This is a genomic window from Streptomyces sp. NPDC046197 (genome assembly GCF_040646295.1).
Taxonomy (GTDB): domain Bacteria; phylum Actinomycetota; class Actinomycetes; order Streptomycetales; family Streptomycetaceae; genus Streptomyces.
Genome location: NZ_JBEYZY010000031.1, coordinates 1 through 57,183, shown reverse-complemented (window position 1 = coordinate 57,183; position 57,183 = coordinate 1). Strand labels below are relative to the sequence as shown.

Below are 57,183 nucleotides of genomic sequence, written 5' to 3'. Positions count from 1 at the left end.
CTGGGCGTTCAAGTTTGTACCGCTTTTTGGTCGGATCTGCGCCGACCTGGCTGTGGAGGAAGCTACCAGATACGACATCTCACGGCTCGCCCTGCAATCGGCTATCTGAGCCAGTCCGCAGAATGACCGTTCTTGGCAGCAGGATCGCCGAATAGGGCACATCTCTGCGCAGGGTGAACGTGACACCAGCAATCATCTTCGGCGCTCCTTGGCGTTCCTACGCTCAGTGGTCGCGAGAAAGGCATGTGCAGTGACGGTCCTGGAAGAACTGACGTCGATCCTCATCAGTCTTGGCGTGGAACCGGAGGCCCAGGCAGGTGACGGGGCGTGAATTCATTCCGCCCCGAGGATCTCGATCTTCCGCGAATCCCGCCGAGTCGCGCGCGGGAGTATCGCCACCGTCGGTGGTGGCTTCCTGAGCGGGTTGACCGCCTGGTGCTGCGACATGCGGGCGACCACCCTGAAAAAGAGGCCGTCTCCGGCCCCAGCGGCCGTCTGACCAGGCGCGAGCTGGCGCACGCGGTCGCCGGCGCCGCCGCCAAGCTGTCCGCCCTCGGGATCTCGCGGGGGGATCGCGTGCTGGTCCAACTCCCAAACGACCTGGAGTTGGTGGTACTGCCGCTGGCATTGATGAGGTTGGGTGCGCACCCGGTCATGGCGGTGCCCTCGTTGCGTCGCCGCGAGCTGCTGTCAGTAGTAGCGGCCACCCGGCCTACGGCCGTGGCCGTACCGCGCCGCTGGCAGCGTTTCGATCATGCCGCACTGGCGAGGGAACTACAGCAGAACTGTCCGAGCATCCGGCACATCCTGGTCGCTGATCGCACGCCAGACGCCGGTCTCGCAGGCACTGGTACCGCAGACCTGGTCGAGATGTGCCGTCCGGATCCCGAAGCCAGGCCCATGCCCGATCTGGGACCGCCGCTGGACGATGAGCCTGCCGTCTTCCTTTTGTCCAGCGGGACCACCGGTCCTCCGAAGGCAATCGCGCGCGCCCACGAAGGCTACGGCTACATGATTCGGATGGCCGCGCAGTGGGCCGCACTGTCGCCGGACACGGTATACCTCGCTGTCATGTCGGGGGCTCACGGATTCGTCCTGAACTGCCCTGGGATATTTGGCGCCCTGGCCTTCGGCGGCCGGGTCGTTCTGGGCTCGCCGGGAGATCCCGCAGCGACACTCGATCTCATTGACCACGAGAGGGTGACGCATACCACGTTGGTGCCTGCACTGGTCACCCAGTGGCTGAATGAGGTCCGTCAAAGGGGCCACCGGCCGGGGTCGCTGCGCGTGATGCAGGTCGGTGGCGCCCGTTTGGAGCCTGCCCCTGCGACCGAGGCCCAGATGCTGCTCGGCTGCACGGTGCAGCAGTGCTACGGCATGAGCGAAGGTCTGCTGAACTACACCGCTCTTGATGATTCCGGTGACGTCATTGCACACACTCAGGGGCGGCCAGCCTCACCTGGCGACGAGATCCGCATTGTGGATGAGGACGGCAAAGAGGTGGCTCAAGGTGAGGTGGGAGAACTGCTGACCAGGGGCCCGTACACGGTTGCCGGATATTACGCGGCACCGGAGGCTAATGCGCGCGCCTTCACTGACAACGGTTTTTACCGTACCGGCGACTTGGTGCGGATTCACCCGTCAGGTGGCCTGGTAGTAGAAGGTCGGATCGGTGATGTCATCAACCGCGGAGGAGAGAAAATATCAGCCGGTGAAATCGAATCATTGCTCAGCGAGCATCCATTGTTGCAAGCAGTCGCAGCGGTCGCGATGCCGCACGCAGTTTGGGGGCAGACAGTTTGCGTTTTTGCCGTCCCTTTCGACCCCGAGACACAGCCGACACTGCTTGAACTCCGCCGTTTCCTCACCGAACGCGGACTTGCCACGTTCAAACTGCCCGAGGAACTGAGGATCGTTGGCGCCCTCCCGATGGTCGGTGTCGGCAAGATCAACCGGGTCGCCCTTCGTGCGGCGGCAGCGGAACGGCAGGCCCAACCGTGACGGGCGCCGCAGGTGCGAGCTGATCGTGGAGTGAGAGAAACAGGTAAGCGGCGATCTCGCGGTTGGTCGCGCTGCGCGCGACCACTGGAGAAGGCCGAAATGGTGCCGACCGATTTCAACGCTGGGGAGCGGGTCCAATGACCGAGATGCTCGAACACGAAGTTCCGTCGTTCCCGATGGCCCGCGAGTGCCCCATGCACCCGCCGGCCGAGTACCGGGAGATCCGCAAGCAGGAGCCGGTCAGCCGGGTCCGCATGCCCGACGGCCAGTTGGCCTGGCTGGTCACCAAGCACGAGCTGGCCCGTAAGCTGCTCGCCGACCCGCGGGTCAGCTCCGACCGCCGGCACCCGGCGTTCCCGGGGAAGCTGACCACCGAGCAGCGCACGGCGTTCGAGCGCATCCGCCGGCTCAGCACCCGCCGGTCCATGATCCTCCTGGACGGGCCCGAGCACGGGGCCCACCGCAAGATTCTGACCAGCGAGTTCTCCCTGCGTCGGATCGCCGCGCTGCGCCCGCGCATCCAGGAGATCGTCGACCAGAGCGTCGACGACCTGCTGGCCGCGCCGCAGCCGGCCGACCTGGTCGAGCACGTGTCGCAGGCGGTGCCGTCGCTGGTGATCTGCGAGCTGTTGGGCGTGTCCTACGAGCAGCGGCACGACTTCCACGAGTGGGCGCGCAAGCTGATCAGCCGGACCATCTCGCCGGAGGAGCGCACCGCGGCCTCCGACGCGCTCAACGACTGCCTGGAGGCCCTGGTCACCGAGAAGGAGCAGGGCGAGCCCACCGACGACGTGATCGGCCGGCTCATCGCGCGCAACCGGGAGACCCCGGTGATGACGCACGAAGAGATCGTCGGCACCGCCATCATGCTGCTGATCGCCGGGCACCAGACCACCGCGAACATGATCTCGCTGGGCACGGTGGCGCTGCTGGAGAACCCGGAGCACAAGGCGCAGGTCACGGCCGACTCGTCGTTGCTGCCCTCGGCGATCGAGGAGATGCTGCGCTACTTCAGCATCGTGGAGAACGCGCCCGCTCGGGTGGCGACCGAGGACATCGAGCTCGGCGGTGTGACCATCCGCAAGGACGAGGGCGTCATTGTGTCCGGCCTGGCCGCCGACTGGGACGACGAGGTCTTCGAGAACCCGGACCAGTTGGACTTCCACCGCGGCGCGCGGCACCACGTCGCCTTCGGCTACGGCGTGCACCAGTGCCTCGGCCAGAATCTGGCCCGGGCGGAGCTCGAGATCGTCTTCGAGACGTTGTTCCGGCGGGTGCCAAGCCTGTCGCTGGCCGTGCCGGCCGACGACCTGCCGTACAAGAACGACGCCGGGATCTACGGTATCTACCAGGTGCCGGTGAATTTCTGAGGGAAGAGGCACACCCATGCACATCACCGCGGACAGAGACCGGTGCGTCGGCGCCGGCCAGTGCGTGCTGGCCGCGCCCGCCGTCTTCGACCAGGACGACGACGGACTGGTCGCGCCGCTGACGGTGGATCCGGCCGAGGGGGACCAGCCGACCGTCCGGCAGGCGGTCAACCTGTGCCCCTCATTGGCCATCTGGATCGACAAGGAGTGACCGTCTCCGTCGGCCAGCCGGGCTGAATCCAAAGCCGGTGACTTAGGGCTTTCTGCGGGTGTAGGCGGTCTTCGCGGGCTCGACCATGTTGACGATCGGAGCGTCGGGTCGCGGCGGGGTGCGGTGCTCGGCGCGCTTCAGCGCCCCGTTGGACAGCTTGCGTTTGATCACGCGGGGGTTGGCACGCAACCGCCGGGGCTCCAGGAGACGTTCGCCGATCTCGCGCGGAGTCTGGGTGAGTGCCTGGGTGAGCCGGGAGAGGGGAAAGCTCCGCCTGGTCGGTGACCTGGCGGCGGGCGACGGCGCAGGGTGCGGGTGCAATCGAAGCGGCCCGGATCGCGATCGGACCGCCGGGCGGCCTGGCGCATCAGGTCCCGGATCGCGTGGTGCACCAGGAAGAACGCGTAGATCTCTTGTTCGACGCCGTCCGGGTGCTGGGAGCGCACGACCAGACCGGGGCCGCCCTGGTGGGTTTTGACCTCGTCCAGGACGGTCTCAGTGCGCCACCCGCGAAGCGCCTCAAGCCGGTTCATCGCCGTCCGAGGCGGCGATAATCCAGGTGGAGGCCCTGCTGCGGTTGGCCACGCTGATCGGTCGGCGGCGGCGGATGCGGCAGGGGTGGGGAGCGGCGTCCGACCCCGACGTCCAGACCCCTGACCGCACTATGGGCGACGCTGCCCGCCGCGCGCCGGGAGCTGACGGTGCGTCTGCTGGCGGCCCGGGCGGCGCGCGGCAACGCGCAGGCCGCCAGGAGGGCGGGACAGGTGAACGCGAAGCTGCTGCCGCCGTGGGGCCGGTCGCAGGACAAGATCCGCTCCAGTCATCTGGACCGGGCGGCCGTGGTTTACGTCCGTCAGTCCACCCGCCGGCAGGTGGTTGAGCACACCGAGTCCACGCGGATGCCGTACCGGCTGGTCGAGCGGGCCGTCGCGCTGGGCTGGGCCCGTTCGAGGGTGGAGGTGATCGAAGACGACCTGGGCTGCTCGGCGGCGGTCGCCGAGTCCCGGACGGGGTTCGCCAGGCTGGTGACCGAAGTGACCATGGGCAGGGTCGGGCCGGCTGGTGGTGGGGGTGGAGATGTCCCGGCTGGCGCGGACCGGCCGGGACTGGCACCAGCTGATCGAGTTGTGCTCTCTGTCCGGGGCGTTGCTGGGCGACCTCGACGGCGTCTACGACCCCTCGTACTACAACGACCGGCTGCTGGGGCTCAAGGGCACGATGTCGGAGGCCTGATGATGAAGGACGGCATGGGTGAGCTGTCGAGGATCGGCGCACTCACGCGGTCTCCGCTGCATCTCGCCCCGCTCGCCCAGTCCCTTCGGGCGGCCGGGCGGGCCGACGAAGTCTACGTGGTGGAGCGTCGCCTTCCACCGGCCCGGCACCTCGTCGGTCCGCCGCTCCCAGACGACATTGCCTTCCCACCAGTGTGCGGCCGGAGTTCGCCGTCTACGCGAAGAAGGACATGGAGACCCACTGCCGCACCAGGCCTCGCCCCTCGCTGATCGGTGCCATTTGGTGCCAGGACGAGGTCGATGCCGAATAGAGCCAGGCGGTGCCCCCGACCGGTGACATCGTCGAGGCGGGGCCGGCCGACTTGTCCGGACCGGACCAGAACTCGCATTCTCCGCCGCCGTCGCTCGGCCAGTTCTCATTGACGTGAAGTGATATGTGCAGCTTCTTGTGAAGCTTGCCGGTGCTGAGATCCTCGAAGTCACCGTCGTAGTGGCGATAAATCTCGCACCTGCGATGAAGCCCGGTGGTGTCCACCCCGGTCTCGCGTCGAATCCAGCCGGTGAACCCGTCGGACAGCAGATCGGTAACCAGTTCGCGCCAAGGCGGCGCCAGTGCGTCCAGATCGGGTGTGAGCCCGCTCTTGTTGTCGGCCAACGGCAGGACGGACGAGCGGTAGCGACGCCGGACGTCGCCAGTCGACGTGTCTATTCGCTTGAACAGGTCCGGATCCGGTGCGGTGGCGTTGAGGTCGGCCAGGCTGCGCGCAGAGAGAAGACCGGCCCCGCGGAAATGCCGGAAAGGGTGATCGCAGGTCTCGAGCCGGGTGTCCAGGTTGATCAAGAGTCACACCTTTCAGCGGGTCCGTTCGTCGGCTTGTGCACCGGTTCGGATATCGGGGCTGCCCTGCCAGTGTCGTCGTCGCGCTTGCCGTGTGATGGCGCACCGGTTTGCGAAGACCTTGCTGCTCCGCGGCAGTGGCGGCAAGTTACCGATAGTGGCCAGGCAGCGGATCGACAAGGCGTCGGCAGGGGACCGCGTACAGGCTATGGACAGATCGATTCCTGGCCGCCGACCGGCCGTCCTGAGAATCCCGGATCAACCCCAAGGAGACACCGTGGTGTTGACGCTCGACTCAGCTCTGGAGGAACGCACTCGGCCGTTCCAGCTCTTCCGCGGCCGTGACCTGCTCGGTGCCGATCAACTCGAGCAGTTGCTCTCCACCATGCCGACCGCCGACATCGCGAAGATCGCGATCGAAGACCCGCGACACGAAAAGCAGTATCGAATGAACCTCGTGGATCTCGTCGTCCTCGAAAAGGACGCCCCCGTGTTCCCGCGCCTGTCGGCCATCTGGCGCGACCTCGTGGAAGACCTGCGCGGCGCGGAATTCACGACCTGGCTCGAAGAGGCGACCGGGATCAAGCTGGCCGGCCTGCAGCGCAGCATCGGCCTCTACACCCACCGCAACGGCGACTACCTGTCGGTGCACAAGGACAAGCCGACCAAAGCGATCACCGTGATCCTCTACTTGAACCGCGACTGGCCGGTCGAGGCCGGCGGGCAGTTCCAGATCTTCGAATCTCCTCGCTCGGGCCCGGCGGAGGAGATCAACCCTGTCGGCGGCCAACTGCTCGCCTTCCCTCCCACCGACAAGTCCTGGCACGCGGTCTCGAGGATCGAGCACCCAGACGGGACCGAGCGGATCACGGTCCAGATCGAGTACTGGCTGACCACCGAGCTCGCCGGCTCCACATACCGGCCGCAGAACTGACTGTCCGGCGCCCGGCACCCGCGGTGCTGGAACCGAAAGGACCACACATGGCAAAGATCTTGGACGAGCCCGGGAAGATCCTCGTGATCTGGCCACCGCAGGTGCTCAGCTACTTCAACGCGGGACACCACCTCGCGCTGTACCAGGTCGCCGGTCACCTGCGCGCCATCTATCCCAGCGCGCAGGTGACCACGATCGACGCCAGTGTCGAGCGCCTGACGTGGAAGGACCTCGGCAACAAGCTCTTCCAGGAGCGGTACGACGCGATCGCCGTGATGAACGAGTTCGACGGCATCGACGGGTTCCGACGGTTCGTCACCTACGCCAAGGCGTTGAACCCGAACACCTCGATCGTCACGTTCGGCAGGCTGTCCGGGGTCAACCCCCGCTACTTCGAGCGCTTTGACATCGAAGCGATCGTGGAGAACGGTGACTTCGAGGCCGGCGTCGGCGCCGCGATGGAGACCTTCTGCGACCGTGCGACCGAAGCCGCGGGGGTGCACCTGCGTCGCGACGGCTCCTGGGTCGCTCCGACTCGCCGTGGTGACTTGCTCCCGGCGGAAGATTGGTACCTGCCCACGCCCGACGAGATTCCTCACGCACTCTACGACGCTCTCTACTTCGACGACGCCAACAAGTTCTGTGGCATCCCGCGCCGTCGCGAACTGGTCGTGCCCGCGGCTCGCGGGTGCCCGATCGGCTGCTCCTACTGCGAGGTGCCGCTCATCTTCACAAAGAAGGAACGGCGGCTCACGGTCGAGCGGACGATCCAGTACATCGAAGAGTCGTTCGATGCGGCACCGTTCGAGTACGTGGCGTTCTACGCGCCGACGTTCACTTTGGACAAGAAGTGGATGGAGGAGCTCTGCCAGGAGCTGATCGGCCGCGGGTCCCCGTACCCGTGGAAGTGCGCGACGACGATCCACCACCTCAGCGAAGGTATGATCCGAACAATGGGTGCGGCTGGCTGCATCCGGATCAGCGTCGGGCTGGAGACGCTCGACCCGGAGGAAAGCACGTCGCTGCCCCGGGCGAAGCAGAAGTCCACAATGGACCTCGACCGGCTTTCGGCCTGGTGCACGGAGTCGGGCATCGAGCTGAACTGCTTCGTCATCGTCGGGTTGCCCGGCACCACGATCGAGGGTGTCGAGCGGACCATTGAAGCCGTCCAGGAACGCGGCGGCCGCGCCCGGCCGACCGTATACGCCCCCTGGGAAGACGCCCGCCCGGACCTCCTCGACCACGAGATGGCCGCGTTCAACCGCCAGCTGTTCGTGCCAGGCACCCACACGCTGACCGACGACGAGCTGGCCCGCGGTTACGACATCATCTTCGGCAGCCAGCGGGATGTCACGCAGGTGTTCGAGAACATCCCCGCCCGCACCGCCGGCCCGGCCCTGCGTCCGGCATGACCGACGAGACGCTCGTGACGGCGCAGGAGCGGGCAAGTTCCCCTTTCCAGCGGGAAAGCACCGGTCAGTTCCGCAACCGGCGCATCCGGGTCCCCAACGAAATCAACCTCAAGAGCTGCGGGCTGCTCGACAGTCGGGCCGCGGCGGTGCACCGGGCCACGCTGGCGATGTTCGACTCGAACGACGTGCTGACCTACCCCATCCTGCAACCGGTCTACAGCACGCTGGCCGACCGGTTCGGTGTGGACGTCGATTCCCTCGTCCTCACCGCGGGCAGCGATCCCGGGTTGAACCTGCTGACCCGGGCGTTCCCGGGGGTGTCGCGGATCGTTCTCCACCAGCCGAACTTCGACGGCTGGGCGAAGTTCGCGGCGATCTCGGGTTGTGTCCTCGACTCCGTCGCCCCGGACCCCGAGACCGGGCTGTTCAACCTCCGTGACCTCGCACGGCGGCTGTACGGAGGAGCGCCGGCGTTCGTCGTCGTCACCACACCGCACAGCTTCACCGGGCAGGTACACGGCGCGGAGGAGCTGGCCGAGTTGGCCGCCGCCGTGGCGGAGCACGGCAGTCTCCTGATCGTGGACACCGCCTACTTGGCGTTCACCGAAGGCGGCGAAGAGCTAGTGCGCGAGCTCGCCGGTCTGCGCCACGTCGTCCGCGTCAACACGTTCTCCAAGTGCTACGGGCTGTCAGGCGCCCGAATTGCGGTGACGATCGCGCACCCGGCGATCGCCCGCCACCTGTTCGACCTTGATCCGGAAGGCTCGGTTTCCACCCTCGCGCTCGCGCTGCTGCAGCGTTCGCTGCGGGAACAGGCCGTCTTCACCAGGATCTGGGCCGACGTGCGACAGCTGCGGGAGCGTTTCGCGACCGAGGTCGAGCGCGCGGTGCCCGGCTGGCACGCCCGGCCGAGCGGCGGAAACTTCGTGACCTGGGACGTCCCCGACCGGACGGTCGCTGTGGCCGCGAGCCGGTACCTCCTGGACCAGGGCATCGTCGTGCGGGACCTGTCCGGCGCGCCGGGGCTCCCCGCTGCGGTCCGCATCGCGGTCGCGAACCAGCCCGTCGTCCGTCGCGTTGTCGCCGCTCTGGGCGGCTGGTACCGCGGAGAGGTGGCATGAGCACCCGGAAGATCACGATCCCGGGCCTGCCCAACGTGCGCGACCTGGGAGGGCTGCGCGGTGCTGGCAGGGGGTACCTCCGGCGGGGCATCCTCGTCCGAGGGCCGGCGCCGTCACCGGAGACGGCGCCGGCCCTCGGCAACCTGGGCATCCGCACCGTCATCGATCTGCGATTGGACGACGAACGCAGGCTGTACCAGGGGCCTGAGTGCACCGGTGCGACCGTGCTGCCCCGTCCCGTGGCCGGCGACATGAGCCGGATCCGGGGTAATCTGCGGCCGCTGCCCAGCGACTACCTCGCGAATTACCGCGGCATGCTGGCCAGAGCGGCGCCGGTCGCGGCGGAGATCGTGGGCCTGCTCGCCGACGAGGCGAAGGTTCCCCTCTACATCTGCTGCGCGATGGGCAAGGACCGGACCGGTGTCGTCAGCGCCCTGGTCCTGCGGGCGCTGGGAGTGCGCACGGCAGACGTCGCCCGGGACTACGCCCTGACCGCCCGCGCCTACCGCGCATTGCGGAGTGGTGATCCCCGCCCCAACTGGACCCGCACGGACACACTCGCGCAGCTGCGGCTGCGGACCTCCACGCCGGAGGCGACGATGCGGGCCCTGATTGCCGGAATCGAAGCCGATCACGGCAGCGTCGCCCGGTTGCTCATACTCCACGGCCTCCAGGAGGAGACCCGGCTGCGCACTATCGCCAGCGCGTTCACCCACCCCGTTCACCTGTGAGGAAAAAGAAGTGTCCCTCGTCGACATCGAGACCATCAGCCGGGCCGAGCTCGAGCAGGATCCGTTCGGCCACGCCGTGATCCCTCGCTCGTTCGTCACGGACGACATTGCCGAGAACCTGCGCAGCGAATTCAGCGATGTCGGCTTCGAGCAGTCGGAGCGCACGGAAGAGACCCGGTCCGACAAGCAGTACCGGATGTTCAACCGCAGCCTCGTCACTGCCGGTGTGGTCGACAAGGACCAAGTGCGCGCGCTCCCCGCGAGCTGGCAGCTGCTCGTCGAGGACGTCGTTTCGAAGCCCTACCGCGAGGCGGTGTCCGCCCTCACCGACGTGTACTTGGACCAGTGCCTGGTTGAGGCTCGCATGACCCGCTATGCCCGTGGTTGCTGGATCGAGCCGCACACCGACCGCCCGGACAAGGCGGTGACACACCTCTTCTACTTCAACGACGGCTGGAATGCGGACTGGAGCGGCGCTCTCCACTTGCTCCGCAGTGCCGACATGAACGACTGCGCGAAGCGGGTGCTGCCGACCACCGGAACGTCCGTCGTGCTCGTCCGTTCGGACCGATCTTGGCACGGCGTCCCGCCGGTCGCCGAGACCTGTCCCGTGGACCGGCTGGCATTGCTCGTCCATTTCGTCCGCCCGTGACCCGGCGGATCCGAACCCGTGACGGGACGACTTCGGTGAGATGAAGACCGTGGCAGAAGGCCAACGCGGCGCGGTAGTCGTGACGGGCGCTTCGTCCGGCTTCGGCCGACAGGTGGCGCGAGTCTTGGCCGAGCGGGGGTTCACGGTGATCGCGCTCGTCCGCCGCGGGGCACAGCCGGCCGGACTCGCGAGGAACACACCGGGTCGAGCAAGGGCAAGGGCACGGGCACGTCGTCACCATCGGGTCGATCGCCGCCGCGTACCCGTTTCCCGGCTCGACAGTCCACCGCCCGACGAGGACCTTCGCGCATCGGCTGAGCCTCGGCTTGACCTCCGATCTCGAGGGGACTGGTGTCCGGGTCACCTGCATCGCACGGGGCCCGCCCGGGGCCGGGTTCTCCCACGTGCGGTTCGACGGTGCTGCCGACCGTCTCCACGACGGGTCGAAGCACTCGCCGCCGAAGCGGTCGCCCGATGCCTGCCCCTGCCACCCCGCCTGAACGATGACCTCGGCACCCTCTCCTACCGACGAAAGAAGCGTTCGATCGTGATCGTGTGCGGACTCCATCTCACTCATGACGGCGCCATCGCCTTGGCGGACGACGGCCGCCTCGTGTTCAGCGTCGAGATGAGAAGCTGGCCAACACCCCCCGCTACAGCGCGATCCCGGACCTGCGCGTGGTGACCTCGGTGCTGGCGGACTTCGGTTTCCGGACCGAAGACGTCGACGAGCGGGTGGTCGACGGCGGCGAAGGCGCTGTCCCCGGCACCGTCGGGACCCGCGACCGCGAGGTGGCGTCGGACGTGGTCGTCGGCCCGTACTGCGAGTCGGGCCCGCTTTTCGACCTGCTCCTTCCGGTGGTGGACGACGTCTGCACCCTCGATGGTGAACAGCGGCGGTACACCAGCTACTCGCATGCGGCCGGGCACGTGCTGTCCGCCTACTGCACCAGCCCGTTCGCGCAACGCCGCGAACCGGCGTTCGTCCTCGTCCGGGACAGCGACATGTTCCCGCAGCTGTACTGGGTGGACCCGGGCTACGGGGTCGACAACGGCGGGCACCTGTTCCGGCTCATTGGCCACACCTACGACACGGCCGCGCACCATTTCGGGCCCTTCCGACCGGAACTGCGGCCCGACCACGTCGACGACCTTTCCGTGGCCGGGAAACTGATGGCGTACTTCGCGCTCGGCAAGGTCCGCGAGTCGATCGTGACGCTGCTGTCCGAGGTGTTCGACGACGAGCCCGACGGCGAGTCGGAGCGCGCCCTGCGGTTGCGCCACTCGGTCGGCGGGTTCGGCAGCCCGGCCGAGCCGTCGATGCCTGTCCTGCACCGTTTCTTCGACGCCGCCCGCACCCGGCTGTCCGGCTCCGGCCACTCCGACCAGGACGTGCTCGCCCCGATTCACCAGTTCATCGAAGACCTTCTCGTCGAGTGGCTGACTCTGCGCATCGCCGCGTGGAAGGACTCCGGGAGGTTCAACCTCTGCTTCGCCGGCGGCTGTGCCCTGAACACCAAGTGGAACAGCGCTCTTGGCGAGTCGCCGATGGTCGACCGGATGTGGCTACCGCCGTTCCCCAACGACTCCGGCTCGGCGATCGGCGCCGCGGCGCTGGGGATGATCCGCCACTCCTGCATCGAGGCGATCGAGTGGAACGTGCGAAGCGGCCCGAAACTGCTGCCTACCACCGAGGTGCCAGAGGGCTGGACCTCGGCACCGTGCACGACGGCGGAACTGGCCCGGGTCCTGCACGAGACCGGCGAACCGGTCGTCGTGCTCAACGGCCGGGCAGAGCTGGGGCCCTGCGCCCTGGGCGGGCGCAGCGTTCTCGCCGCGGCGACCTCACCGCGGATCAAGGACCGGCTGAACGACCTCAAGCACCGTGAGCACTTCCGGCCGGTCGCACCGATCTGCCTCGTCAACGAGGCCCCGGCGATCTTCGACCCCCGCACGCCGGACCCGCACATCCTGTTCGACCACTCGGTGCGCCAGGACTGGCTCCGGCGGATCCCCGCCGTCGTCCACCTCGACGGGACGGCACGGCTGCAGACCCTTTCGGTCGACGACGAGGTGCTGGCGGAGATTCATACCGCCTGCCACCACGTCAGCGGCATACCGGTGCTGTGCAACACCTGCGCGAACCTCGACGGCAGCGTCTTCTTCCCCGACGCCACCTCCGCCACGGCCTGGGGCGGGGTCGACCGGATCTGGAGCGAAGGCAAGCTGTACCAGTGCGCCGGTACCGAATCGGAGGCGCCGTGATCAGCAGGGTGCGCCGGGGACGTGAAACGCCCGGAAAACGCACCTACCTGATGGCAATGACCATCGACTGCGTGGGCAACGGCCTGTGGACGCCCGTCGCGCTGATCTTCTTCACCCAGGGGCAGCACCTTTCCCTGGCAGACGTCGGTGTCGCACTGACGATCGGCGGGCTCCTCGGCCTCCTGGCGGGACCGGTGAACGGCCTGCTGGTGGACCGGTGGGGTCCGGCGAACGCGGCCGCCCTGAGCTACGCCGTGCGCACCGCGGTCTTCGCGCTGTTCCCCTTCGTCTCCGCCACGTGGGAGGTCGGCGCGCTCGCCTTCGTCGCGGCGGCCGCGGACCGGCTGTTCTGGACGGCCAGTACACCGCTTCTGGCCCGGTTGGTTCCGGACGACGCGCTCATCGGTGTGCTGAGCACGTCGAGCGTGCTGAAGGTCATCGGGTGGGCGGTCGGCGGCACGATCGGCGCGACCGCCGGCGGGCTGCTGATCGGCAGCACCACGGGCCTGCACCTGGTCGCCTACTTCAACGGCCTGACCTACGTGGCGGCCATGGTCCTGGTGCTCACGGTGCGCTGGCGCGTCCGGGCCTCCCACGAAGCCCAGTCCTCGGCTGACAGGCGAGCATGGCGGTGGCGCGACCTTCGTGACGACCCCGGCTTCCTGGGGTTGTGCCTGCTGACGCTCGCGCTTGCGTTCATCTCCGACTGCCTGACGGCGATGCTCCCGGTGGTCGCCATCGTGGTGCTGAGGCAGCCGTCGTGGGTGCCGGGGGTGGTGATCGCCGTTACCTGCGTGTCGATGGCCGTGGCTCGGCGGCCCGCGGTCGCCTACGCGCGGCGCATCTCCGCCCCGCGGGCACTGCGCCTGGCGACCGGCCTTTTCGGACTGTCGGTCCTCGTCATGGCGGCGACCGGCTGGGCGGGGCCGGCCACGACCGTGGTTGTGCTCTGCGCGGCGCTGGTCGGCACGCTCGGCGATGCGTTGTTCGCCCCGGTCGTCACCACGATGGCGAACGCCGCCGCCCCGGTCGGTCTGGAAGGTCGCTACAGCGCGACTTTCCAGACGTCCTGGGGAATCGCGGGCGCAGCCGCTCCCGCGGCCGGGACGGCATTGCTGGCACAGGGGAACAGCGTCCTGTGGCTCGGCCTGGCTGTTGTCTGCGCGGTGACGATTCCGGCGGTCGGGTTCCTCACGCGGCCGACCCGACGGGTGGCGGCGCCCGAGCCGGCGCCGATGCAGCGGATCGTCGTCGGCGGAATTTCCGGCGCGGGCAAGACAACTTTGGCCGCGGCCCTCGCAGGGGTGCTGGGCATCCGCCACATCGAAATGGACGCGCTCTACCACGGGCCCGGATGGACCCGCCGCGCGGAGTTCGAGAGCGACGTGGAGCGCGTCACGCGGACGCCGTCGTGGATCTGCGACGCCCAGTACCACTGGGTGATCGGTGACTTGCTCGGCGATCGCGCCGACACGTTCGTCTGGCTCGACCTGCCCCGCCGAACAGTCATGAGCCGCGTGCTGCGGCGCTCGGTGGTACGGGCCGCCACCGGCCGGCAGCTGTGGCACGGCAACCGGGAAACCTGGCGGTCGATGCTGCGCAACCCGCGCCACCCGCTGCGCTGGGCCTGGTCCCAGCACGCCACCCGGCGGGCCGAGACGGCTGCTTTTCTCGATCTGCACCCCGACCTCACTGTCGTTCACCTGACCAGCGCGAGGGAAGCGCGGCAGTGGCTGCGCTCGATTCCGGCCACGGCCTGCCCGCGCCGGACCACCTCGGCCAGGCCCCACCAGACCGCTTCGCCCAACCTCTCACCACTCAGCGCAGGAGGTACCACCATGCAGGAACGTCAACGAGAACCCGCTTCCCCAGGCGAGCCGCTGCTCGAGATCCACGGCGGGAACCGGATCTCCGGGTCCGTCCGAACCTCCGGGTTCAAGCACTCCCTGGTCACGACCGCGGCCGCCGCGGCCACCGCGAGCGCGCCGGTGCGCATCAGGAACTGCCCGGACATCGTCGAAACCACTGTGCTGGGCGAGCTCTTCCGCGCCACGGGCGCAAACGCGCACTACGACGGGCCGGCCGAGACGTTCACCCTCGACGCGTCCACTTGGGACGGTGCAGAGCTGCCGGCCGATCTCGTCAGCCGGATTCACGGCTCGCTCTACCTGCTCCCCGCCCTCATCTCCCGCAACGGCGTGGCTCGGCTGCCCGCGAGCGGCGGCTGCCCGATCGGCGAAGGACCCCGCGGCCGGCCCGTCAAGCACGTTCTGGACGTGATGGAGCGGTTCGGAGCCACCACCCGGCTCACCGCGGACGGTTCCGTGGAGCTCACCGCGGAGCGGTTCACGCCGTGCACCATCGACATGCTCGACTACACGCGCAACAAAGCGCTCATGAGCGGGCCGTGCTACGGCGGCGCGGTCAAGACCGCACTGCTGATGGGCGCGGTCACGCACGGGACGACCACGCTGCACCACCCGTACCTCAAGCCCGACGTGACCGATCTGGTCACCGTGCTCCGCGACCTCGGCGCCGACATCGAGATCGCCGGGCCTGAAACGTGGGTGATCCACGGCCGCGGCCCGGAGGCGCTCAACCGTCCCGTCGACCGCACGCTGATCCCCGACTTGATCGAGGTGGTCACCTGGATCTGCGCCGGCGTCGTGCTGGCGGACGAGCCGCTGCGGATCACCGGCCCGGGTATCGACCGCGCGGTCCGCGCGCTCGCGCCCGAGTTCGACCTGCTGGACCGCATGGGAGTCCGCGTCGACGTCGACACCGACGAGGTGACCGTGCACCCGTTGACGAAGCCGTTGCGGCCCGTGGAGTTCACCGCCGCGTCGCGGGGCGTGTTCAGCGACAGCCAGCCCTTCTTGGCCCTGCTGGCGGCGTACGCCGAAGGCCCCACCTACATCACGGAAGGCGTCTGGGAGCACCGTTTCGGCTTCGTCCCGGAACTGGCGGCACTCGGCATGCAGACGACGGTCGACGACACGATCCTGCGCGTCGACGGCCCTTGCCCGCCGCACCGGCCCGGCAACGACCTCTACGCCACCGACCTACGGGCCGCCGCGGTCCTGCTTCTCGCCGCTCTCGCGGTACCGGGCCGGACCTCGCTGCGCAACCACCACCACCTCGCCCGCGGCTACCGCGACCTCGTCGCGGACCTGGTGAACCTGGGCGCCGACATCCGGCACACGACCGCACCCGACGTCCTTCCGACGCTCCCGGCGGGTGCCGACCGGTCCTGACCCCTCAGCCGTCCGAACGCACACCGTTCAGGAGTCCATCATGAGTCGCAACATCAACGAAGCCCTGCTGGACGTGCTCACCACCATCGACCGGGACGGATCGGCCGTGCCCTCTCGCGGCGGGGAACAGAAGGAGATCCTGGGGGCGCTCGTCACCATCGACCGTCCGAGCGAGCGCGTCCTGACCGTCCCGCAGCGCAACAACAACGTGTTCGCCCAGATCGCGGAGACGCTCTGGGTCCTGGCCGGCCGGAACGACCTTGAGTTCCTCGGCCGGTACCTGCCGAGGGCCGCCGACTTCTCCGACGACGGGTCGACGTGGCGCGCCGCGTACGGTCCGCGGCTGCGCGCCTGGGGCCTGCAGCGAGTCGATCAGCTCGCCGCGATCCGGGCCCGCCTGTCCGAAGATCCGTTGACCAAGCGGGCCGTCGCCACGATCTTCGACCCGGCGGCCGACCATGTCGACTCGCTCGATGTGCCGTGCAACAACTGGCTGCACTTCCTTCAGAGAGACGGCGAACTGCACCTCAGCGTGGCGGTCCGCGCCAACGACGCGATCTGGGGCTTCTCGGGCATCAACGTCTTCGAATGGAGCGTGCTCCATGAGATCATGGCCCGCACCTTCGGCTGGACGGTGGGACGAATGTCCTGGTACGTGGGCACCCTGCACGTGTACGAGCGCCACTACGCCACCGCGCAGAAGCTCGTTCGACACCACGGCATGCACAGCATGTACGAGTACGGCATTTCCCCGCTGCCCATCGAGTGCGGTTTGGACACCCTCGACGCCGTACTCGACGCCGTGCTCGAAGTGGAAACCGCGGCCCGCAGCGGTGCGACCGTCCACGCCCGGCGCCTCGCCGACCTGATCACCGACCCCTTCTTCAACGCGGCCGCCACCATGCTTCGCGCGTACCACGCATTCAAGGACCCGGAAAGTCCCGATGAGGCCCTGCGCATCGCGGCCGAGCTACCACCCTCCGACCTTCGGCTCGCGGCCCTCGAATACCTCGGCAGGCGGGCGAAGACCCGCAACCTTCCTCTCCTGCCAGCCGAGCGGGAGTATCTCGAGTACTACTGGTCGCTGTCCGACCGGCTGGCGACCACAGCTGCTTGACCGGCTGCCGTATCCCCAGCACCCGCGTTACGCCTGCGACTCCGAGGGCGGGGCAAGGCCACTCGGATCTTCCCCCGAGTGGTGGACTCCTCCTTCCCGGCCCCGGTGGGGGCCGGGAAGGAGGAGTCACTTATGGTCATGAAGGTGTATTCGCCCGAGTTCAAGGTCGACGCTGTGGCCTCGCACCACTCGGACCCGGACCTACGAACGCTTCGCCCACCAGGTCCACGAGGTCAACATGCCAGGCGTCCACGCACTCATGGAACCGTGGGTTCTGGCGCCGCTGCCAGGCACCGGAACCAGAATCACCTGGACACTCGCCGCCGACGCCGGCCCCCTCTTCCACCTGCTTCTCCGGGCGAGCCGACGCCACATCGACCGGCTGTTCCATGACGCGACCCACCACCTCGAAAACCTGTGCCGTGCAGATATCGGTGAAGCCCACTGAGAAGAGCCTCATCACCGAACCTCCACGGCCCGCCGCGTGACCGGGTCCGCAGCCGCCCCAAGGGGGGCGGCCTTCGCCGTGCCCGCCGCTGGGACCGAGAGCGGCTACAGGCCGGAGGCCGGGTCGTCCGTGACCACGGTCCGCAGCGGGCGGTGGCCCTCTCGTCGAGCCGGGCGAGTTCGCGTTCGTAGTCGACGGTGATGGAGCCGTAATAGTTCACGGCCGAGCTGCGGGCCGGGGAGATGTGCGCCAGGACCTCGGCGTCGCCTCGCGGCCGGCCTCGCGCAGCTGATCGACGGCCAGACCCATGTACTCCGTGTGCCAGCAGATGACCGCATTCGTCACGACGGTCAGGCACCACGCCTGCTCGTTCTGCTGCTCGGGCTGACGCCGGGTGATCTTGCCCTCGCGGGCGTAGTGGAGCTGGCGGCGCGCAGCAAGTGGATGGACTCGCCCTTGGAGGCCGCGCGGACAGGCGATGTGGTGGTACCCGGCAGCAAGACAGGCACAGGTCCTGGCGATCGTGGAGTTGCGACGCTCTGTGATCAACGGGGAGACCTGTGCCTGTACTGCCATCGTGGCTGACCGAACCACTCTGGAGCCAGTCAGTTCGCCGCCTTGCTGCCCGAGCGGCCGGAGTACCACCCGGACCGTCCGCCGGGCTGCCACCGCCCACGCATCAGTGATCGGATCGTCTTCGACAAGCTGCTGCAGCTCCTGCGCTTCGGCTGCGCCTACCAGGCGATCGCCGACACGACCTGCTCGGCCACCACGATCCGCAACCGGCGCGACGAGTGGACCGCCCTCGGCTTCTTCGCCCGGCTCAAACAGATCGCGCTGGAGTCCTACGACCGGATCGTCGGCCTCGTCCTCGACCAGATCGCCGTCGACGGCTCCATCACCAAAGCCCCCGGCGGCGGCGAGGCCGCCGGGCGCTCCCCGGTCGACCGCGGCAAGCAGGGCCTGAAACGCTCCGACATGACGGACGGATACGGCATTCCGCTGGGTCGTGTCCTGGCCGGCGCCAACCGCCACGACTCCTCATTTTCTCACTGGGCTCCGTTCGACTTCACCACGGCCAGCAGCGCGTAGGCGTCGCGGACGGTGGGATGCCCTTCACCGAGGTGCGCGGCGGCTTCCCGTATCACCTGCTCGGCGTGCGCCACCCCGCCGGGCTGGTCGAAGCCGAGCATGGCGTGCGAGACCCGCAGTCGTAGCGTCAGCGGGTGAGCCGCACCGAGGCGGGCACGCGCCTCCTCCAGGAAGACTCCGCGTAGTGCGTCGCTATGCGGTGTTCCTGCTGTGTTCCAAAGGACAGTTGCCGTTCCGGCTGGTTGTGTTCATGGACTGGGCATGCCGAGCAGGCCTGTTGCGCTATGCCGGTCCTGCCTACCAGTTCCGCCATCGCGAGCTTCAGCGCTGGCTGACCACCTGCCCTGGTCCGGCGGCTGGACGGCGAAGCATCACCACCCCAAGGGCAGCGCCTCAAGCGCAGCCCCCCACAACGACTGCCTCGGCGGCGCCGTGAAGCCGAAGGGGCTCCTCCTGCTTCGGATTGTAGCGAGGAGGGCAGTTGGCTCTCTGTCCTAGTACTCCAGTCTGGTTTCGGGATCTTGCGCAGGTCGGGCGCTGGGAACGGGTACGGCCACCGCGTGATCATCGGGGGTTGTGTGGACTCCTGAAGATCGTGCGGTGGCCGCAGGCCATAGCGTAGACCCTGCTCGCTGGCGGGCGATGTTCGACCAGGTCATGGCCCGGATCGCGGGCAAGTTCGGGCGAGTTGAGCCCCGGGCCGCGGCCCGCGCTTACCTGCTCGGGCTGTTGTCGGGCGTCGAACGGAAGAACCGTTGGCAGCTGGCCGAGCAGGCGGGCCTTGCGCGGTCCGGGCCGATGCAGCGCCTGCTGCGCTACGCCCGTTGGGACGCCGACGCGGTCCGCGACGACCTGCGTGCCTACGCCGCCGAACGCCTCGGCACCGATGGAAGCGTTCTCGTTGTCGACGAGACCGGGTTCCTGAAGAAGGGCCGGTCCTCGGCCGGCGTGCGGGCCTGCTCCTTGTTCTCGGCGTTGTAGATGTCCTGGATGGCGCGCTTGGCCGCGGGCTGGGCCGACTTTGGCAGGGAATCGAGAACATTTGCGGTTTTGTGAACCCAGCACCCTTGTTCGCGAGTGTCGGAGAACACCTCGGCCAGGGCCTTCCAGAAGCCGAGCGCGCCGTCCCCGACGGCCAGCACCGGGGCGCGCATCCCCCGGCGGGCACAGTCGCGTAGCAGGCCCGCCCACGCCTCCGTCGACTCGCGATATCCGTCGGCCAGCGCGATCAGCTCCTTGGTGCCATCCGCCCGCACGCCCATCACCACCAGTACGGCAGCCTTGACCCCCTCCAGGCGTATGCGCAGGTGAATGCCGTCGGCCCACACGTACACGTAATCCGTGGCCGACAGATCGCGGTCCATGAAGGCAGCGTGGTCGGCCTGCCATTGGGCCGTCAGCCGCGTGACCGTGGCCTGCGACAGCCCGGCCGAATTGCCGAGGAACTGCTCCAGCGCGGGCACGAAGTCCCCAGACGACAACCCATGCAGGTAGAGCAGCGGCAACACCTCGCTGATCTTCGGGGCTTTCCGGGCCCAAGGCGGCAGGATCGCCGAGGAGAACCGCCTGCGTTCGCCTGTATCGAGGTCGGTACGCTTGTCGTTCACCCGCGGGGCCTTCACCTCCACGGTCCCGGCCGCGGTGGTGACCTTCCTCGGCTGGTGATAGCCGTTGCGCACTACCAGCCGTCGCCCGTTCTCGTCCCGCTGGTCGGCCAACTCGGCGATGTATGCATTGACCTCGGCTTCCAGCGCGGCGGCCAGCATCCTGCGGGCGCCCTCCCGGACGATCTCGTCCAGCAGCGACGACCCATCTCGCGTGGCGCCATCTTCATTGACTGCGGTGAGCATGAAGGTGCCTTCCCGACCGACGCCGCGAACGTCGGTCTTGCTCGGTGACCTATCGATCAATCGCCCGGGAAGGTACGTCCTCCCGTGGCCGATCCACAGGATCTGAGCGTTGCTCGCTGCCTTTCAGTCACCTCAAACGTGGTGCAGCGTGCCGCAGTTGTCGTGTAAGCCCTGCGAAGCCACCTGTTTCTTCCTTGCAGGACTCGCTGGAGCGGTCGCAAAAAGAGGCTCAGAAGTCGAAGCCAAGCAGTCCGCGGTTGATGGCTATCAGTTTCCTGTCGATATCAGGATCGCGGGCAGCTGCTAATTCGGCTTCTTTGAGTCGTTCTTTGACGAAGGTGATCTGAACGTCGAGAGGCTCAGCCTGCGTGGCAGGGACCGGCTTCGTGCCGTCGATGTAGTGCGCCCAGACTTGCGGGGTCATGATGAGATCGCTTCCCAGCGGGGACAGCCCAATCCACCAGTCGCCGCGGTCGTTTGTGATGTGGATCTCGCAGCTGTGGCCTCGGAAGCGAATAACGGCCCCGCCTGGACTCCGTTGATCCTCATACAGGGCGTACCCTTCACGGCGCAGAAACTCGGCGAGTTCGTCAAGCCATGGCTCGTCCATCGCGCTCAGCCACCTCCAGGAATGAACATGTCTCCTGCATCGTTGAGCACGTATCACTGATCGCGTAGATACTGGATCTCCCAACTATACGCCGATCGTGGACGCAGGCGCTCAAGCGGGGTGGCCAGTCTGAAGCTGTGTCCTCTGCGTATCCGGCGGTCGAGGAAATTCTTGTTGGTCAGCCGTTCCTCAGCTTCTGTGAACTTCATGCGGTACGGAAGAGGGATTTCGAAGTACTGGTCTCCGTACTTCTGGGTCACGTCCGAGTAGTCCGGATAGTGGCCGATCACCCGCTGCGCCAGCAGTTCGAGGGCGTGATCTGGCGGTTCAAGACCGGCGGGCAGTGGCGCGAGACGCCGCAGGAGTTCGAACAACTGCCCACCACCCGGCGCGAGGCCGTCGACGCGGCCGCTACTTGACCGGGCACCTCGACCAACTCCGTTACGACACCGCGCTCAACAACGGGTGGCCGATCGCCACCGGCGCGGTCGAGGGCGCCTGCCGCCATCTGATCGCCGACCGCCTCGACATCACCGGCGCCCGCTGGGGCCTACCCGGAGCCGAATCCGTCCTGCGACTACGTGCCGTCGTCGCCAACGGCGACCTCGAACCCTACTGGCGCTTCCACATCCGCAAGGAGCACGCGCGCATCTACCCCGACTCCGACCCGCAGCAGTTCGCCCTCACTGCCTGATCAACGTCGTCCCTCGAAACGAACTGCACCCTTCTCCGATCGGCAGGGACGGCTCGATGAACTCCCATTCCCCGTCAGTGAGTTGCACTCGCGTCACGCAAGAAGATCTACCGGTTCAGGCCCCGCCGCGAGGGCGATTTCCGTAGATTGATCACGGCTCAATATGCGCCTTCAGATCAGCCGAGACCACGATGGGCGGCCCACAACGCCCCGGCACGGCTGGCGGCGTCGGAGACCAGGGCCGCCAGTTCGGGTTTATCGGGGACGGGGAACGAGACGTATGCGCCCCGACCACCACCGATTGGTCTGCCATAGGCCTTCACGGCGAGGTGACCGTCCGGGAGGAGCCGGACGTTGAGTGTGGTCAGCGTGAATGCTTCACCGCGTCGAGTGTCCGTCCGGCGGAGCGCCTGCGGGATCGCGACATTGATCGCCAGAGCACTTACTTCCAGATCGCTGCTCATGGACGGATGATCTCACGCGAGTCGCCGCAGGCGGCCGCCACCGGCTTATGCAGCAGGCAGTTTGATCACGACTCGATAGGCGCCCCAGCCGCCTAGCTCAACGCCCAGCTGACCCGCACCGGCTGCGGGGAGGAAGAGGTCATACGGGCCGACGCACCGCGGACGTGGAACCCTGGCCGTTGACAACCCAGGGGTCGGGGCACGAGAGCCAGCCTCGGTATAACCGCACTCGCCGCAGGCCGCAGCCTCGCCCAGCCCAGCGTACGCCGATCAAAGCAGCGTTCCTGCAGGCTTCGGCTTGTGCCCGATCAAGTCCTATCGATACGGCTACGTCGGGCTGCCCCTGTTGCGGCTGCCACAGGTTCACCCGCGCGCCGACACGCTTCCGGCGGTACCACCGGAAGTCCGCAACCACCAGTGTGGGACGGGGGCGGGAGGACGACGTACGCTGCCACTGCACGGCTCATGGGGACCCGGCGTCGGTCGGTGATCGAGCGTATCGGAGGCGATTGTCCTGCTCACGTTGGATCTGCACCCGATCTTCCGCAACAACCGCGACATCGACGTCGCGCTGCGCCAGACCCTGTTCAAGGCCGCCGCCACTGGGGTCGACGTCGTGCAGATCATCCCAGGCAAGGGGACGGGCCAGCTGAAGAAACGGGTGCTGGCCCTGCTGGCACAGAAGCACATCAAGAAGCTCTACGCCCGCGTGGAGACCGACGCGACCAACGCCGGCCGGGTCCTGGTCCACCTTCGATGACTCCGTCGGCCGACGCGACGGGCACCATGCGTCGGTGGAACCTGCACCTACCGAGCCCTTCGGCCTGCATGAATGCCAGCCTACAGTAGTTGGGGTTGTCCACCCCGGGAAATGCGACGCCTGCACGGCACCGTCCGCCGCCTCGGCACCGACCCGATGCGCACGGCAGCAGCCCCCGGCCGGCGCCCGCAGCCTGGCCCGTGGCCGCTCTCTCCAGGCCAACGACGACCGTGCTCCAGCAGGCACCCGCTGGTCACTGGTGTGTGTGATAGTGCCCAGGATGGGGCCCGATGCAATGCGGCACGCCCCGTTGATGACGTCGTCTATGATTCCGCCGTCCGCGGCCGCGGGCTGCGGCGCGCACATCGACACACCGAAGACCGCAACCAGCGCGAGCAGTAAAGCTGCCAGTCGGCGTCTCACGAGGCCTCCCGGATCGCGGTCCACCCGGCGTCGTTGAAGGCGGCATCGCCGGGGGCGACCATCTTCGGAGCGCTCTTGTTCTCGACGTCCTGGTGAGCGCGCGTGGTGGCCGTGCCGGACAGCTTCCAGTCGCCGTCCGCCGAAGCGGCGCCGACCAGGGTGCGGGTGTAGCTGCTCTGCTCCTTGACCGTCTCGCCGTTCTTCTGGACGACACGGGCCAGCACCCACGCGTTGACCTCGTCCGCCCACTCCTTGATGACCTTGTAGCCGATCACGGTGTTGCGCATGTATGCCCCGGAGGGCAGCGGCCCCTTGGGGCTCACACCCATCTGCTGGTGCAGGCTCTTGTCCGTCTGCGTCACCTGCAGCTCGATCTGCTTGGCGTTGTCGGACGACTTGTCCACCTTGTCGACGTAGGAGTTGTTGAAGCTCCCCCTTTGACCTGGACAGCCCAGCCGGCGACGCCGCGGCCGGCCGGCACCTCATCCCTGGGTGGTCCAGGTGCTCGCGCCGCCCGGGCCGCCCGTGCCCGAGGTTCGCGCAGAGTCCGCGGAGGCGACGGGAATCTGCTCGGGCGTACCAACGGGCAGCCGGTGGGCCGGACCGGTGGCCGGGCGCGTGGGACTGCCGACCCCGGCGAGCTTCTCCACCTCGAACGCCAAGGCCTCGCGGGCCGTCTTGAGCTGCGTCTCCACGGACTGGATGGCGTCGAGGAAGGCACGTGCCCAGGCCAGGCGGCGTTCCAGTTCCTCGAACTCGGCGGTGTAGTGCGTGCCGGAGCGGGCGCGGTACTCGAGTACGGCCCGCTCGGCCTCCTCCTGGGCCTGGCGCTGTGCCTCACGCAGCACGTCGTGGTACTGCCGACGGGCCTGGTCGGCGACCTGCCGGGCGTATTCGCGCGCCTGGGCGATCAACGAATCCGCCTGCTGCTGGGCGCGGGAGAGCAGGTTGACGGCCTCGACGGTCGGCTGCCCCTGGGATACCGCCTTGCCGGCCCGAGCGGCCTGCCCGTCCGCCTGCTCTCCCCGCTCGCGGTAAAAGTTGCGCAGCCGTTCGTTCTCGGCCCACAGCCCGGCCAGGTCCTGGTGGAGCGCCGTCATCTCGTCGGCGACTCTCAACATGAAGCGCCCGACCTCGTCCTCGTCCAGGCCGCGCCGGCCGATCGGGGTACGGGTGAACTGGTTGGTGCGGATCTGTTCGGGTGTCAGCCGATACTGGGTCTGGTGGTAGGGCGTGTTCATGACTCGATGTCCTCCCCGTGAGACGCGACGCCGTACTGCTCGCCACCCAGGCCGGTGAACGATTCGAACCGGATGCGCTCGACCGGTGTGCCGGCCTGCGCGAGGCGCTGAACCGAGTCGCGCACCATATGGTCCGAGCCGCACACGTATACCTCGTGGTCGGTGAAGCGGCCGAGGCGCAGCGCCACCTCCACCGCGGTGCCGCTCTCCTGGGGCCGCAGGGAGACCTCGGAGACGGCCGGGATGACGCTCAGCCAACGGTGGTGCGCCTTGGCGAGAGCCTCCAACGCGGGCCAGTCGTACAGGTCGTGGCCAGTGTGCGCGCCGACGACGAGTGTCACCCGGCGTTCCGGCCGCCCGGCCCGCTGCCCGGCGACCTGCTCGGCCAGGGCCTTCAGCGGCGCCAGCCCGGTGCCGCCGGCCAGCAGCAGCAGTGGCCGGTCGCCGTCCGGGTTCAGCGTCAGCCGGTTGCCGACCGGGGCGCCGAACCTCAGCACGTCCCCGAGTTGGATGCCGTGCACCAGCGCCGAGGAGACCGGGCCGCCCGGAACCATGCGGACGTGCAGCTCGATGGTGCCGTCCGGGCGGGGAGCGTTGGCCGGGCTGTAGTAGCGCCACATCCCGGGACGCAGATGGGTCGCCACCGCGACGCTCTGGCCCGGCAGGAAGTCCAGGCGGTAGTTGGCCTTGACGGTGAGCACGGCGACGTCCAGCGTGCGCCGTTCGTGGCCGATCACCTCGGCGTCCCACCAGGGCGGGCTGCTGTTGGTGGCCTCCTCGGCGGCCTGGCGCATGACCTTGGCCACGAGCTCGTACGCCGCCTGCCAGTCGGCGGCCAACTGGTCCGTCCACTGCGGGCCGAGGAAGTGGGCCAGCGTTCCCAGCAGCGCGGAGCCCACCGCCGGGTAGTGGTCGGCCAGAACGCCGAACTTGCGGTGGTCCCTGCCGAGTTGCTCCAGGAAGGGCACCAGCTCGTCCACCTGGCCGACGCGGGACACGATGGTGCCCAGCGCTCCGAAAAGCTTGTCACGCTGCCCTGCCATGCCGATCGGGAACATGTCCCGAGTCTCGGGATGGGTGAAGAACAGCGTCGAGTAGAAGAACAGCGGTACTTGGTCGCCGTAACCGGCCACCACGTTCCAGCTCTCCTGCAAACGGCGAGCGTCAACCACAATGTCAGGCTTTCCGCACCAGTTCGTCGGAGGGCTGCCGGACGATCTGCTCCTTGACCGCGGCGAGCACCCCGGCCACATGCATCAGCACGTCCACTCCGACGCGGTTCTCCCACAGCACGCCGAGCAGCACGTGACCCACCCGCTCGTAGTGCTCCCCGGTGACGCCCAGCCCCTGGTGCGCTTCGGCTAGCTCTCGCCCGGCGTAGTTGTCCGGCCCACCGAGGACCTTGGTCAGCATCAACACCATGTGGCGCTTGAGCGTGGGCAGGTCGGTGCCCTCGAAGTACGGGGCCAGCTGCTCGTCCTGCAACGCGTGGAGATAGAGGTCGTCGACGACCTTCTTGACGGCCGGGGCGCCGCCGATCTGCTGGTAGAATGCCGAGATCTCCGGGTGGTCGCCTGGCAGCTCCTTCGCGTGCGTCTCGGCAGCTTCGTCGAGCGTCATGTCTGTCATTTGGGCCTTTCTCATCTGTGGTCTCAGATGGCGGCACATAGATGCGCCTCATATCCCGGCTCTTGCGCGCCCCCGTTCCCCGGTCGGCGGATCCGGGCCGCGGCCGGGATCTCCAGCCGCCTGCCTTACGCACCGCCGCGTCCGCCGCCGACGGTGATGTCGCCCAGGACCTCACCGAGCCTGCACACCAGGTGTGTTCCCCCGAGGTGTGCCGGGTGTGTGCACCGCGGCAGGGCCCTGATCCCGTTCGGCCGGAAGCGGATGCCCGTGATCCTGTCGTACGTCGACAGTGAGTCGCAAGCCTGTCCATGCGATCGCCATCGCGTGTGTTGGCGTGATCCGACCGGTGCTGGCGGAGTCGTCTGTGCGCTCGTAAGTCCCTTGCCACCAGCGGAAATTGTGGATCGGGGCGGGAGGGGAGTCAGGACACCGAGGGTGAGCTCGGCGTGATCACCACGGATCGTGTGGCATAGAACACAAAGAGTGAGAACAGCCGCATGCGGGGCGCCGTTTGGGCATCGCCCAGTGCTCGACCCCTCGTCGGCGGGCGGCCGCTGAGACGGGTGACTTCCCCGCTGTCCGAGGCGAGTTGACCCCCAGCCTTTAAGACGGTGGCCTATGTGGTGAGGCGGAGCAGTCGCTTGTAACAGCACAGTGCTGCAGCGAGGCCAAGAAAGGCGAGGTAGTTGCGGGGATGGCGTTCGTAGCGGGGGCTGAGTCGGCGGTAGCCGGACAGCCAGGAGGTTGGGTCGGCCGCGCGGCGAGGTGCTCGCCGTGAGGGCGAGTCCTGTTCCGCGCGGCCTCCCGCCGAACCGGACTTGACGGTTTCCCGGTCATCCGGCTCTCCAGTGACTACTGCGTGAATGGTTTGGCTGGCCGTTCAGAATGGATACGGTCGTGGCAGATGTCGCAGGCCACGACTGTTTTGCGGCGCCGGTGAAGCATGATGCGCGCCCGGTCGGAAGGCTGCCATCCGGCATGTGCGAGGTCGGCGAGAGCGCGGACGTGGTGCACTTGCACGTTGCCCTTGCTTCCGCAGATCTCGCAGGTATCCGCCAGGAGTCTCGCGATGAGTTCCTTCTGCGGTTAGTCCACCCGGAACGGGCGACGTAGAGCTCGCCCCAGGCGCGGCCGTGCTGTCACGATCGGCGAGTTTCGCCGCCTGCTGCCGTTGGAGGGGAGCGTTACTCCTGAATTACCCTGGCATGGGACTTCCTTGAACTTGCCGTCCTAGGGTCGGAAGCCGCAGCTGCGAACGGGGCGGGGGTATCAATGGGCGACGGCAAGGTCCCCGGCAAGGTGCTGGACATCAAGACCGCCGACATCAAGGCGGCGGCACCGGCCTTCCAGAAGGGCGCCACCGATCTGAGCAAGGCCCTGACCACTCTCATCAAGACCCTGGACGGCCTGGGCGAGCCCTGGGGTCACGACGAGCAGGGCAACCAGTTCGGCGGCGTCTACAAGCCGCACCAGAAGTCGATCGAGAGTGCGGCGGGCATCCTGGTGCTCGGGCTGACGAGCATTCACGAGGCCATGGTGGACATGTCGGACGGGCACGTGGAGAACGACAAGCTCGTCGCGGGCATGTTCAAGGAAGTGAAGACCGGCAAGCAGAGCGACGGTGCCGGTGAGCGTTGAGTCCAAAGCCCGCCACATCCTTCTCGACATGGGCCTGTGGTGGCCCGAGGCCGACCCCGACAAGCTGCGGGACGCGGCGAATGCGTGGCGTGCGTTCGCCGAGTCGGTGGATGACGTCCGTTCCCCGGTGCACCGCAGCGCGTCCGAGATCATCCACAACAACACGGGCGAGTCGATCGAGGCGTTCCACAAGTTCTGGGACCGCTATGCCAAGGGCAAGGACGGCGGCTGGCTGAGTGACCTCGCGAAGTCCTCGCGGGATATGGCCAACGCCTTGGACAAGTTCGCCGACGGCATCGATGACGCGATCAACAAGCTCTGGGCGCGGATAGCCATCGACGCGGTTGTGATCGCGGGCGGCATCACGCTGGCCATCATGACCGCGGGTATCGCCTCGGGGGCGGCGGCGGCTGCGGCGGACGCGGTCATCGAGTTCGGCGCCACGATAGGCGTCGGGGTCTCCGCAGTGGTGGCCGACATCATCGGAGGTGCCTTCGCCGGCGTCGCGTTCGGCGGGGTCGAGTCGGTCACCATCGACGCTGCCGTGGCCCAGCCGCTGCAGATGATGGCCGGTCTGCAGCACGGCTTCAGCCTGGACGAGGTCAACCAGGCCGCCAAGGACGGCATGATCTTCGGCGGCGTGCTCGGAGCGGGCGGCGGCCTGATGACGTCGAGCATGGAAGGCGGCCTCGCCAACACCACCCCGCCCCTGCTGCGCCCGCCGTCGCTCCGCCCGGACCTGGTCGATCTGGGCCGAGCGGCCCGCAACGCCGACGACACGCCGTGTGTGGGCGAGCCGATCGACGTGGCGACCGGCGCCATGCTGATGACGCAGACAGACCTGACCCTGCCGGGCAGTCTGCCGCTCCAGTTCACCCGCACTCACCTCTCCTCCTACCGGGGTGGCGTCTGCTTCGGCCCGACCTGGATCTCCACCCTGGACGAGTGCCTCCAGATCGACGGCGAGGGAGTCGTCTTCGCCGCGGCTGACGGCATGCGCCTGGTGTACCCGGTGCCGGAGCCGGGCGTGCCGACGATGCCGGTGAAGGGCGCTCGCTGGCCCCTGGAGTGGGACGGCAAGCCGGACGGTGCGATGACGGTCACCGACCCGGCGACGGGCGTGACCCGCACCTTCGCCGCACCCGTCCCCTCCCCGTCTTTCGGCGTGTTCCACCTTGCCCTCGATTCCTGGAGCGACCGCAACGGCAACCGCATCGACGTCGAACGCGACGACGACGGTGTCCCGTTCGGCATCCGCCACTCCGGCGGCTACTACGTCGCCGTCGACACCCAGGGGCCGCGCATCACCGCCCTGCGCCTCCTGGACGAAGGCCCGTCCCGTTACCGCCCGGGTACCGCGCCCGATGAGGGCACGGTCGTGATGCGCTACGGCTACGACCGGTCGGGCAACCTGACCGAGGTCATCAACTCCAGCGGCGAGCCTCTCCGCTTCACCTACGACACCGAGGGCCGGGTCACCCGCTGGACCGACCGCAACGGCACCTGGTTCTCGTACGTCTATGACGAGCGCGGCCGGGTGGTCCGTACGGAGGGCGTGGACGGCATCCTGTCCGGCTCCTTGGAATACGACGACGCGAACCGCACGACCAGGTACACGGACTCCCAAGGCCGTGTCTCCGTCCACCAGTACAACGCCGAGGGCCTGGTCGTGGCGGAGACCGACCCACTCGGCCACGTCACTCTCACCGAGTGGGACAAGTACGGAGCCCGGCCGCTCTCGGTGACGGACCCTCTCGGTCACACGACCCGGTACGCCTATGACGACGCCGGCAACCTCACCGAACTCACCTTGCCGGACGGCTCGGTGGCCCGGGCTACGTACAGCGCGCTGAGCCTGCCGACCGAGGTGGTCGAGCCGGGTGGGGCGGTCTGGCAGCACACCTACGACGAGCGGGGCAACCTGCTGGCGACGGTGGACCCGACCGGCGCCGAGACCCGGTACGTGTACGACGACGCGGGCCGCCCGACGGCGATCACGAACGCGCTCGGCCACACCCGCACCGTGGCGTACGACAGGGCGGGCCTGGCCGTTGCCCTAACGGACGAGCTCGGCCTCACGACTTCGCTATGCCGGGACTCCTTCGGCCGCATCGTCAAGATGACGGATCCGCTGGGCCACACCATTCGCATGGGCTGGACGTCCGAGGGTAAGCCGTCCTGGCGGGAGCAGCCCGACGGCGCACGGGAGACGTGGACCTGGGACGCGGAGGGCAACCTGCTCGCCCACACGGACCCGGCGGGCATGAGGACCCAGCTGACGGCGACACACTTCGACCTGCCGGCCGCCCGGAAAGATCCGGACGGCGCCAGTTACGACTTCACCTATGACACCGAGCTGCGCCTCACCGCTGTCCGCAACGCACAGGGTCGCACCTGGACGTACAACTACGACGAGGCCGGCCGCCTGGTCGCTGAAACGGACTTCAACGGGCGCACCCTGACGTACGTCCATGACGCGGCGGGTAACCTGACCGCCCGGACCAACGGTGCGGGCGAGGTCTTGTACTTCACACGGGACGCGCGTGGTCGAGTCGTCGAACAGCGTGATGGCGCGGGCGACATCACGAGATATGAGTACGGTGGCGACGGCAGGTTGTCACGGGCTCTCAACGCAGACGCCGAGATAGTGCTAGAACGGGACGCCTTGGGACGCGTTCTGTCCGAAGCCGTGAACGGCGGCACGACGACGTACGAGTACAACGTGCTCGGGCGTTGCACCCGCCGGGTCACACCTTCCGGACTGGTGTCGACCTGGACATATGACGAGGCGGGACGCCCGGCGGCACTGCACTCGGACGTCGGCTGGCTGTCCTTCACACACGACGCACTGGGTCGCGAGACCGAGCGCCAGGTGGGCGAGAGCGTGAGGCTGGCCCAACGCTGGAGCGCGAGGGGCCGACTGACCACGCAGTCGGTGACAGCGACGGCGACATCGAGCGAGGCCGATCGACTTCTCCAGCATCGCAGTTACGCGTACCGAGCTGACGGCTACGTCACCGAGATCCGTGAGCTGACGTCCGGCACTCGCCAGTTCGATCTGGACGGCGCTGGCCGCGTCACGAGTGTGCAGGGTCAGGGCTGGACCGAGACATACGCCTACGACTCGGTGGGCAACCTTGTGCAGGCGACAGCACCCGGACACGACTCCCCCGGTGAGCGCGAGTTCGACGGCACACTCATCCGCCGTGCGGGCCGTACCTTCTACGAGCACGACGCGCAGGGAAGGCTGATCCGTAAGACACGCAGGCTGCTCAACGGGCAGACACGGACCTGGACGTACTGTTGGAGCGCCGAGGACCGCTTGACCGAGGCGGTCACACCGAACGGCGACCGATGGCGGTATCTCTACGATCCACTCGGTCGTCGCATCTCCAAACACCGTATCGCCGAGGACGGATCTCCGGCAGATCGTGTCGAGTTCTCCTGGGACGGCACCCGCCTCATGGAGCAGGTTCGTGCCTGCGGCAGGGTCACGACCTGGGACTACGAGCCAGACACGCACCGTCCGGTCGCACAGATCGACCACAGCCGAGTCGATCGCAGCTCCGGCACTTCCTTCCTCGCGAAGCTGGCTCAGGAGACGGATCCGGAGACCGCTACACGCTTCCACGCGGTGATCACTGATCCCGTCGGCACTCCCATGGAGCTTGTGTCGGCGTCCGGGGACGTCGCCTGGCAATGGCGGACCTCGCTGTGGGGCACCCGTATGCCTGGCTCTACAGCGGATGACTCCAGCCTGGACTGCCCGCTTCGGTTTCCGGGGCAGTACAGCGACGCAGAGACGGGGCTGAACTACAACCGGTTCCGTTACTACGACCCCGACACCGCCCGGTACACGGCTCCCGACCCACTCGGCCTGAAGCCCGCCCCTCACCATTACGGCTATGTGGAGAACCCCTGGGCTGCCAGCGACCCACACGGCCTCGCCAAGTGCCTCGATGACCTGTCGAAGAGCGGCGAGCGACCGGACAAGGGGAAGCTCACCCGTGCCGGACGCGAATATCAGAAGCACATGAACCGGGGAGACCTTGACGTCGTGCCCGGTAAGCAATTGGATTCGGCCGGTCAGAACCTTCTCGATGATATTCTGACCAACCCGAACACGACCCAGGTTCCCGTTACTTCGGGAAACTTCGCCGGAGGAACTCGATATATCATGCCGGATCCGGCCGGCGGCCGCGGATTCGGGGCTACATTCGACGCCAATGGCGATTTCCAGTATTTCGGACGGTACTAGCTATGATCACTCTTCTTCCCTGGCTCGAGGAGCCGCTCTACCGGGAACGGCTGGCGACTCTCCTGTCAGACGTCGCAGACGCACCGCTTACGGCAGTGCGCTATGTAGCCCCGTCGGGTGGAACGTGGCCCGAAGGCCATCGCGCGGACCGCGGCGCACACGAAGTTGACATGGCGGTTGCCCTCACCCTGGGCAACGGATGGGTCCTGGCGGCGTCCTGGGCCATGGACGGCCTCAACGAAGGCTTGGCCCTCGAACTGACGGAACCGGGTGACACACCGGACCTCTCCGGAACAGCTGTCGACGTGTCCGGACGAGCCGAGTGGTCCGAGTTCCTCGGGATGACTCTTACCGGCATCACGCCTGTGACACATGTACCGAATGAAGGATGCCCGGCAATGCCGTGGGCTGTCCGGCTTGATTTCTCTGCTGCCGCCCCTGTGACAGTCGCCCTGGGAGAGTCCGCCGGCTCCGGGTTCACCTACATGCCGGACTCATTGGTCGTCATCTTCGATGAGAAGGAGGCCGCCGCATACAGAATTCCCGCCAGCTCCGAACCCGCCCTCGGTCACAGGTGATAGCACCGGTCGGTGCGGCAAGCCACCCCCGAGCTTGTCGCCTCCTCGGGGCCGGTCTGGCAGCCCGACGTCACCACGATGCACGCCGGGAGTCCTGGGCTGCTGCCGCCGGGCAAGCCGCTCATCGACGTGGCGCCCTACTGCGCACCGCACCATTGGTGCAGCGGCGACCGGTGAACACCAGGGACTCCCAGGCGTCCCGCACTCCGTGATCGTTCGGGTCATAGCGGCTCGCGAGCATCTGCAGGTTCGCTGGGTCGGCCAGGGCCCGGGCGACGGGGCCGGGAAACGGGCGACGGGCCTTCGGCTTGGGGGTGTGGCCGGTGGGAATTTGTCACCGAAGGACTCTTCGGGGTCCTGGACGCAGGAAGCATCTCCACGGAGTCCGCTGACTGGTCCAACGCCCTCGCTGCGCCCATGACGCAGGGCGCGTTCGTGATCACCGGCATCAACACCGGCGAGGTATGCGTCAGCACCCGGACCGAGCAGGGCCCTCCCCCCGCACCAGAAAGCGATGAGTGGGAGGAGATCGTCGAGGTCAGTGTGCACGCCCCAGCAGGACAGCTACAGGTGGAATCGCTCGAACTCGGGCCCGTCGAGGGCGCAGAGCTTCTCAGTCCCACCGGGCCCGGTTGGTATCGCATGCGTGTACACGCCCGGGGCGTGAGACCCTCCGCGACAAGACCAGCGCAGAACCCGTAGAGGACTACCTCGTCATCACGTGGCCAGCCCCTCCGGCCGAAGCCACCATCCTGCGCACCAGCGAACGCATCCAGCTGAGCCTTCACACCCCTCAGCCCACCCCGGCACGTCCATCCGGACCTCCTGACGGGTACAACCCCCCAGTCGCCAAACCCAACTGCTGAGTTCTTGGCATGGAGTCCGGGGCAGCCGTTATCCCAATCCCAGCGTCTTCAGCGCCGTCGTCCAGTCGGTGACGATCGTGTGCTGTGCCGCGGCCAACGCGACCTTCCCCGAGCAGACCGCGGTGTGGAGCTTCGTTTCCACCGGATCCTTCTTGTTGTTGATGCCGCCGCCCGTCTTATGGCCCGGATCGGCGGGCTCGACCCAGAGGTTGCGGTCGTCGTTGGGGTCGCCGCCGAGCTGCAGCGAGATGTCGGGGTCGTATTCGGCATCCGACAGGCTACCGGTGTAGCCGTAGAGGGGCGTTCAGCTTCTTCTCTTTGCTGGTGATCGAGACGGGCGGCCTGATGCCCTTGGTGTAGCCGCCGGGCCGACAGATCGTGGTCTTCAGGTTCGCCTGGGTGACTGCGGGGGAGGTCGCGCCGGGTGTGCACTTCAGATCCGGCAGCGGCTCCCCGCTCGCCGTCTTGCGGTAGTGGCAACTGCCAGCCGGCGGCTGCTGCTGCACCGTGTACTTCTTCTGCGGGCCTGCACCAACCGGGATCGTCTGCGTACCTGCGGGCACCGCGCTCCCTGACTGTCCTGCTGCCGGGGACCCGTCTTTCCCCGAGGCGCCCGAGTCCGAGTGCGCACCGGATGAACAGCCGGCGAGGAGCAGGCCGGACAGCAGCACGGACGGTACGGCGCGGCGGATGGAACGACGCGGCTCGATTTGTAGCGAATAAAGTGCATCGGTCTTGCGAGGGCTACGCCGATGGCACCACGGCCGCCTCTCGTGCACGACGTGTGTCCCGTACGGCAATGTGCGGTGCGACGCAGAAAAACGGCTGAGTTGCGGATCCGGCAGAGCTTTTGCTGGTCAGCCGACTGCCGGGTGCCTGAATCGAGTTGTAACCTCTCGATGCTGCTGCTGTTCCACTCCCGCTCGATCGAGTTCGGAGGGAGCCCGCCATCAACGGTGATGAACTAGCGATATTCGGCGTCGCGTCCAGTGGGTCGGTCGAGCAGTGGGACGGCCACCCCACCCCGCCCGGGATCCTCCTGCGCTGGTTCCCACCGGATGGGCTCGATTTCCCGGACCTGGGCTTCGAGGTGTACCGGGCGTTAGTGCCCGACGTTCCGCCACTGCCGTTCAACGAGCTGAACGTGCCCTTGGTGGAAAGCAATCCCTTGTGGACGTACGGGAGCGTCACGCTGAGCTGCGCTAGAGGGCTGCATTTCCAGCCAGCCCAACTACCGGGCTGGTACAGCCTGCAGGTCGCGCCGGGCGCGCCGGTCACGCTCGAATTCGCGTACCCCGCCTGGCTCGTACGCGTCGTCTCCGCCGACGGCACGTCCGACCTGACCGTCACCGGGTTCAGCTCGGGGCGCGAACGCACCCGCCAACGCTGTGACTTTCCTGGCCAGACCGTCGAGTGGCGGACCCGAGGGCTGCAGCGCCTCGTCCTCGAGGGCACAGGCTCAGTCTCCTTCGTGGGCTACCACCTACTCGACGGCAAGGCGTCCTGGCAACACCTCGCGCACCTGTGCCTGCCGATCGCCGACCCGGCGTACCCCTGCGGCTCCCCGGCCGGGCAGACAGAGGAGCAGATCGCCATCGCCCGACTCCCCAGGCCCGTGGCGGCCGAGTGGCCGACCCGTTTCGCGCCTCAGTTCGGCGATCTCGCGGCCGCGCTGCACCGCCTCGTACGAAACCTGTCGGACCTGCCGCCCGGCTGCCTGTTGTCCGCGGTCACGCTGCCCGGGGGCAACGCCCTGCTCTTGGAGAGCCCCGAGCCGCTCGCCTGGGACCGGATCCAGGTCACCGCGACCCGGCACGCGGACATGCCGCTCGTTCGGGCACGCAGCACGCCCACCCGCGCGTTCGGCCGTCCCGACAAGGGCTTCTCCGTCGCGGACGGCGGTGTGCTCTGGCAGGCTGGTACCGAACTCTGGGTGCGCAACGGCGCCGTCCGCCCGCGTGCCAGCGGTGAGCCCCTGGACGTCACCGTCTCGGTGGACCGGGCGGCGATCAGCATGTCGCTGACGCTCGCGCTCGACGGCGGCGCGACGGCGACGCTGATGAGCGCCCCCCCGAACCTTGCAGGGCCGAAGACGGTGCCCGCTGCGCCCGGCGGCGACATGGTGGAGGTGAAGATGGAGGCCGCCGGCCTACGCGGCGTCTCGGTCACGGGCGTCGGCGTCGGCGTGAGTGCGGTGGAGGCGAACCGGCCGTTTGTACCGTCCCCGCCCGCCGGTGCCCTGCGGATCACCGACGTGGCGTTGCCCAGCATCCAGCCGAACGACCACCATGCGACAGTGGTGGCGATGGCGCCCGTGCCGTCGCTGTCGGGCTGGACGCTTCGCTGGATCGACGCCGTCGCGCCGGGAGAGCCGGTCCTCTACGCGGAGCTGCCGGACGTGCCGCTCGGCGACGGCGAACGGCTGCGTCTGTTCCCCGGTCTCAGCCAGGTGCCACCTGGAACCGACGTGCCGGCGTACGCAGGAGGACCGGGCGAAGACCCGCCCGCCCACGGCGTCGTACTGCAGCTCGTCAACCCGGAGGGGACGGTTGCGCACGAGACCGCGGCAATGCCACCGTCTCCCGGGACGCCGGTGCGGGTGGTGAGCGTCGAGGATCACGACGGCACCCGCGCCCTCCTGCTGCCCGTGACCGGCGCCGGCTTCCCTGCCGGTTGGTGGACGCTAACCGTCACCGCCCGTTCGGACGCCGGCCCCGACGTTCTCACCTGGACGTCCGCCGGGGCGCCCGCCAACCAGACTGCCGTCCTGGAATTTCTGCTGGAGTGATCACTCCCGTGGATCAGGGCCGTGCGCGCCCCCTGTCTCTCGCTGCGGTTCGGCCGTCGGTACGCCATAGGGACGAACATCCCACGTCGCGCCGACGGGGCTGTTGGCGCCTGAAGGTTGCTGAAGGAGGGTTCGTTGTGAGTACTACGCCGTACCTGCCACGTCAGCTCGAAGTTCTCAACGAGGCTCTGCTTGCCGCGTCGAACCCGATGTGCATCCTGGTCTATGACACTCAGGGCGTCGGGCCTTTGATCGAGCACATGTGCGGGCGGCCAGGGGCCTATGAGGAGCTCGTTGACGGCATCGCGTGGTTCCGGATCTCCAACTACCTCCCAACCGGTGAGAGGCTCGTCGAGCGTGTTGTAGAGGCCTCGCAGACCGCGGATTGGGTCTTTCTCCATGTCGGCACCGGAATCTTGCCCGAGCCGGTCTTGCATCTCCTGAAGTTCATAGCTGACTCCGACGCGGACGCACCCAAGATCGTCGTTGTCGGTGAGTGCGCTGACGTGACGTCCGGCAACCGTGCTCTGCAACAGCTGTTCCTTGAGATCGGTACGCTGATCCCTTTGGTGGCCCGGTCATGAGCAGGCGCGTCGACTTCACTAGGTTTACGGCCTCCCCTGAACCGAACAGGCGGGCCGCTCGCACCGTGGACGCCGTGGTGTCCTCTGTCGGGGCAGGGCTGTGGGGAGCACCGAACAACGAAGAGCTCCGGGCCGACGAGATAGCTCAACTGCCGGAGTATCGATACTACTTGGAGCAGAGCCTCGAGCCGCGCGGCGTCGCTTCGATCGCGTTGGTGGACTGGTCGGCGTTGCGCGACGCGTGCGAACTCCTGGAGGCCGACCTGGGCCCGATTCGCGACCCATTCATCGCGCTGGCGAACTTGTCGGTGGTGGTGGGTGCGGTGATCTTCCACGACCGCCTCGTGGTGCTGGACTACGGCGACATGGCCGCGCGCGCGAACAGGCTGCTCGGCATTGACGGCCTTGTCCGTAGCCTGCAACTCGCTGAGGAGGGACCAGGCTTGCGGTTGCGGCTGGTCCTGGACGAGCACTACTCGTGGGCCTGGCACGAGCTCGGCGGAGCGACGGAGGGCGGGGCGCCATGGATGGGCTGGCTGCGGGACGCTTGGACTGAGCTGTTGCCCAGGGCCGGCTTCCCGAACCATGCGAGCGAAGCGATCGAGGCCGAACTGGGATACAACACCTCCCCGCAGCGAGAGAGCTTCAAAGAGGCGCTGTTCGGCATCGAACGCGGATCGTGGGTGCGCGGCGAGAGCACGGACGCGCTGATCCTCGACAACGACATCCGTGCGCTGATCTACGAGCGATTCGCACAGTCGCTGGACACGGCGCTGGCGCAGGATCAGACCAGTCCCTCAGTAACCTACGTCGGCGGCTGTCTGCGCTCGCCGATGCTGCTGGCGCGCGCCCGCTGGGCCGATGAAAGCCTGAAAGTGACCACGCAACCGGAGGCATTCTTGCAGCGTGTCTGGGCCCAGCAGTGGAGCGAAGACCGCCGTGACGTCCGCCTGCCGTTCTGGATGACCGCAGTTCTGGCCTCATCGACCAGCCTCAGCGAGGTCGCAGACCGTGTGCGCACGCTGCGCCGCACCGCCCGCAGAGTCCGGAGGCGTCGCGGGGAGCTGGCTGAGTGTCTGCGGCGCGGCGAGCCAAGCGCGACCCAGCAGCTTCTGCAGGCGTTGGCTGCGGATCTGGGCGGGCTGACCGCTGACTGGGAAGCGATCGCCGGCGCCGCGCTCGAGGTGGGCGCTATTGCTGTGCAGACTGTGGCGCCAGCGATGCCCAAAGAACTGGTGAAGCCGGCTCTTGCTGGTGCGAAGGTCATGGGGGATGGATGGCTTCGCGCGTTGGCGCTGCGGCTGTTCAGGCCGAGAGCGTACGCCGTGTACCGAATGGCGGCCGACGCTCGCGAACTAACCGACGTGCTGGGTACTGCCTCCCGGCTGTTTCAGTTCCCCCAGGCGTATGCGGCGCAACCGGTGGACTTCATGCGGCGCCTAGGCCGTGTGGCCTGGATCGCTTGAGGGCCTTGAAGGGCGTTCTGCCTCGTCGGCATGACAGTGCTTTGCGTGTCGTCAGTTTGATGGCGACACCCGACGGCGAGTGAGATGCGGTGTGCAATATCCCGCGGGTTCGGCCGGGCTTCTTTCCTCCGTTGCAGCAGGTCATCCGGGCAGGCGGGACTGGCGAGCCAGTGTGGATCATGATGGGTCTTCGGAAATCCTGAAGATTCATCATAATCCACGTACAGATGCGCGGGCCGATGCCTGCCGACTCCCTGATCAGACTCCGTCTTCAGGCACTGAGCATCATGACGAACTCATGAGTTGTTGCACACCCGAGGGTGGTCGCTTACCTGGCCACCTGTACCGATCATTCCGTTTCGCTGCAAATTCATCGATGAGTCGGTAAAGCGAAAGGGTCGTCCCCACATAGGCCATTTGTCTGTCGATGGGCATGATCGGCTGTCATACTGCCCGCACTGGAGCCGCGGAAGGCTCAGCGCCGGCATCAGGGGGATGTCATGGGCGATCAGGCTTACTGGAACGCCGGGGACCGGCCCCGGATCTTCATCAACTGGCAGTCGTTCACCGCGCAGGGCATCGACAATGCCTGGCAGGGTCCGGTCACGGACGCGGTGATCAACGCGTACACCCGGTGGCAGAACGCGGGGGTGGACTGCCGCTTCCAGTTCTGGGACTACACCAACCGGACCGAACCGCAGGACGGCGAGATCATCGTGTCGATGAACGAGCGGCACTGCGACACGACGCGCATCGCCTCGACCTTCACCAGCCGACGGAAGGCGAGTCTGGTCGTGCACCGCAAGAACGGTGCCGACCTCACGCCGTGGCGGCTGGTGCCGTTCAACGCCCAGCCGGGGCAGATCGACCTCCAGGGCATCTTCGTCCACGAGCTGGGGCACTGCTTCTGGCTCGACCACAGCCCCAGCGACCATGACGCCATGTTCAGCGGGTACGGCTATCACCGCGCCCGGTTCGGGCCCTGGGAGGGCGATGTCGCCAAGGTCAAGGCGATCTACCGGGACATGGACCGCAACCGGCTGCGCGAGTTCCGCTCGGTCGACGGCGGCGGATCCTGGTTCGCGCAGGGTACCCAGATCACGGACTACAACAACTACCAGGCACGGACCTGCCTTGCTCCGGGCGTCACCTCCATCGGCAGCAGCGGTCTCTTCGCGCTCGGCTGGAGCCACCCCAACCGCATCCCGACCTGGCTGCGCACCGACGGGGTCAACTTCCTCCTCAACGGTTGGGTCTACTACGGCGGCGAACGCTCCGTGCACGGCCCCGCTCTGGCCGACGAGCCCGGCGGGCTGATGCTCATGGCCTGGGTGCACAACGACAACAACGGCAGCATCCGCGTCGTCCGCTCCACCAACCAGGGTCAGAGCTGGGCCTGGGCGAACACCCCCGCCGGCGCCACCACCTTCGGCACGCCCGGCCTCGCCTCCACCGTCGTGAACGGCCGCCGCGTCTGGGTGCTCGCCTGGGCGCACTTCGACCGCGCCGACCACGCCGGCACCGGCCGCATCCGCGCCAGCGTCTCCTACGACGACGGCTGGACCTGGTCGACGCCCACCGTCGTGCCCACGAGCTACGACTACAAGTCGCTCGCTGGCATCTCGCTCGGCGCCGCCCCTGACAACCGGCTGGTGCTGGGCTTCTCCTGGGCCGGGCCCGACATCTACTCCATGAACCTGGTCAGGAGCCTCGACTGCGTGGTCTCCGGCGACCGGCTCGTGCAACGCGGGACCGGTTTCTCCAATGACCGCACCCGCACTCAGCCCGCCGTCACCTACGATCCCGGCCGCAACTTGTTCCACCTGTCCTTCCGTGAGCAGAACTTCCTCACCTCGTTGCGCGTCGCGCAGAAGGAGTGGCCCAAGACGTCGTGGTCCGCGGCCCAGCAGCTGCCCAACTCCACGTCGAGTACCGCGCCGTCCCTGGCCCACAGCCGCGTCGGCAACAACCTTCTCCTGTGGTACGGAGGCGAGTGAGCCATGGCGACGTATCTGACGACCACGCCGACCCTGCTCCAGCGCATCCGCGATTGCCAGGCCGTCGTCGTCCTGCGCGAACGCATCCTGGAGTCGGTCACCCCCGACCACGAGGCCCGCGTGGTCCGGCAGTTGGGAACCTTCCGGGCCACGCCCGTCGAGGTGCTCAAGGGCGGCGACGAGGGCGAGCTGACGATCCGTATGCCGGGCACGGGACCGGCCGACCAGGTGGCCTGGCAGCTCTCCCCGGAGGACGACGGGCCGCAGGTCGCCTTTCTCGTACGGGAGAGCCGCACCTCCTGGGTGCCGTACTTCTCGAGTGTCTTCCCCCTCGACGGAGAGACCGTGCTTCTGCCGCAGGACGTCGAGGACGACCGGCCCGGCGAGGAGGGCTCCCTGGACCTCACGGCGCTGCGCGCGCTGATCGCCCAGGCGGCCGAGGAGGCACGCGAACAGGAGACGAGGATGTGGGAGGCCGAGCCCGAGACGGCCGCCCGCACGGAGCCCCACCCGGTCCTGGAGACACCCGAGGCTCCGGCTCCCGGCGGTACCGCCGCCGCGCCGGACGCCCCGGATCCCGGCGGTGCATCCGCGGCTCCGGACGCCGGTCCGGAGGCACCGGAGGCGTGATCTGGCAGGGCGTCGTCTGAGCAGGCCTGGCGTCGCGGTGCCGGGCAGAGCACCTCGCTCGACTCGCCCTGGAACACGGGTGTGCAACAACCCATGAGTTCGTCATGACGCTCAAATACCTCAAGACGGAGTCTGATCAGGGAGTCCGCAGGCATCGACCCGCACATCTGTATGTGGATCATGATGAATCTTCAGGATTTCCGAAGACCCATCATGATCCACACAGGCTCGCCAGTCCCGCCTGCCCGGATGACCTGCTGCAACGGAGGAAAGAAGCCCGGCCGAACCCGCGGGATATTGCACACCCAGGTGGGCACACCATGCGACGCTGCTTTGGCGTTGGAGAACTGTGTTGATCAGCCGTTGCTTCGCTTGTGTCCATCAGCCGAGCTCGCTGCAACACGCTGAACTTGACAGGGAAGCGCAGGGCGTGCCGCGCCCGGTAGGTCTCGGGCATGCCGGTGACCGCGGTCCGCTCCCGCCCGAACCGCTTGATGACCGCGTCGTACACCTCTAGGCGCCGCTCGGACTCCACATCGAGGTCGATGTCCGGCAGCGACGTACGCCGCTCGCTGAGGAAGCGCTCGAACAGCAGCCGGTGTCCGAGAGGGTTGGCCGTGGCGACGAACAGCGCGTGGTTGACCATGGAGCCGGCGCCGGAGCCGCGCGCGGCGACCCGGATTCCCAGCGCCCGGGAGTCCGCGACGACCTGGGCCACGGCCAGGAAGTACCCCTCGAAGCCCAGCCGGCCGATGACCTCCAGCTCGTAGCGCAGCTGTCGTACGGCACGCTCGTCCCGCTCCAGACCGCGAGCGACCACGCCCGTCTCACACCGCTGCCGCAGCAGCCGCATCGCCGAACCACGCTGGGGCCGTCGTCGGCGCCGGCTGTTCCGCCGCGACCCAGTCATAGATCCGCGGCCCCTTCGCTCCGTCGCCGCAGGACAGCCGCTGCCAGGCGTCACCAGGCGCTTCGCCGATGAGCTGGTCGATGCGCCAGATTCCGGCCAGGGACTTGATCTGCTGGGACTTGGGCACGGCGACCACGTAGCCGACGTCGAGTTGCTCGAGCAGGCGGCGGAAGTGCCAGTCCTGGCCGTAGGCCTCGTCCGCGGTGACCCAGGCGGCGGGCAGACCGGCGGCCAGGCTGCGGCGCACGATGTCCCGGGCCAGTTCCCCCTTGGTGGCAAAGCCCCGCTCGTCGGGAATTTTCGCCGCCCGGCAGCGCTCGCGGTCCGACGTCCAGGACTTGGGCAGGTAGAGCTCTCGGTCGACCAAAGCCCTGCCCGAGCCAGTGGCGTAGGCGGCGAACACCCCGACCTGGCAGTTGTCGATCTTTCCCGAGGTGCCGGTGTACTGCCGACTCACCCCCGCCGACGTGCTGCCTTTCTTGATGAAGCCGGTGTCGTCGATGATCAACACCCCGCCCGGGCCAAGCCGTTCGGCGACATAGGCCCGGACATCGTCCCGGACCGCGTCGGCGTCCCATCGGGCGCCGTTGAGCAGGTGCTGCAGACCTGCCGGGTCGCGGTGGCCGGCCCACTCGGCCAACTGCCAGCCGTTCTTGCGTCCCACCGGCGCCAGCAGACCGCGGACATAGTCCCGCATCCGCCGACGCAGATCCACCCGGGCAAAGCGGCCCGCCACCCGAGCGAACACCGCCTCCAACTCACCCTGCCACTGGTCGACTTCGACTATCGCCTCCAGGCGAGGCTTCCTCCGAGGGGGTCGGCGCAGCAAGTGTGCCTGGCAAATCGCCGCCGACGGCAGGGCCCAGGGTCCGTCGGCCACTGCTCTTACTGGCCTTTCACCAGCAGGTTCACCCGGACCGCCCAGGACCACCGCAGGGTGACGTCGCTACACCGCCACCTCGCGCGTGACCCGGATCTTCGACTGGCCGTGCGGGCGCCGTTCCCAGTCGTCCATGAAGCGGGCGCTCAGACCATGCCGTCCGGCCAGCGAGAGGAGGGTCTCGGTGCGGTAGTAGAAGTCCTCGCGGAGCACCTGGTGCTCGGTGCCCTCCGTGCGGTCGAAGGTGAAGTCGAAGAAGCCGTCGGGGGCCAGCACCCGCCCGACGTTGGCCAGGCACTCGTCGATCACCTCGAGCGGCGAGTGCGAGAACACGCTGTGGGCGTGCACCACGGTGAACCAGCCCGGGGGCAGGAAGTCGAGCGTCAGGCTCTCGACGAGGGCCAAGTGGGGGAGGCGGCCCTGCAGGCCCCGGCGGACGATGGTGCGCTGTGCCTCGAGGAGGATGTCCGGCGAGATGTCGATGCCGTAGTAATGGCTCGGGGCGAGGTGGTCGATGAACCGCCACCCGGCGCGGAGGTTCCCGCAGCCGATCTCCAGCATGCGGTCCTGCGGATTCAGGCCGTGTTCGACCAGATAGTCGAACTGCATCTGCCCGAGTGCCAGCCAGCTGGCCTCCGAGCCGCTGCCGACGGCACGCTCGGGGCTGCGCGCGGTGTCGCAGGCCATGACGGCGCGGTAGTACGCGACGTGGTCACGGTGCCGCAGGCCCAGCCAGGTGTCCCGCGCGGCGCGGCGCAGATAGGGTGGGATCCGCCCAGGGTGCCGTACGGCATAGCGCAGCTTGTGCCCCACAGACGACCGGTTCCTCGACAGCTCGGACTTTCGCATGGCTGACTCCGTGATCCACGACAGCCCCCGCCCGGCAGCGTAGCCCGGAGCACGCGATACGGCCTCCCCACGGCGCGGTATGACGGGGCGGGGCTGTCCGCCGGAGCGGGCCCCGCCCGGTCCGCCGTACGCCGGCGTTGTGCCGTCGGTCCTCGTCGTGGCCGCCGGAGCCGTTGCCGTGGTCGCTTCGCCCTCTAAGGATCACTCGCCTTGTCCTGTCCCGTCGGACGGAACCGGCGATCGTCGGGTCCCCTCCAGCCAAGCAACGGTATGCGTGGCCGCTACACAGGGTAGCGCCCGCTTCACTCTCGTTCAGTGGTCCAGAAAGGTGGTCTTGTGTCTCTCACCGGAACGCCGTTCTTCGTCGACCTCATCGTCGCGACGGTCGTGGCGATGGTTGGCACGATCTCCCTGTGGGCCAGGATCCGCGGGCCCAGGCCGGTGCGTTGGCTGGCGCACGCCGTGATGATCGGCCTGTGCCGGCTCGCCGCGATCAGCGTCGTGGCCACCTGTATCAACGATAGCTACGGGCTGTACGGGTTCTGGGACGACCTCATGGGCAACATGGACAACACCAACGCGGTCGCGATGCCAGGGCCTCCGGTGCAACGCGCGAAGTTCAGCCACAGCACCAAGGGCGGTGCTCTGGACACGTACTTCCACGGCCAGAAGTCCGCCCTGTCCGGGCAGGTGCTGGTGTGGAAGCCGCCGCAGTACGACGAGCCGGCCTACAAGAACGTGCGGTTCCCGGTCATCATGCTGCTGCACGGCGTGCCCGGATCCCCGGAGTCCTGGCTGGAGCACGGCGGCATGCCGGGCGCCTTCTCGGAGCTGCTGAGGCAGCGCAAGGTGCACCCCTTCATCCTGGCGATGCCCGTGGTCAACCCGGGCAGTGTGGACACCGACTGCACCGACCTCCCCAACCGCAGGGTCGCGAGTGACGGTGGTGGCCGTGCCGGTCAGGGTCCTCTTGACGTAGCGCTGTGCGGTCTTGGCGGAGGCGTTGTAGACGCCGACCAGGTGTGTCCAGGTGTGGCGGTGGCCCCTGACGAGTACGACGTCTTCGCGCGGCAAAGCAGATGATTTCGTTCGTCCTGTCAGGAACCCGCAGGTGGGTTACGGTCCGGGCGTCGCCGGTCATCGCGTCCAAGAGGTGGGCTGCGGGCGATTGGCCGTGCCGGGAGCCGCGGGCGGCCATGCCGTCCACGGCCAGCGACTGAGCGCCGCCAGGATCGGCACCGGTCAGGTCGGCCAGACTACCGGGGCAGACCAGGGCGATGCCCCGTCGGATCGTGGCGGCACTCGGCGCGACACGCAGCCCCAGCGCGCCCACCACCCGGGTGCCCAGCCGAGCGTCGCGAGCATCCCCGGGGGCCAATCCCTGTGGCATCGGGTCCGCAGTGGGCACCGGCAAGCTGTACGTGACCAACTCCGGCGTCGGCGAGGTCTCCGTGCTGGACACCACCAAGGGCGAGATCACCGGCACCGTCGACGTCGGCCTCCACCCCCACGGCGTGGCCCCCTCCCCGGACGGCCGCACCGTCTACGTCGCCGACACCGGCCCGGACACCGGCGCCGGCGGATCGCGGACGCTCACGGTGATGGACACCGGCGCGGACAAGGCCACCGTCACCTGGCAGACCGGCCTCGCCCGGCGCTCCTTCGCCGTCAGCCCCGACGGGCGGATGGTCTACGTCAGTTGCGGCGACGGCCTGAAGGTGCTCGACGCGGAGACCGGCAGGACCCGCAGGCGGCTGCCCGAGCTGGCCGAGGCCAACGGTGTTGCCGTCCATACCGACGGAAGGCGGGTGTACATGGTCAGCCCGTGGAGCGACACCCTCGTGGTGCTCGACGCCGGCTCGCTGCGCGTCGTCGCCCGGTCCCGGGTGGGCCGCACCCCGTGGCAGGTCGCGCTGAGCCCGGACGGCTCACGGGCCTGGGTCAGCTGCGCCACCGACGACACCGTCACCGCCGTCGACACGGCGAGTGCGAAGGCGGACGGCACGGTCAAGGTCGGCCACGTCCCCACCGGCATCACGGCGACCAGCAACACCGTGTGGGTGTGCACGAATGCAGGCGCCACAGTGGACGCGATCGACACCACCAGCCTGAGGGTCCTTGTCGGCACCCGACTGGGCCTTGTCCTCGGGCCCCCGCGGCGTGGTGGTCGCCTGACCCGGCGTCGTACGCCCGCGTGGGCTCAGACACGGATCGCCGGGCCGGCCGGTGGACGACCAGCTCTCGATGGGCCGGGCTACGGGCACCTCTCAATGCCGACGACTTCACACTCCTGTCAGGCCACTGCCGCCGGCCCGTAAGGCCGCCCCGCGGGCCGCAGAACGGGACCTGGCCACCGACAACGAGGCACGAAGTGGTCACCCGGTGACCAGGGTCCAGTGCATGTCGTGGAGCGTCTGTCCAAGGGGGACGTAGTAGACGCCGGCCAGGCACCAGGGCTTCCTGCGATGACCGTCGAGGACGGTGTCGGGGTTGTACGCAGGCGGGCAGGTGACGGTTCGGTCGAGGGCGGTGATGATTCCGCGTGCTTCATCGGCGGTGTGGTTGCGTGCGTCGGCGAAGACCGGGCCGCCGCTGTCGCCGTTGACGGCTGCGACACCGCCAGGCGTGGCCGAGGTGGCGTAGGCGAGGTCGACATCGGGACGGTAGATGCCGTTGGGCCCGGTGACGCCGATGTCGGTCTGGGCTATGCGCACACCGCAGTGCATGCCGCCGTTGGCGCCGTCGGTGCACACGTAGTCGCCGACGTTGTTGTGCCCCCAGCCTGTGACGGGTTTGGCGTAGCCGTCGGTGCGGCTTGCGGGGCCGTCGTAGAGCCGGCCGCTCACCCGCTGTGAGGGCAGCTTGATGCCGACCACGTCGTCCTGCGGGGAGCGCTGGGTGGCGTCGGTGGTGCCGATGAGGTCGCCGCCCCACCAGGTGGTCCACCGGCCTTCGGGGCCCGGGCCGCAGTGGTAGGCCGACGTCAGCATGTACTGGCCCTGGGCGTTCTTCACGCCGTAAGAGCCGGAGCAGATGCCGCCGAGGGGGTTTTTCAGCGCCGAAGCTCCGGTCCAGGGGGAGCTGTCATGCTGCCGGGAGGACAGATCCACGCTCTGCAATCGGTGGATCGCGGCGACGTGCACTCCCGCCAGTCGGCCGGCTGCCGTGGCGACCTGCTGCAACGTCTTGCTGTGTCCGCTCGCCAGGAGCCTGCTCGCCGTACGGGCGGCGTTGTCGTAGCCGACCTCCAGGCCGCTGCCGTCCACTGCCGGTGCGATGCTGGTGACGCGGACAGGGGCCGCCATCCCCTCGACTCGCAGCTTCATTGAAGCCAGGCTGTTCAGCAACTTCACGCGGGCCGCGTGGAGTTCGGCCTTGGAATAGCGGGCGGAGTCGACCTCGGCGGTCACCCCGTGGGGGAGATGGGCGAGGATCTGCCTGACCCGCTGGGGCGGGGTGCCTTTCCAGTGCAGGCGCAGGTGGTTGTGGTCGGGGTCGACCTCGACCTCGGCGAAACCGGGTATGTGCGCGCGGTCGGTCTCGGAGAGCCCTTCGGTGATCCGGCCGGCGACGGCGTCGAGGACCTGCTGGCGTTCGTCGATCCGCGTGGCGGCGCGCGAGGCCGCCTGCGTGGCCGGTGCGGAAGAGGCGTCCGCGAGAGGCGGGATGACGAACGGTACCGCGGCGGCCAGAGCTGCGGCCGGCAGGGCGAATGCGGGCCATCTGGGCCGTGCAGCATGCTTCATGTGTCGCTGTCTTTCTGCTGGAGCCAGTGTGACGCGAACATGCTCGTACGGGACAGTCCGCCGGACAAAACGATGATCCGATTTTCGCAGAAGATTGCGAAGCGGTGGTCGCGGGGGCGAGGTCGACAGCGCGTTCCGTGCCGCCCCAGCACCGAAGTCCGTACGATCGATGGAGAGCCCGGCGTCGTGGCGATGATGCGGCCGGACGATTCGTGGCTCTCGTTCTCCTGCAGATTCTTGAGCGGATCAACGAAGACCGCATGGTTGTGGTGCCATCCGAGGGACTCCCGTCAGCCACGGTGCACCCCTGGCGAGACACCGCCTCTGCGGACGTGTCCTGCCGTCAGGTAGTCAGCTCATGAAGCACTTGACGGCGCGCATGCACGGGTGGGCCGCACGCTGTTGTGCGTGCGGCCCACCCGCGCCGGGGTCACAGGTTGCCGAGGGTCAGCGGACCGGCAGGACCTGGGTGTGGTCCTTCTGGACGGCCTGCAGGTTGTGGGGGTTCAGGCCCAGGAGGGACAGGATCGTCGGGGCGATCTGGGTGGTCGCGACCTGAGCAGTCTTGGTCACGCCCTCGGGGATGCCTGCGCCGGAGATGACGAGCGGGACGTTCAGGTCGTCGGCGTGGGCGCCGCCGTGCTCGGCGATCTTCCTGGTGCCGCCCGTGTAGACCACGCCGTACCTGGCGATGCCGAACAGGTCCGGGACCCGGGCGTCACCGGGCTTGACGCCGAAGTACGTGGCCGCTTCCTCGCCCGCGTAGACCCTGCTCAGCCCGCCGTTCGTGAAGGACTTGGCGGGCTTGCCGTTGATGTCGGTGCCCTTGCCGCTCTGCGAGAGCAGGTACTGCCTGGCGAACGAGGTGGCCTTGGCGGAGCGGTCGTTCAGCCACAGCAGCATGCCGTCGTCGTCCACGGAGTGCGCGACGAGATCGCCGGCGCCCGGGTGCTTCTTCTTCCAGGCGGCGTTGAGCCCGTCGAGCAGCGGACCGTCGTCGACGCGGGTCAGGGCCTTGGGGTCGATGGGAGACTGGCCGTGCTTGGCGGACAGCACGATGTCCGTGCTCGCGGCCAGGCCCTTGGCCTGGATCTCCTTGACCATCGCGCCGACCTCGGTGTTGACGTAGTCGAGGTTCTTCTGCAGCAGCGGGCCGGGGACGCCCTTGGAGGCGTAGCCGCCCTTGAGGCCCTCGGAGGAGGGCAGCTTCTGCGCGGTGGAGACCGACTGGAAGTTCATGCCGAAGATCGCCGGGGTGCCGACCTTGTGGGCTCCGGAGTGGTCGTAGCCGTCGATCTCGTTGAGTACGGCCTTGACCTTGTACCCGTCGTACTGCTCGGTCGCCTTGTTGTCGGTGGTCCAGTCGTTCCCGGCCGCGTAGCCGCCTGCGGCGCTGTTGATCTCCGGGGAGAACTGGTCCTGGATGCCCGTGCCCGAAGGGCCGTTGAGGATGTCGTAGGCGATGTGCTTGTCCGACCAGGCGGTGCGCAGGCCGGCCTTGCGGGCCACGTTGAAGACGGTGTTCACCTGCAGGTACGAGTGCGGGTAGACCGGCTTGCAGGTCGTGGGGTCGACGGGCAGCTTGCTCGGGTCGAGCAGGCTCTGCGGCCGGCCCGTCATCTGCAGGATGCTGCCGGGCAGGTTCTTCAGCCCCTGGCCGGCATCGAGGGAGGCCTTGTTCCTGTCCATGTCCTCGGTCATGTCCACCTCTGCGCCGGGTTTGACGCCCTTGCAGTTGGTGGTGCCGGCCGGGAGCAGGGCGTGGTTGTACACGTCGTCGTAGTAGATGCCGGTGGTACCCGGGCCGCCGCCGGTGACCTGGGCGGTCATGCCGGGAAAGGAGTCCGAGGGGTTGGTGGTGTGCGCATCGGTGTAGTGCACGCCGCCGTTCACCAGCCGGGCCAGCGCGGAGCCGGGGTGTCGGGCCATGTACCAGGCCAGATCCGACTGGTGCAGACCGTCGACGGACAGCAGGAGGACGTGCTTGGTGGCTGCCGGCTTCTGCGGCGCGGCGGCGGAGGAGGAGCCGGTGAACTCCGACGCCGCGGCGAGCGAGCCTCCGGCGAGGGTCGTGGCGACACCGAGGGCGGCGGCCAGTCGTATGGATTGGCGGGTCACAACTCACTCCAGTTGCTATTGATGACGCGGGCAGCGGTGCGGGACATGAGTAGCCGCCGGTTCTGTCACGGCAACGGCCGGAATCTGAACATTTGACAAACCCGCTGTGTTTGCCCCTCCACGTAAGACCGTGGGCCCGTGACGCCGGAGCGATGGAAGTGAAGCAGGCACTGGCCTCGACCAGCCTGCATGAGACGCTTGCCGACGACGGTGAGAAGAGCTTGAGAAAACGTTGAACAGGGCGGGCGGCATCCCTGGCATGCACAGGCGCAACAGTGCCGTCGGCAGGCTCAGGCGGCGAAGAGGGCCGCATGGCGCGGTGCACGGGGCCGCCCCCGCACGCCGTCGGCCAGTAGGGCCCCGTCTGACCGCTACGGACCTGGTGACGGCGGCGGTCGCTTCCTGGCCGGGGCTCGCCGCTGTTCGATTCTCGCCGGTGACGGCGGGGCCTCCTTCCTCGAACTGGACGTCCCGGGGATCAGGCTCAGTGGAACCTTGGGTGGGGCTGAGTCGCCGAGGCGCGGGTGCGCCGCCAGGGCGTGAGCGGGGTCGCAGGGCCAGGCGTTCGAGGTGGCCATTGAGGGCGGCGTGCAGTTCGGCGGCCGGTTCGCGGGCCCTGGCCTCGCTGTCCACGTCGTGCAGCTCGAGGTGGACGGGGTCGGCGGAGGGGCCGGGGCGGTTCCGCCGGGAGCGGATCAGGCGGAGGACGGCCTCTCGTACGGCGTCGTACACCGGGCGTCGATGGCGTGCTGTGGGGCACTGAGCACGTCGGCTTCGACCGTCCACCGTGGGGCTTGGCGTTCGACGGCGATGAACACGGCTCACTGCTTCTCGGCTGCCCTGCACACGCTGGTGAGGGCGTCCAGACCGGTAGCGTCCGGGATCAGGTCGGCGGGGCGGGGAATCGAGCCCCTTCGGTCAGCAGGTTCAGCCGCCTGTCGACGCGGTAGTTACGGAGCCTGTGCCGGGCGTTCCCGCGGCCTGGCATGATCGATGAGTGACGAATGAACTGCGCGGTAGGTACGTCTTGTTTGACGTCGATGGCACGTTGATCGACGCGGTGAGCAACCAACGCCGGGTCTGGGGGACCTGGGCGACGCGGTACGGACTGGATGCGGACGAGGTCTATCAGGCGGCTCTGCGGACGCGGCCAATGGAGACTTTCGCCCAGGTTGCTGCGAATCGAGAGCCGCGCGAGTGCCTTGCCGCGCTGCACGAGTTGGAGGACGAAGACGTTCGGTCCGGTGTCTACGCGGCCTTCGACGGGGCATCGGAGCTGCTGCATGGCCTGCCACCGGGGTCCTGGGCGCTGGTGACCTCGAACTACGAGCACCGCGTACGGGGCCGATTCCTGCGGACGGGTTTGCCGGTGCCGGGCGTGATCGTGGACGCGGTTGCTGTTGAGGAAGGTAAGCCCTCTCCCGTTCCGTATCTTCGAGCCGCTGAGCGGCTCGGCGCCGAGCCCGGAGACTGTCTGGTCATCGAGGACGCCCCATCCGGGGTGCGATCCGGGCTGCGCGCCGGAATGACAGTATGGGGAGTGAATGCCACCGTCGCGGTTGAAGGTGTGCACCGTCATTTCGTCAGTCTGCGCGAGGCAGTCCCGCACATCCTGGCCTTTGTGACCGACCCTCACGGAGCGGTGTGCTCACGGCGTCCGAGTCGTCCTGGATAGCCCTTTCACCGGGCTGAGCCCGCGGTGGTTCGGCAAGCTGATCACCACGCTGCGGCGCGAAGGCGTTGACGAGGCGCTCGTACCCACCCGGGACCACGCAGTCGCCGAGCAGTCGAAGCACTACAGGTACTCGACCAACCATCAGGTCGTCATCGATATCGCCCGCCTGCACGATCTGGCCCTCGCCGGATAGAGGCAAGCCCAGAAGCGAGACACGCCATCCGGCGACTCAAAGATTGAGTCGGGGTAGGGCATGCCACCAGCTGCTGATTGGCTCTCGACCCGGAACGGGGCGTCGGGGAGGCTGGGGCATCCGTACTTTAAGGAGTTGTGATGCAGGTAGCCGTGGTCACCTTCGACGGGTTCAACGAGCTCGACAGCTTTATCGCTTCCGCGTTGATTAACCGGTGCCGTAAGGACGGCTTGGAAGCGTTCATTACGGCGCCGACGCCGGTGGTCACGTCGATGAACGGCGTGGAGGTGACGGGGCAGCGCCCGATGGAGTTCGTGACCGAGGCAGATGTCGTGCTGATCGGTAGCGGGGTGAAGACACGTGACGTAGTCGCCGACGACCGGCTGCTCTCTACGTTGCTGCTCGACCCTGGCAGGGCCACGCGTGGACGACGACGGAGGAGCCAGCGCCACTCGCGCCGTGGTTCTGGATCTCCTCCGTCTCCTCGTCGGGGTGGATCGGCTCGGTGCAGCGTGCGCAGTTCATCGGCGGAGCTCCAGGGCGAGGGCGTGCAAGGCCTGGCGGGTCTCGCAGAGGGTGGCGTCGTCCGTGCACTGCTCGCACCGGCCGGGATGGTCGTTGCGCGCGGCGAGGACGGCGCGGCGGGTGCAGGGCCGGCAGGCGCGGGGGAACCAGTGCCCGCCGTGGGTCTCGCGCTCGCCGAGGTCGATGGCCGTTGCGGTGGACAGCGGCTCGCCACCCCACACGCACTCGGCGCCCCGCGCCCTGGCGTCGGGCAGGACCTCCAGCGGCGGCAGCAGGATGAGCGGCAGGAGCTCGGCGGGGATGTCGACCAGGGCGCGGGTCTCGACGGTCGTCATGCGCGGGCCTCCGCTTCGGTGCGGTAGCCGCCGGGGCCGAACGCCGCGGCGATGAGCGCGGGGTCGTTCAGGTGGCCTTTCCCATCGGGCCGCCAGAGCCAGAACCGGCCGTCCAGCTGCCAGCCGGTGGGCGGGCAGGACAGCGGCCACCCCGCGGGGTGCACGACCAGGCGTTGGACGTCGACGAGTTCCTCGGCGGCGTCGGGCGCGACCAGCCAGAACATCTTGTTGGCGTCGGGGTCGGCGAGGACGGGGCCGTGCGGCGAGTCGCGGAGCCGGGAGGCTGCTGGCCATCCCTGGGTGAGGCTGGACTCGGCGACGAGCCAGTGCTCGCCAGAGGCGATGGGGGCGAGGATTTCCTCGTCCCACGCTGCGCGAACGAGGTCTGGGTGTTCGCTGCATTCGGCGAGCCACGTATCCCCGGCCTCGTACAGTGCGGCGAAGCGCATCGGATGGGCCATGACCAGGACGCTAGCCAGGGTGATTGCGGGACCGTGCGCCGATTGCGCGTGATTGCGCGATCAGTCAGTGCGTTGGGGCGGATTGCTCAATTGAGGTCGAGAGAGGCCCGCGCCCGGCCGATCAGACGATGTGTCTGCTGGCCATAGACCGCGGCCTCGTCAAGGCGGTCCCACACCCGTCCGTACAGGGCAACATCCTCGTCGGACTCCAGTGTGAATTCCGTGTTGACCGTCTCGACGACCACCCGCTGCTCATCGAAGATCCAGAATCCGTGCTTCGGCGTCAGCTTCAACCGTGCGCCGAACGGCACGATGCCGAGCGAGACCTGACTCAGACCGATGAGCCCTACGAGCCGATCGAGTTGCCCGGCCATCACCTCACGGGGACATCCAAGGGCATGGAGGACGCCCTCCCACACCAGGACCCGGAACGTCTTGTTGCCCTCGTAGAGCACCTCTTGCCGCTTCATACGGGCGCTCACGGCCGCGTCGGTGTCCCGGGGCGACTGCATCAGCTCGGCGTTGAGGATCAGCAGATGCCGGGCGTAGTCCGGCGTCTGAAACAGGCCCGGGACGACCGTGGCCTCGTAGCCGCGGACCGTGGCTGTGCGCCGGTACTCGGCGACGTACCGGTCCTGGACGGCCCGGGGCCCGGCGGCGAGCTGGCGGCGCCAGGAGCGTTGCTGTGACTCCAGGCCCCGCAACCGGCTCTGAAGGTCGGGGATCTCCGCCGGGACGTCCAGCGCGCGGGCCCACGCCTCCAGATCGGCGGCCGTCGCGGTCTGCTTGCCGTTCTCCAGCCGGGACACCTTCGAGCGCTGCCAGCCCAGCCGCTCTGCGAGGTCTTTGCCCTGCAGGCCGGCCTCGGTGCGCAGCTCACGCAACCGCCCACCGAGGGCCTCACGGCCAGACTGGTAATCCGTGCTCACCTAGCAGACGCTACCTGCGCCTGGAACTCCCTGGTAGGGACAGCGAAGTGCAAGGCAGCATCCCGGGCCTGGCAGGCGCGGACGACGGTCTCGGCGTCCTCGAGGACGTGGACGCCGACCGTCACATCGTTCTCGTCGATCACGAACTTCACGACTGTGCGGGAGTCGAACAGCCAGAAGTCGAAGTCCGGCAGTCCGAGCCGTGCAGCGTCCGCACGCCACAGGTTGCGGATGTCCTCGCCCGCGGCGACGTTGCCGAGCCCGGTGGCCAGCAAGAAGCGCTGCCCTTCGGTGGGCGGGTCGTCGACGAGGCGCACTCGCTCGATCCGCTTCCCTTCCTCGGTCTGCTTGCGCACGCCGGCGTGCCAGGGGCTGGCAGGGTCGTATTCGAAGGTTTCGCCGTTCTGGAATCGGGCCCAGTTCGGGCTGTCGCGTTCGGTGGCGTAGCCGCGCTGGGTCTCCAGCCGCCAGGCGGTGTGCTCGAAATCCGTGAACAGGTGGGTGATCTCGTCGAACGGGATCAGGTCTGGCACGCCGCCGTCTACTCCTTCGCCTGCGTCTCGTCGGCCTGCTCGGCGTCCCGGGGGCGCGAAGCGGGTGAGCAGCTCGCGGGGGACGACGACGAACGTCTCCGAGTCCTTCACGTCCTGCAGCTGGGCGAGGTGTTCGGGGGGGTCGGTGAGGCGGCCGCCCTGCACGACGAGGTCGCCTGTCTCCACGACCTCGTACAGGGTCGGGCAGTTGCCGTGCTCTGATGTGGTGCCGATGAACCTGAGCGTCATGGGTGCTCTCCGCTCTGGCTGGTCGGGCGTCCAGAATGCTGCGAATCGCGCGAGCACGCCGGGAGATTGCGCGAGATTGCGCCCGGTGCCGGGTGAGCACTCGCCTGTCTGCAACGGCGGTGCAATCCGCAGGCCTGGGATCCCTTGCGGTGTCATCATCGGCGAATGCTTGTCACACCACTCCCTGGCGCGGACCGCGGCAACGTTCCTCGTCGTCCTGCTTCCCACGCCCGGCCTATCGCGGTTGATGCCCCTTCGGCGCTCTTGTGTGGTCGGGTTGCGGGTGTTGTCGGCTGTTGGGGGATGGGGGTGGCCCGCCTCCCTGGAAGCTGGGTGGGGGGCGGGCCACTGTGTGCTGTGCTGTCAGCGCTGGCGGGTTAGACGCAGACGCTGCCGGCGCATACGGAGATGTTGGCGGGCAGTACCGTGATGCCGAAGTTCTTCAGGTAGGTGTTGATGACCGCTGTTTGCAGGTGGCCGATCTGGACGGTGACGGGCAGGTTCACGTCGTTGTCCGAGACGTTGGCCAGCGCGTTCTGGAGTGTGTTGATCTGCGTGCCGTTGAGGACGTTGACGTCGTGGACGTCGACGGTGGTGCCGTTCAGGACGTTGTTGACCGTGATCAGGCCGGAGCAGTTCACGGTGTGGTTGGCGCCGCCGCCCTGGTTGGAGCAGCTGTACGGGTGGGAGGAGGCTGAGGCGGATGTAGCCAGTGCGCCACCCGTCAACACCGCGGCGGCTGCGGTGACAGCGGCCATACGAGCCAGCTTCGACATCGATGTACCCCTTTTCCACGTGAGGAGCCCTACCGGCCCTGCGCCGGCGGACAGAACACCGCCGGATGTACACCCGGCTGCGCCCTGGAAGAGGTTGCCAGCCACAGCCAGACCGACTCTCGGACAATCACCTCATTCACTTGTGTGGGTGACGACGAGAAAGCGCTGTGGCTGACGCTTCGACGTTTCGTTCTGTGAACCGCATCCAGTTCGCGATGACGTGCGACGCAAACCTGTCCACCGCGTGGGCAGTGACTATACGCGCCCGGACTCCTGGCTTGATTCGTCACTGGGAAACGGTTGTGCTTCCTTGCGGCCATGTGTTGCCAAGGATTGGGTGAGCATCCCTGCGTTCTGGATCGTCGGTGTCCGCAGTTTGCCCGGGCCACCACGGGGGTGGGGGCGTGATCGGGCCTTCGGCATCCCCGTTACGGCCGCTTTCGCCCATGTCCCTGGGCTGGAGTGATGGAGAGGCGCTGTGCGGTGGCCTGGCCCTTGTGGGTCCGGGGCACCTGGATGTGAACCGCCCCGGGTTCGGTGGAGATCTCCGGACTGTCCCAAGTTGGGTGGAGTCGAGTTGCTTGGTTTCAGGCTACTGGTGGGGTGCGGAGTTCGTACTCCACCGGGCTGAGCATGCCCAGCGCGGAGTGCCTGCGCTGTCGGTTATGGAAGATTTCCAGGTACTCAAAGAGTGCGGTGGACAGCTCCAGCCGGGTCCGCCAACGTCTGCGGTTGAGCAGTTCGACCTGGACCCGGGCCCAGAAGGATTCCATCATCGCGTTGTCCACGCAGTCCCCGATGGAGCCCATCGAGGGCAGCAGGCCGGAGGCCCTCGCGCGCTGGGTGAATGCCCAGGACCCGAACTGCACTCCGTGGTCTGAGTGGATGATGGTGCCGCCGGGCTGCGGGTTGCGATTGCCGATGGCCATGGCGAGGGCGTTGGTGGTCAGTGCCGCGGTGGGTGAGGCGTCGATCGACCAGCCCACCACGCGTCGTGAGAACGTGTCCAGAACGACCGCGCAGTACACCTTGCCCTCAAAGGTGGGGTGCTCGGTGATGTCGATGACCCATAACTGGTCCCGGGCGTGCCGGGTGAAGTTGCGCTCCACCAGGTCGGAGACGGACGGGGTCACGTGCTTGACGCGGGGGCGCCGGTTGCCGGGCAGGCCATGCAAGCCGGCGCGCTGCATCAGCAGCTCCACGGTGCCGTGGCTGACATGGATGTTCAGGCCCAGACCGAGCTCCGCGTGGACCCGGCGGGAGCCGTAGGTGCCGCGGGAGGCGGTGTGGATGCCCACGATGGCCTCGGTCAGCCAGGCGTGCTTGACCAGGCGGTTCGACGGCGGCCGGTCACGCCAGGCGTAGTATCCGGACTCTGCGACATGCAGCACCCGGCAGGCCAGCTGCACCGGCAGTTGCTCAAGGGCCATCACGCGGATGGCTTCGAACCGCCTTTTGGGGACGTCACCTCGCCCAACAGTTCGGCAGCCCGCCGGTGGATGGCCAACTCAGCCTTCAGCTCGGCGATACGCTTGCGGGCCGCAGCGAGCTCGGACTGGTCGCTGCTGGTCGTACCGGGCAACTGCCCCGTATCGATGAGGTGCTGGCGACGCCAGACATAGATCGTCTGGTCACTGATGCCGAGAAGTCGGGCGACCTCGGCTACCTTCCTGCTGGATGCGACAAGATCGAGAACCTTGCGGCGGAATTCGGGCGGATAGCTGCGGGGCATCACGGCCTCCGAAGGCTGCTGGATGGGTCTGCCGCACGATCGGGTGACATCTGAACTGGCTTGCCCTGTGGGGCGGGTGGGAAGGATGTCGCTGTGCCCAAGCCTTATCCGGAGGAGT

Annotated in this window: 49 protein-coding genes and 10 pseudogenes (1 of these 59 only partly in view); 33 read left to right on the top strand and 26 right to left on the bottom strand. The window is 67.9% G+C overall.

The window, feature by feature from the left end; translation table 11 throughout:
- The 4 genes from AB0A61_RS32035 to AB0A61_RS32020 all read left to right on the top strand — a co-directional run.
- Window positions 1-109 carry the 3' end of an FAD-dependent oxidoreductase gene (locus tag AB0A61_RS32035; RefSeq protein ID WP_361300067.1) on the top strand. 1,061 nt of this gene lie to the left of the window's left edge, so only the last 109 of its 1,170 coding nucleotides appear in the window; the start codon falls outside the window, past its left edge; it ends in the stop codon at window positions 107-109.
- A 218-nt stretch (window positions 110-327) separates the two neighbouring features.
- A complete protein-coding gene (locus AB0A61_RS32030; RefSeq protein ID WP_361300064.1) occupies window positions 328-2,001 on the top strand; it encodes an AMP-binding protein in 1,674 nt (557 codons plus the stop codon).
- Window positions 2,002-2,138: 137 nt separating this feature from the next.
- Entirely contained in the window at window positions 2,139-3,371 is a 1,233-nt protein-coding gene (locus AB0A61_RS32025) for a cytochrome P450 (protein WP_361300061.1), read from the top strand.
- Between the two features lie 16 nt (window positions 3,372-3,387).
- Window positions 3,388-3,582, top strand: a complete 195-nt coding sequence (locus tag AB0A61_RS32020; protein WP_361300058.1) for a ferredoxin — start codon at window positions 3,388-3,390, stop codon at window positions 3,580-3,582.
- 42 nt (window positions 3,583-3,624) lie between these two features.
- On the opposite strand, the gene AB0A61_RS32015 is transcribed toward AB0A61_RS32020, so the two are convergent.
- Both AB0A61_RS32015 and AB0A61_RS32010 read right to left on the bottom strand, forming a co-directional pair.
- The gene (locus AB0A61_RS32015; RefSeq protein WP_361300055.1) at window positions 3,625-3,753 is read right to left on the bottom strand and encodes a hypothetical protein; all 129 of its coding nucleotides are present in this window, start codon (window positions 3,751-3,753) and stop codon (window positions 3,625-3,627) included.
- A 682-nt stretch (window positions 3,754-4,435) separates the two neighbouring features.
- Window positions 4,436-4,624 (bottom strand): hypothetical protein, encoded by a 189-nt coding sequence (locus AB0A61_RS32010; RefSeq protein WP_361300052.1) that lies wholly within the window; start codon window positions 4,622-4,624, stop codon window positions 4,436-4,438.
- 35 nt (window positions 4,625-4,659) lie between these two features.
- On the opposite strand from AB0A61_RS32010, the gene AB0A61_RS32005 reads away from it, so the two are divergent.
- Window positions 4,660-4,815, top strand: coding sequence for a hypothetical protein (locus tag AB0A61_RS32005; protein WP_361300049.1), 156 nt, complete (start codon window positions 4,660-4,662; stop codon window positions 4,813-4,815).
- A gap of 213 nt (window positions 4,816-5,028) precedes the next feature.
- Here the strand turns inward: AB0A61_RS32005 and AB0A61_RS32000 are convergent, their stop codons facing one another.
- A complete protein-coding gene (locus tag AB0A61_RS32000; RefSeq protein WP_361300046.1) occupies window positions 5,029-5,655 on the bottom strand; it encodes a 2OG-Fe(II) oxygenase in 627 nt (208 codons plus the stop codon).
- Between the two features lie 274 nt (window positions 5,656-5,929).
- Here AB0A61_RS32000 and AB0A61_RS31995 point away from each other — a divergent pair, with 274 nt between their 5' ends.
- Genes AB0A61_RS31995 through AB0A61_RS31955 form a run of 9 tightly spaced genes read left to right on the top strand, consistent with a single transcriptional unit; the run spans window position 5,930 to window position 17,138 of the window.
- Window positions 5,930-6,586, top strand: a complete 657-nt coding sequence (locus AB0A61_RS31995) for a 2OG-Fe(II) oxygenase (protein ID WP_361300043.1) — start codon at window positions 5,930-5,932, stop codon at window positions 6,584-6,586.
- A gap of 47 nt (window positions 6,587-6,633) precedes the next feature.
- Window positions 6,634-7,998, top strand: a complete 1,365-nt coding sequence (locus tag AB0A61_RS31990) for a radical SAM protein (protein ID WP_361300040.1) — start codon at window positions 6,634-6,636, stop codon at window positions 7,996-7,998.
- Window positions 7,995-9,119, top strand: coding sequence for an aminotransferase class I/II-fold pyridoxal phosphate-dependent enzyme (locus AB0A61_RS31985; protein WP_361300037.1), 1,125 nt, complete (start codon window positions 7,995-7,997; stop codon window positions 9,117-9,119). The genes AB0A61_RS31990 and AB0A61_RS31985 overlap by 4 nt, the downstream gene beginning before the upstream one ends.
- On the top strand, window positions 9,116-9,850 hold the full coding sequence (locus AB0A61_RS31980; RefSeq protein ID WP_361300034.1) for a tyrosine-protein phosphatase: 735 nt from the start codon (window positions 9,116-9,118) through the stop codon (window positions 9,848-9,850). The genes AB0A61_RS31985 and AB0A61_RS31980 overlap by 4 nt, the downstream gene beginning before the upstream one ends.
- A gap of 10 nt (window positions 9,851-9,860) precedes the next feature.
- Complete coding sequence (locus AB0A61_RS31975) at window positions 9,861-10,502, top strand: 2OG-Fe(II) oxygenase (protein ID WP_361300031.1); 642 nt, start codon at window positions 9,861-9,863, stop codon at window positions 10,500-10,502.
- A gap of 40 nt (window positions 10,503-10,542) precedes the next feature.
- Window positions 10,543-11,187, top strand: a complete 645-nt coding sequence (locus tag AB0A61_RS31970; protein ID WP_361300028.1) for an SDR family NAD(P)-dependent oxidoreductase — start codon at window positions 10,543-10,545, stop codon at window positions 11,185-11,187.
- Window positions 11,181-12,767: a carbamoyltransferase N-terminal domain-containing protein gene (locus AB0A61_RS31965; protein ID WP_361300025.1), complete on the top strand. Its 1,587-nt coding sequence runs from the start codon at window positions 11,181-11,183 to the stop codon at window positions 12,765-12,767. The genes AB0A61_RS31970 and AB0A61_RS31965 overlap by 7 nt, the downstream gene beginning before the upstream one ends.
- Window positions 12,768-12,823: 56 nt before the next feature.
- Entirely contained in the window at window positions 12,824-16,021 is a 3,198-nt protein-coding gene (locus AB0A61_RS31960; RefSeq protein WP_361300022.1) for an MFS transporter, read from the top strand.
- Between the two features lie 40 nt (window positions 16,022-16,061).
- Window positions 16,062-17,138 carry a thymidylate synthase gene (locus AB0A61_RS31955; protein ID WP_361300019.1) on the top strand — a complete coding sequence of 359 codons (1,077 nt, stop codon included), beginning with the start codon at window positions 16,062-16,064 and terminating at the stop codon, window positions 17,136-17,138.
- A 664-nt stretch (window positions 17,139-17,802) separates the two neighbouring features.
- On the opposite strand, the gene AB0A61_RS31950 is transcribed toward AB0A61_RS31955, so the two are convergent.
- Entirely contained in the window at window positions 17,803-18,162 is a 360-nt protein-coding gene (locus AB0A61_RS31950; protein ID WP_361300016.1) for a Tn3 family transposase, read from the bottom strand.
- Between AB0A61_RS31950 and AB0A61_RS31945 the strand changes: the two are divergent.
- Window positions 18,147-18,627, top strand: a pseudogene (locus AB0A61_RS31945) (transposase); the annotation flags it as partial. The gene AB0A61_RS31950 and the pseudogene AB0A61_RS31945 overlap by 16 nt on opposite strands.
- Window positions 18,628-18,635: 8 nt before the next feature.
- On the opposite strand, the gene AB0A61_RS31940 reads toward AB0A61_RS31945, so the two are convergent.
- On the bottom strand, window positions 18,636-18,779 hold the full coding sequence (locus AB0A61_RS31940) for a hypothetical protein (protein WP_361300013.1): 144 nt from the start codon (window positions 18,777-18,779) through the stop codon (window positions 18,636-18,638).
- A 541-nt stretch (window positions 18,780-19,320) separates the two neighbouring features.
- On the opposite strand from AB0A61_RS31940, the pseudogene AB0A61_RS31935 reads away from it, so the two are divergent.
- A pseudogene (locus AB0A61_RS31935) lies at window positions 19,321-19,632 on the top strand (transposase); the annotation flags it as partial.
- On the opposite strand, the pseudogene AB0A61_RS31930 reads toward AB0A61_RS31935, so the two are convergent.
- Window positions 19,629-20,528 (bottom strand): annotated as a pseudogene (locus AB0A61_RS31930) (IS256 family transposase); the annotation flags it as partial. The pseudogenes AB0A61_RS31935 and AB0A61_RS31930 sit on opposite strands and share 4 nt — an antisense overlap.
- Window positions 20,529-20,757: 229 nt before the next feature.
- The gene (locus AB0A61_RS31925) at window positions 20,758-21,138 is read right to left on the bottom strand and encodes a hypothetical protein (protein ID WP_361300010.1); all 381 of its coding nucleotides are present in this window, start codon (window positions 21,136-21,138) and stop codon (window positions 20,758-20,760) included.
- Between the two features lie 278 nt (window positions 21,139-21,416).
- Here AB0A61_RS31925 and AB0A61_RS31920 point away from each other — a divergent pair, with 278 nt between their 5' ends.
- On the top strand, window positions 21,417-21,557 hold the full coding sequence (locus tag AB0A61_RS31920) for a hypothetical protein (protein ID WP_361300130.1): 141 nt from the start codon (window positions 21,417-21,419) through the stop codon (window positions 21,555-21,557).
- Between the two features lie 17 nt (window positions 21,558-21,574).
- Window positions 21,575-21,832 (top strand): annotated as a pseudogene (locus tag AB0A61_RS31915) (ISKra4 family transposase); the annotation flags it as partial.
- Window positions 21,833-22,008: 176 nt separating this feature from the next.
- On the opposite strand, the gene AB0A61_RS31910 reads toward AB0A61_RS31915, so the two are convergent.
- Window positions 22,009-22,296 carry a hypothetical protein gene (locus AB0A61_RS31910; RefSeq protein ID WP_361300007.1) on the bottom strand — a complete coding sequence of 96 codons (288 nt, stop codon included), beginning with the start codon at window positions 22,294-22,296 and terminating at the stop codon, window positions 22,009-22,011.
- Window positions 22,297-22,810: 514 nt separating this feature from the next.
- On the opposite strand from AB0A61_RS31910, the gene AB0A61_RS31905 reads away from it, so the two are divergent.
- Window positions 22,811-23,056 (top strand): Smr/MutS family protein, encoded by a 246-nt coding sequence (locus tag AB0A61_RS31905; protein WP_361300121.1) that lies wholly within the window; start codon window positions 22,811-22,813, stop codon window positions 23,054-23,056.
- 419 nt (window positions 23,057-23,475) lie between these two features.
- Here AB0A61_RS31905 and AB0A61_RS31900 read toward each other — a convergent pair whose 3' ends face one another.
- The 6 genes and pseudogenes from AB0A61_RS31900 to AB0A61_RS31875 form a co-directional block, all read right to left on the bottom strand.
- Complete coding sequence (locus tag AB0A61_RS31900; protein WP_361300004.1) at window positions 23,476-23,883, bottom strand: hypothetical protein; 408 nt, start codon at window positions 23,881-23,883, stop codon at window positions 23,476-23,478.
- Between the two features lie 78 nt (window positions 23,884-23,961).
- Complete coding sequence (locus AB0A61_RS31895; RefSeq protein WP_361300001.1) at window positions 23,962-24,720, bottom strand: DivIVA domain-containing protein; 759 nt, start codon at window positions 24,718-24,720, stop codon at window positions 23,962-23,964.
- Window positions 24,717-25,874, bottom strand: a complete 1,158-nt coding sequence (locus AB0A61_RS31890; RefSeq protein ID WP_361299998.1) for a globin domain-containing protein — start codon at window positions 25,872-25,874, stop codon at window positions 24,717-24,719. The genes AB0A61_RS31895 and AB0A61_RS31890 overlap by 4 nt, the downstream gene beginning before the upstream one ends.
- Before the next feature lie 22 nt (window positions 25,875-25,896).
- Window positions 25,897-26,340 (bottom strand): group 1 truncated hemoglobin, encoded by a 444-nt coding sequence (locus tag AB0A61_RS31885; RefSeq protein WP_361299995.1) that lies wholly within the window; start codon window positions 26,338-26,340, stop codon window positions 25,897-25,899.
- Window positions 26,341-26,965: 625 nt separating this feature from the next.
- Window positions 26,966-27,091 (bottom strand): annotated as a pseudogene (locus AB0A61_RS31880) (IS5/IS1182 family transposase); the annotation flags it as partial.
- A 110-nt stretch (window positions 27,092-27,201) separates the two neighbouring features.
- Window positions 27,202-27,363, bottom strand: a complete 162-nt coding sequence (locus tag AB0A61_RS31875; protein WP_361300118.1) for a hypothetical protein — start codon at window positions 27,361-27,363, stop codon at window positions 27,202-27,204.
- A 258-nt stretch (window positions 27,364-27,621) separates the two neighbouring features.
- On the opposite strand from AB0A61_RS31875, the gene AB0A61_RS31870 reads away from it, so the two are divergent.
- The 4 genes from AB0A61_RS31870 to AB0A61_RS31855 are packed head-to-tail and all read left to right on the top strand — an operon-like array spanning window position 27,622 to window position 33,000.
- On the top strand, window positions 27,622-27,987 hold the full coding sequence (locus AB0A61_RS31870; RefSeq protein ID WP_361299992.1) for a hypothetical protein: 366 nt from the start codon (window positions 27,622-27,624) through the stop codon (window positions 27,985-27,987).
- Window positions 27,977-32,245, top strand: coding sequence for a DUF6531 domain-containing protein (locus AB0A61_RS31865; RefSeq protein ID WP_361299989.1), 4,269 nt, complete (start codon window positions 27,977-27,979; stop codon window positions 32,243-32,245). Before AB0A61_RS31870 ends, AB0A61_RS31865 begins: the two co-directional genes overlap by 11 nt.
- Before the next feature lie 2 nt (window positions 32,246-32,247).
- A complete protein-coding gene (locus tag AB0A61_RS31860; RefSeq protein WP_361299986.1) occupies window positions 32,248-32,823 on the top strand; it encodes a hypothetical protein in 576 nt (191 codons plus the stop codon).
- Window positions 32,824-32,835: 12 nt separating this feature from the next.
- Window positions 32,836-33,000: a hypothetical protein gene (locus AB0A61_RS31855; protein ID WP_361300127.1), complete on the top strand. Its 165-nt coding sequence runs from the start codon at window positions 32,836-32,838 to the stop codon at window positions 32,998-33,000.
- Between the two features lie 967 nt (window positions 33,001-33,967).
- Here AB0A61_RS31855 and AB0A61_RS31850 read toward each other — a convergent pair.
- Window positions 33,968-34,252 (bottom strand): hypothetical protein, encoded by a 285-nt coding sequence (locus AB0A61_RS31850; RefSeq protein WP_361299983.1) that lies wholly within the window; start codon window positions 34,250-34,252, stop codon window positions 33,968-33,970.
- A gap of 590 nt (window positions 34,253-34,842) precedes the next feature.
- Here AB0A61_RS31850 and AB0A61_RS31845 point away from each other — a divergent pair.
- The 5 genes from AB0A61_RS31845 (at window position 34,843) to AB0A61_RS31825 (ending at window position 41,154) form a co-directional block, all read left to right on the top strand.
- Window positions 34,843-36,477, top strand: a complete 1,635-nt coding sequence (locus tag AB0A61_RS31845; RefSeq protein ID WP_361299980.1) for a hypothetical protein — start codon at window positions 34,843-34,845, stop codon at window positions 36,475-36,477.
- A 137-nt stretch (window positions 36,478-36,614) separates the two neighbouring features.
- Entirely contained in the window at window positions 36,615-37,061 is a 447-nt protein-coding gene (locus tag AB0A61_RS31840; protein ID WP_361299978.1) for a hypothetical protein, read from the top strand.
- A 65-nt stretch (window positions 37,062-37,126) separates the two neighbouring features.
- A complete protein-coding gene (locus tag AB0A61_RS31835; protein ID WP_361299975.1) occupies window positions 37,127-38,527 on the top strand; it encodes a hypothetical protein in 1,401 nt (466 codons plus the stop codon).
- Between the two features lie 500 nt (window positions 38,528-39,027).
- Window positions 39,028-40,524, top strand: coding sequence for a matrixin family metalloprotease (locus AB0A61_RS31830; protein WP_361299972.1), 1,497 nt, complete (start codon window positions 39,028-39,030; stop codon window positions 40,522-40,524).
- A gap of 3 nt (window positions 40,525-40,527) precedes the next feature.
- A complete protein-coding gene (locus AB0A61_RS31825; protein WP_361299969.1) occupies window positions 40,528-41,154 on the top strand; it encodes a hypothetical protein in 627 nt (208 codons plus the stop codon).
- Between the two features lie 421 nt (window positions 41,155-41,575).
- Here the strand turns inward: AB0A61_RS31825 and AB0A61_RS31820 are convergent.
- The 3 genes and pseudogenes from AB0A61_RS31820 to AB0A61_RS31810 form a co-directional block, all read right to left on the bottom strand.
- Window positions 41,576-42,016: pseudogene (locus tag AB0A61_RS31820) on the bottom strand (DNA polymerase III subunit alpha); the annotation flags it as partial.
- On the bottom strand, window positions 41,982-42,779 hold the full coding sequence (locus tag AB0A61_RS31815; RefSeq protein ID WP_361300115.1) for an IS701 family transposase: 798 nt from the start codon (window positions 42,777-42,779) through the stop codon (window positions 41,982-41,984). The gene AB0A61_RS31815 and the pseudogene AB0A61_RS31820, both read right to left, overlap by 35 nt.
- A gap of 231 nt (window positions 42,780-43,010) precedes the next feature.
- Window positions 43,011-43,793: a class I SAM-dependent methyltransferase gene (locus AB0A61_RS31810; protein ID WP_361299966.1), complete on the bottom strand. Its 783-nt coding sequence runs from the start codon at window positions 43,791-43,793 to the stop codon at window positions 43,011-43,013.
- A gap of 336 nt (window positions 43,794-44,129) precedes the next feature.
- On the opposite strand from AB0A61_RS31810, the gene AB0A61_RS31805 reads away from it, so the two are divergent.
- Window positions 44,130-44,876, top strand: a complete 747-nt coding sequence (locus AB0A61_RS31805; RefSeq protein ID WP_361299964.1) for a hypothetical protein — start codon at window positions 44,130-44,132, stop codon at window positions 44,874-44,876.
- Window positions 44,877-45,193: 317 nt separating this feature from the next.
- Complete coding sequence (locus tag AB0A61_RS31800; protein ID WP_361299961.1) at window positions 45,194-46,111, top strand: beta-propeller fold lactonase family protein; 918 nt, start codon at window positions 45,194-45,196, stop codon at window positions 46,109-46,111.
- Between the two features lie 57 nt (window positions 46,112-46,168).
- On the opposite strand, the gene AB0A61_RS31795 is transcribed toward AB0A61_RS31800, so the two are convergent.
- Together AB0A61_RS31795 and AB0A61_RS31790 are read right to left on the bottom strand one after the other, a co-directional pair.
- The gene (locus AB0A61_RS31795) at window positions 46,169-47,539 is read right to left on the bottom strand and encodes a hypothetical protein (protein ID WP_361299958.1); all 1,371 of its coding nucleotides are present in this window, start codon (window positions 47,537-47,539) and stop codon (window positions 46,169-46,171) included.
- A 447-nt stretch (window positions 47,540-47,986) separates the two neighbouring features.
- A complete protein-coding gene (locus tag AB0A61_RS31790; protein ID WP_361299955.1) occupies window positions 47,987-49,657 on the bottom strand; it encodes an alkaline phosphatase family protein in 1,671 nt (556 codons plus the stop codon).
- A 997-nt stretch (window positions 49,658-50,654) separates the two neighbouring features.
- On the opposite strand from AB0A61_RS31790, the pseudogene AB0A61_RS31785 reads away from it, so the two are divergent.
- The 3 pseudogenes from AB0A61_RS31785 to AB0A61_RS31775 all read left to right on the top strand — a co-directional run.
- A pseudogene (locus AB0A61_RS31785) lies at window positions 50,655-51,278 on the top strand (HAD-IA family hydrolase); the annotation flags it as partial.
- A 23-nt stretch (window positions 51,279-51,301) separates the two neighbouring features.
- A pseudogene (locus tag AB0A61_RS31780) lies at window positions 51,302-51,489 on the top strand (hypothetical protein); the annotation flags it as partial.
- Window positions 51,490-51,665: 176 nt separating this feature from the next.
- Window positions 51,666-51,935: pseudogene (locus AB0A61_RS31775) on the top strand (AraC family transcriptional regulator); the annotation flags it as partial.
- 111 nt (window positions 51,936-52,046) lie between these two features.
- Here the strand turns inward: AB0A61_RS31775 and AB0A61_RS31770 are convergent.
- The 6 genes and pseudogenes from AB0A61_RS31770 to AB0A61_RS31745 all read right to left on the bottom strand — a co-directional run bounded on the left by AB0A61_RS31770 (window position 52,047) and on the right by AB0A61_RS31745 (window position 57,065).
- Window positions 52,047-52,385, bottom strand: coding sequence for a hypothetical protein (locus AB0A61_RS31770; protein ID WP_361299952.1), 339 nt, complete (start codon window positions 52,383-52,385; stop codon window positions 52,047-52,049).
- Window positions 52,382-52,846: a hypothetical protein gene (locus AB0A61_RS31765; RefSeq protein ID WP_361299949.1), complete on the bottom strand. Its 465-nt coding sequence runs from the start codon at window positions 52,844-52,846 to the stop codon at window positions 52,382-52,384. Before AB0A61_RS31765 ends, AB0A61_RS31770 begins: the two co-directional genes overlap by 4 nt.
- A gap of 86 nt (window positions 52,847-52,932) precedes the next feature.
- Window positions 52,933-53,775 carry a helix-turn-helix transcriptional regulator gene (locus tag AB0A61_RS31760; protein ID WP_361299946.1) on the bottom strand — a complete coding sequence of 281 codons (843 nt, stop codon included), beginning with the start codon at window positions 53,773-53,775 and terminating at the stop codon, window positions 52,933-52,935.
- Window positions 53,772-54,557 (bottom strand): DUF6879 family protein, encoded by a 786-nt coding sequence (locus tag AB0A61_RS31755; RefSeq protein WP_361299943.1) that lies wholly within the window; start codon window positions 54,555-54,557, stop codon window positions 53,772-53,774. The genes AB0A61_RS31760 and AB0A61_RS31755 overlap by 4 nt, the downstream gene beginning before the upstream one ends.
- Window positions 54,558-54,934: 377 nt before the next feature.
- Window positions 54,935-55,333, bottom strand: a complete 399-nt coding sequence (locus AB0A61_RS31750; protein ID WP_361299940.1) for a preprotein translocase subunit TatB — start codon at window positions 55,331-55,333, stop codon at window positions 54,935-54,937.
- 587 nt (window positions 55,334-55,920) lie between these two features.
- A pseudogene (locus AB0A61_RS31745) lies at window positions 55,921-57,065 on the bottom strand (IS3 family transposase).
- Between the last annotated feature and the right edge of the window lie 118 nt (window positions 57,066-57,183).

Excerpts from the sequence above, each read along its gene's own strand:
- AB0A61_RS31950 (WP_361300016.1), bottom strand. The coding sequence starts at position 18,162 with ATGGCAGTACAGGCACAGGTCTCCCCGTTGATCACAGAGCGTCGCAAC.
- AB0A61_RS31955 (WP_361300019.1), top strand. The coding sequence starts at position 16,062 with ATGAGTCGCAACATCAACGAAGCCCTGCTGGACGTGCTCACCACCATC.
- AB0A61_RS31750 (WP_361299940.1), bottom strand. The coding sequence starts at position 55,333 with ATGTCGAAGCTGGCTCGTATGGCCGCTGTCACCGCAGCCGCCGCGGTG.
- AB0A61_RS32025 (WP_361300061.1), top strand. The coding sequence starts at position 2,139 with ATGACCGAGATGCTCGAACACGAAGTTCCGTCGTTCCCGATGGCCCGC.
- AB0A61_RS31885 (WP_361299995.1), bottom strand. The coding sequence starts at position 26,340 with ATGACGCTCGACGAAGCTGCCGAGACGCACGCGAAGGAGCTGCCAGGC.
- AB0A61_RS32005 (WP_361300049.1), top strand. The coding sequence starts at position 4,660 with ATGTCCCGGCTGGCGCGGACCGGCCGGGACTGGCACCAGCTGATCGAG.
- AB0A61_RS31960 (WP_361300022.1), top strand. The coding sequence starts at position 12,824 with ATGACCATCGACTGCGTGGGCAACGGCCTGTGGACGCCCGTCGCGCTG.
- AB0A61_RS31940 (WP_361300013.1), bottom strand. The coding sequence starts at position 18,779 with ATGCTCGGCTTCGACCAGCCCGGCGGGGTGGCGCACGCCGAGCAGGTG.
- AB0A61_RS31795 (WP_361299958.1), bottom strand. The coding sequence starts at position 47,539 with ATGAAGCATGCTGCACGGCCCAGATGGCCCGCATTCGCCCTGCCGGCC.
- AB0A61_RS31985 (WP_361300037.1), top strand. The coding sequence starts at position 7,995 with ATGACCGACGAGACGCTCGTGACGGCGCAGGAGCGGGCAAGTTCCCCT.
- AB0A61_RS31860 (WP_361299986.1), top strand. The coding sequence starts at position 32,248 with ATGATCACTCTTCTTCCCTGGCTCGAGGAGCCGCTCTACCGGGAACGG.
- AB0A61_RS32010 (WP_361300052.1), bottom strand. The coding sequence starts at position 4,624 with ATGGTCACTTCGGTCACCAGCCTGGCGAACCCCGTCCGGGACTCGGCG.
- AB0A61_RS31765 (WP_361299949.1), bottom strand. The coding sequence starts at position 52,846 with ATGGCCCATCCGATGCGCTTCGCCGCACTGTACGAGGCCGGGGATACG.
- AB0A61_RS31895 (WP_361300001.1), bottom strand. The coding sequence starts at position 24,720 with ATGAACACGCCCTACCACCAGACCCAGTATCGGCTGACACCCGAACAG.
- AB0A61_RS31825 (WP_361299969.1), top strand. The coding sequence starts at position 40,528 with ATGGCGACGTATCTGACGACCACGCCGACCCTGCTCCAGCGCATCCGC.
- AB0A61_RS31970 (WP_361300028.1), top strand. The coding sequence starts at position 10,543 with ATGAAGACCGTGGCAGAAGGCCAACGCGGCGCGGTAGTCGTGACGGGC.
- AB0A61_RS31910 (WP_361300007.1), bottom strand. The coding sequence starts at position 22,296 with ATGAGCAGCGATCTGGAAGTAAGTGCTCTGGCGATCAATGTCGCGATC.
- AB0A61_RS31990 (WP_361300040.1), top strand. The coding sequence starts at position 6,634 with ATGGCAAAGATCTTGGACGAGCCCGGGAAGATCCTCGTGATCTGGCCA.
- AB0A61_RS31810 (WP_361299966.1), bottom strand. The coding sequence starts at position 43,793 with ATGCGAAAGTCCGAGCTGTCGAGGAACCGGTCGTCTGTGGGGCACAAG.
- AB0A61_RS32020 (WP_361300058.1), top strand. The coding sequence starts at position 3,388 with ATGCACATCACCGCGGACAGAGACCGGTGCGTCGGCGCCGGCCAGTGC.
- AB0A61_RS31770 (WP_361299952.1), bottom strand. The coding sequence starts at position 52,385 with ATGACGACCGTCGAGACCCGCGCCCTGGTCGACATCCCCGCCGAGCTC.
- AB0A61_RS31755 (WP_361299943.1), bottom strand. The coding sequence starts at position 54,557 with ATGACGCTCAGGTTCATCGGCACCACATCAGAGCACGGCAACTGCCCG.
- AB0A61_RS31980 (WP_361300034.1), top strand. The coding sequence starts at position 9,116 with ATGAGCACCCGGAAGATCACGATCCCGGGCCTGCCCAACGTGCGCGAC.
- AB0A61_RS31925 (WP_361300010.1), bottom strand. The coding sequence starts at position 21,138 with ATGGACGAGCCATGGCTTGACGAACTCGCCGAGTTTCTGCGCCGTGAA.
- AB0A61_RS31870 (WP_361299992.1), top strand. The coding sequence starts at position 27,622 with ATGGGCGACGGCAAGGTCCCCGGCAAGGTGCTGGACATCAAGACCGCC.
- AB0A61_RS31830 (WP_361299972.1), top strand. The coding sequence starts at position 39,028 with ATGGGCGATCAGGCTTACTGGAACGCCGGGGACCGGCCCCGGATCTTC.